Source organism: Roseibium sediminicola (assembly GCF_023156505.1).
In the GTDB taxonomy this organism is placed as follows: Bacteria; Pseudomonadota; Alphaproteobacteria; order Rhizobiales; family Stappiaceae; genus Roseibium; species Roseibium sediminicola.
The window spans coordinates 1-55,979 of sequence record NZ_JALNMJ010000014.1 but is presented as its reverse complement, the minus strand read 5'-3'; the positions used below and the strand labels follow the sequence as shown (position 1 = coordinate 55,979).

The 55,979-nt window shown below is 61.3% G+C and carries 54 protein-coding genes (1 of these 54 running past the window's edge); 23 read left to right on the top strand and 31 right to left on the bottom strand.

The genetic code is table 11. The features are described from left to right. Nucleotides 1-605 carry the 3' portion of an inositol monophosphatase family protein gene (locus M0H32_RS18795; RefSeq protein WP_248156678.1) on the top strand. Its footprint begins 193 nt before the window's first position, so only the last 605 of its 798 coding nucleotides appear in the window; the start codon falls outside the window, past its left edge; its stop codon occupies nt 603-605. A 23-nt stretch (nt 606-628) separates the two neighbouring features. Here M0H32_RS18795 and M0H32_RS18790 read toward each other — a convergent pair whose 3' ends face one another. The 11 genes from M0H32_RS18790 to rpsF form a co-directional block, all read right to left on the bottom strand. After that, complete coding sequence (locus tag M0H32_RS18790) at nt 629-1,000, bottom strand: VOC family protein (RefSeq protein WP_248156675.1); 372 nt, start codon at nt 998-1,000, stop codon at nt 629-631. 66 nt (nt 1,001-1,066) lie between these two features. After that, a complete protein-coding gene (locus M0H32_RS18785; RefSeq protein ID WP_248156673.1) occupies nt 1,067-1,795 on the bottom strand; it encodes an SDR family NAD(P)-dependent oxidoreductase in 729 nt (242 codons plus the stop codon). A gap of 69 nt (nt 1,796-1,864) precedes the next feature. Next, nucleotides 1,865-3,337, bottom strand: coding sequence for an amidophosphoribosyltransferase (gene purF, locus M0H32_RS18780; RefSeq protein ID WP_248156671.1), 1,473 nt, complete (start codon nt 3,335-3,337; stop codon nt 1,865-1,867). Between the two features lie 165 nt (nt 3,338-3,502). Further along, nucleotides 3,503-4,114 carry a CvpA family protein gene (locus tag M0H32_RS18775; protein ID WP_248156669.1) on the bottom strand — a complete coding sequence of 204 codons (612 nt, stop codon included), beginning with the start codon at nt 4,112-4,114 and terminating at the stop codon, nt 3,503-3,505. A gap of 74 nt (nt 4,115-4,188) precedes the next feature. Beyond that, nucleotides 4,189-5,583 carry a DNA repair protein RadA gene (radA, locus tag M0H32_RS18770; RefSeq protein WP_248156667.1) on the bottom strand — a complete coding sequence of 465 codons (1,395 nt, stop codon included), beginning with the start codon at nt 5,581-5,583 and terminating at the stop codon, nt 4,189-4,191. Between the two features lie 26 nt (nt 5,584-5,609). Then, the gene (gene alr / locus M0H32_RS18765) at nt 5,610-6,752 is read right to left on the bottom strand and encodes an alanine racemase (RefSeq protein ID WP_248156666.1); all 1,143 of its coding nucleotides are present in this window, start codon (nt 6,750-6,752) and stop codon (nt 5,610-5,612) included. A gap of 129 nt (nt 6,753-6,881) precedes the next feature. After that, nucleotides 6,882-7,154 carry a PilZ domain-containing protein gene (locus M0H32_RS18760; RefSeq protein ID WP_248156810.1) on the bottom strand — a complete coding sequence of 91 codons (273 nt, stop codon included), beginning with the start codon at nt 7,152-7,154 and terminating at the stop codon, nt 6,882-6,884. Nucleotides 7,155-7,317: 163 nt separating this feature from the next. Continuing rightward, nucleotides 7,318-8,802 (bottom strand): replicative DNA helicase, encoded by a 1,485-nt coding sequence (locus tag M0H32_RS18755; protein WP_248156665.1) that lies wholly within the window; start codon nt 8,800-8,802, stop codon nt 7,318-7,320. A 364-nt stretch (nt 8,803-9,166) separates the two neighbouring features. Beyond that, nucleotides 9,167-9,757, bottom strand: coding sequence for a 50S ribosomal protein L9 (gene rplI, locus M0H32_RS18750; protein WP_248156664.1), 591 nt, complete (start codon nt 9,755-9,757; stop codon nt 9,167-9,169). Nucleotides 9,758-9,867: 110 nt separating this feature from the next. Beyond that, entirely contained in the window at nt 9,868-10,116 is a 249-nt protein-coding gene (gene rpsR / locus M0H32_RS18745) for a 30S ribosomal protein S18 (protein WP_248156663.1), read from the bottom strand. A 6-nt stretch (nt 10,117-10,122) separates the two neighbouring features. Beyond that, the gene (rpsF, locus tag M0H32_RS18740; RefSeq protein WP_248156662.1) at nt 10,123-10,542 is read right to left on the bottom strand and encodes a 30S ribosomal protein S6; all 420 of its coding nucleotides are present in this window, start codon (nt 10,540-10,542) and stop codon (nt 10,123-10,125) included. 235 nt (nt 10,543-10,777) lie between these two features. On the opposite strand from rpsF, the gene M0H32_RS29535 reads away from it, so the two are divergent. The 8 genes from M0H32_RS29535 to gmk all read left to right on the top strand — a co-directional run bounded on the left by M0H32_RS29535 (nt 10,778) and on the right by gmk (nt 17,538). Continuing rightward, complete coding sequence (locus tag M0H32_RS29535) at nt 10,778-10,909, top strand: hypothetical protein (RefSeq protein ID WP_282449445.1); 132 nt, start codon at nt 10,778-10,780, stop codon at nt 10,907-10,909. 152 nt (nt 10,910-11,061) lie between these two features. Then, nucleotides 11,062-12,006: an ACP S-malonyltransferase gene (gene fabD, locus M0H32_RS18735; protein WP_248156661.1), complete on the top strand. Its 945-nt coding sequence runs from the start codon at nt 11,062-11,064 to the stop codon at nt 12,004-12,006. A 65-nt stretch (nt 12,007-12,071) separates the two neighbouring features. Next, nucleotides 12,072-12,809 carry a 3-oxoacyl-[acyl-carrier-protein] reductase gene (fabG, locus tag M0H32_RS18730; protein WP_248156660.1) on the top strand — a complete coding sequence of 246 codons (738 nt, stop codon included), beginning with the start codon at nt 12,072-12,074 and terminating at the stop codon, nt 12,807-12,809. A gap of 241 nt (nt 12,810-13,050) precedes the next feature. Continuing rightward, nucleotides 13,051-13,284, top strand: coding sequence for an acyl carrier protein (locus M0H32_RS18725; protein WP_008194310.1), 234 nt, complete (start codon nt 13,051-13,053; stop codon nt 13,282-13,284). Nucleotides 13,285-13,371: 87 nt separating this feature from the next. Beyond that, nucleotides 13,372-14,637 (top strand): beta-ketoacyl-ACP synthase II, encoded by a 1,266-nt coding sequence (fabF, locus tag M0H32_RS18720; protein WP_248156658.1) that lies wholly within the window; start codon nt 13,372-13,374, stop codon nt 14,635-14,637. 122 nt (nt 14,638-14,759) lie between these two features. After that, nucleotides 14,760-15,890, top strand: coding sequence for an endolytic transglycosylase MltG (gene mltG / locus M0H32_RS18715; RefSeq protein ID WP_248156656.1), 1,131 nt, complete (start codon nt 14,760-14,762; stop codon nt 15,888-15,890). A gap of 42 nt (nt 15,891-15,932) precedes the next feature. Beyond that, entirely contained in the window at nt 15,933-16,826 is an 894-nt protein-coding gene (locus M0H32_RS18710; protein ID WP_248156654.1) for a YicC/YloC family endoribonuclease, read from the top strand. Nucleotides 16,827-16,830: 4 nt separating this feature from the next. Beyond that, nucleotides 16,831-17,538 (top strand): guanylate kinase, encoded by a 708-nt coding sequence (gene gmk / locus M0H32_RS18705; RefSeq protein ID WP_248156652.1) that lies wholly within the window; start codon nt 16,831-16,833, stop codon nt 17,536-17,538. Nucleotides 17,539-17,551: 13 nt separating this feature from the next. Here gmk and M0H32_RS18700 read toward each other — a convergent pair whose 3' ends face one another. After that, nucleotides 17,552-18,475, bottom strand: coding sequence for a LysR family transcriptional regulator (locus M0H32_RS18700; protein WP_248156650.1), 924 nt, complete (start codon nt 18,473-18,475; stop codon nt 17,552-17,554). An 83-nt stretch (nt 18,476-18,558) separates the two neighbouring features. Between M0H32_RS18700 and M0H32_RS18695 the strand changes: the two genes are divergently transcribed. Then, nucleotides 18,559-18,786 carry a hypothetical protein gene (locus M0H32_RS18695; RefSeq protein WP_248156648.1) on the top strand — a complete coding sequence of 76 codons (228 nt, stop codon included), beginning with the start codon at nt 18,559-18,561 and terminating at the stop codon, nt 18,784-18,786. On the opposite strand, the gene rsmA is transcribed toward M0H32_RS18695, so the two are convergent. The 6 genes from rsmA to lptF form a co-directional block, all read right to left on the bottom strand. Further along, on the bottom strand, nt 18,764-19,615 hold the full coding sequence (rsmA, locus tag M0H32_RS18690) for a 16S rRNA (adenine(1518)-N(6)/adenine(1519)-N(6))-dimethyltransferase RsmA (RefSeq protein WP_248156646.1): 852 nt from the start codon (nt 19,613-19,615) through the stop codon (nt 18,764-18,766). The genes M0H32_RS18695 and rsmA overlap by 23 nt on opposite strands. A 4-nt stretch (nt 19,616-19,619) precedes the next feature. Further along, entirely contained in the window at nt 19,620-20,639 is a 1,020-nt protein-coding gene (gene pdxA / locus M0H32_RS18685) for a 4-hydroxythreonine-4-phosphate dehydrogenase PdxA (RefSeq protein WP_248156644.1), read from the bottom strand. A 5-nt stretch (nt 20,640-20,644) separates the two neighbouring features. After that, entirely contained in the window at nt 20,645-21,565 is a 921-nt protein-coding gene (locus M0H32_RS18680; RefSeq protein ID WP_248156642.1) for a SurA N-terminal domain-containing protein, read from the bottom strand. Nucleotides 21,566-21,710: 145 nt separating this feature from the next. Continuing rightward, nucleotides 21,711-24,086 (bottom strand): LPS-assembly protein LptD, encoded by a 2,376-nt coding sequence (locus M0H32_RS18675; protein WP_248156640.1) that lies wholly within the window; start codon nt 24,084-24,086, stop codon nt 21,711-21,713. 4 nt (nt 24,087-24,090) lie between these two features. After that, nucleotides 24,091-25,185, bottom strand: a complete 1,095-nt coding sequence (gene lptG / locus M0H32_RS18670; protein ID WP_248156638.1) for an LPS export ABC transporter permease LptG — start codon at nt 25,183-25,185, stop codon at nt 24,091-24,093. After that, complete coding sequence (lptF, locus tag M0H32_RS18665; protein WP_248156637.1) at nt 25,182-26,369, bottom strand: LPS export ABC transporter permease LptF; 1,188 nt, start codon at nt 26,367-26,369, stop codon at nt 25,182-25,184. Before lptF ends, lptG begins: the two co-directional genes overlap by 4 nt. A gap of 245 nt (nt 26,370-26,614) precedes the next feature. Here lptF and M0H32_RS18660 point away from each other — a divergent pair, with 245 nt between their 5' ends. The 3 genes from M0H32_RS18660 to M0H32_RS18650 all read left to right on the top strand — a co-directional run bounded on the left by M0H32_RS18660 (nt 26,615) and on the right by M0H32_RS18650 (nt 29,476). After that, nucleotides 26,615-28,102, top strand: coding sequence for a leucyl aminopeptidase (locus M0H32_RS18660; protein ID WP_248156636.1), 1,488 nt, complete (start codon nt 26,615-26,617; stop codon nt 28,100-28,102). A 502-nt stretch (nt 28,103-28,604) separates the two neighbouring features. Further along, nucleotides 28,605-29,057: a DNA polymerase III subunit chi gene (locus tag M0H32_RS18655; RefSeq protein ID WP_248156635.1), complete on the top strand. Its 453-nt coding sequence runs from the start codon at nt 28,605-28,607 to the stop codon at nt 29,055-29,057. A 26-nt stretch (nt 29,058-29,083) separates the two neighbouring features. Further along, complete coding sequence (locus M0H32_RS18650; protein ID WP_248156634.1) at nt 29,084-29,476, top strand: rhodanese-like domain-containing protein; 393 nt, start codon at nt 29,084-29,086, stop codon at nt 29,474-29,476. A gap of 19 nt (nt 29,477-29,495) precedes the next feature. On the opposite strand, the gene M0H32_RS18645 is transcribed toward M0H32_RS18650, so the two are convergent. Beyond that, nucleotides 29,496-30,368: a hypothetical protein gene (locus M0H32_RS18645; protein ID WP_248156633.1), complete on the bottom strand. Its 873-nt coding sequence runs from the start codon at nt 30,366-30,368 to the stop codon at nt 29,496-29,498. 814 nt (nt 30,369-31,182) lie between these two features. Between M0H32_RS18645 and M0H32_RS18640 the strand changes: the two genes are divergently transcribed. After that, nucleotides 31,183-31,527: a hypothetical protein gene (locus tag M0H32_RS18640; protein WP_248156632.1), complete on the top strand. Its 345-nt coding sequence runs from the start codon at nt 31,183-31,185 to the stop codon at nt 31,525-31,527. 152 nt (nt 31,528-31,679) lie between these two features. Then, entirely contained in the window at nt 31,680-32,870 is a 1,191-nt protein-coding gene (locus M0H32_RS18635; protein ID WP_248156630.1) for a glycoside hydrolase family 5 protein, read from the top strand. A gap of 76 nt (nt 32,871-32,946) precedes the next feature. On the opposite strand, the gene M0H32_RS18630 is transcribed toward M0H32_RS18635, so the two are convergent. From M0H32_RS18630 to M0H32_RS18620, 3 genes are all read right to left on the bottom strand, one after another. Continuing rightward, nucleotides 32,947-33,645: an HAD family hydrolase gene (locus M0H32_RS18630; RefSeq protein ID WP_248156629.1), complete on the bottom strand. Its 699-nt coding sequence runs from the start codon at nt 33,643-33,645 to the stop codon at nt 32,947-32,949. Further along, entirely contained in the window at nt 33,645-35,531 is a 1,887-nt protein-coding gene (locus M0H32_RS18625; protein WP_248156628.1) for an ABC-F family ATP-binding cassette domain-containing protein, read from the bottom strand. The genes M0H32_RS18630 and M0H32_RS18625 overlap by 1 nt, the downstream gene beginning before the upstream one ends. A 114-nt stretch (nt 35,532-35,645) precedes the next feature. Next, nucleotides 35,646-36,638, bottom strand: a complete 993-nt coding sequence (locus tag M0H32_RS18620; RefSeq protein WP_248156627.1) for an alpha/beta hydrolase family protein — start codon at nt 36,636-36,638, stop codon at nt 35,646-35,648. A gap of 215 nt (nt 36,639-36,853) precedes the next feature. On the opposite strand from M0H32_RS18620, the gene M0H32_RS18615 reads away from it, so the two are divergent. After that, complete coding sequence (locus M0H32_RS18615; RefSeq protein ID WP_248156626.1) at nt 36,854-37,879, top strand: helix-turn-helix transcriptional regulator; 1,026 nt, start codon at nt 36,854-36,856, stop codon at nt 37,877-37,879. Here the strand turns inward: M0H32_RS18615 and M0H32_RS18610 are convergent. Continuing rightward, on the bottom strand, nt 37,864-38,754 hold the full coding sequence (locus M0H32_RS18610; RefSeq protein WP_248156625.1) for a DUF4344 domain-containing metallopeptidase: 891 nt from the start codon (nt 38,752-38,754) through the stop codon (nt 37,864-37,866). The two genes, M0H32_RS18615 and M0H32_RS18610, sit on opposite strands and share 16 nt — an antisense overlap. Before the next feature lie 250 nt (nt 38,755-39,004). Here M0H32_RS18610 and ndk point away from each other — a divergent pair, with 250 nt between their 5' ends. The 4 genes from ndk (at nt 39,005) to M0H32_RS18590 (ending at nt 43,882) form a co-directional block, all read left to right on the top strand. Then, the gene (ndk, locus tag M0H32_RS18605) at nt 39,005-39,427 is read left to right on the top strand and encodes a nucleoside-diphosphate kinase (RefSeq protein WP_248156624.1); all 423 of its coding nucleotides are present in this window, start codon (nt 39,005-39,007) and stop codon (nt 39,425-39,427) included. A gap of 173 nt (nt 39,428-39,600) precedes the next feature. Beyond that, complete coding sequence (locus tag M0H32_RS18600) at nt 39,601-40,728, top strand: YHYH protein (protein WP_248156623.1); 1,128 nt, start codon at nt 39,601-39,603, stop codon at nt 40,726-40,728. 115 nt (nt 40,729-40,843) lie between these two features. Continuing rightward, nucleotides 40,844-42,940 carry a molybdopterin-containing oxidoreductase family protein gene (locus M0H32_RS18595; protein WP_248156621.1) on the top strand — a complete coding sequence of 699 codons (2,097 nt, stop codon included), beginning with the start codon at nt 40,844-40,846 and terminating at the stop codon, nt 42,938-42,940. A gap of 264 nt (nt 42,941-43,204) precedes the next feature. Then, on the top strand, nt 43,205-43,882 hold the full coding sequence (locus M0H32_RS18590) for a hypothetical protein (protein ID WP_248156619.1): 678 nt from the start codon (nt 43,205-43,207) through the stop codon (nt 43,880-43,882). 95 nt (nt 43,883-43,977) lie between these two features. Here the strand turns inward: M0H32_RS18590 and M0H32_RS18585 are convergent, their stop codons facing one another. The 3 genes from M0H32_RS18585 to M0H32_RS18575 form a co-directional block, all read right to left on the bottom strand. Further along, complete coding sequence (locus M0H32_RS18585) at nt 43,978-44,388, bottom strand: DUF983 domain-containing protein (RefSeq protein ID WP_248156617.1); 411 nt, start codon at nt 44,386-44,388, stop codon at nt 43,978-43,980. Between the two features lie 161 nt (nt 44,389-44,549). Then, the gene (locus tag M0H32_RS18580; RefSeq protein WP_248156615.1) at nt 44,550-45,944 is read right to left on the bottom strand and encodes an aminotransferase-like domain-containing protein; all 1,395 of its coding nucleotides are present in this window, start codon (nt 45,942-45,944) and stop codon (nt 44,550-44,552) included. Between the two features lie 78 nt (nt 45,945-46,022). Next, nucleotides 46,023-47,180 (bottom strand): WD40/YVTN/BNR-like repeat-containing protein, encoded by a 1,158-nt coding sequence (locus tag M0H32_RS18575; protein ID WP_248156613.1) that lies wholly within the window; start codon nt 47,178-47,180, stop codon nt 46,023-46,025. Between the two features lie 477 nt (nt 47,181-47,657). Here M0H32_RS18575 and M0H32_RS18570 point away from each other — a divergent pair, with 477 nt between their 5' ends. Beyond that, on the top strand, nt 47,658-48,347 hold the full coding sequence (locus M0H32_RS18570; protein ID WP_248156611.1) for a GNAT family N-acetyltransferase: 690 nt from the start codon (nt 47,658-47,660) through the stop codon (nt 48,345-48,347). A gap of 159 nt (nt 48,348-48,506) precedes the next feature. Next, nucleotides 48,507-49,382 (top strand): histidine decarboxylase, pyruvoyl type, encoded by an 876-nt coding sequence (hdcA, locus tag M0H32_RS18565; protein ID WP_248156609.1) that lies wholly within the window; start codon nt 48,507-48,509, stop codon nt 49,380-49,382. A 37-nt stretch (nt 49,383-49,419) separates the two neighbouring features. On the opposite strand, the gene M0H32_RS18560 is transcribed toward hdcA, so the two are convergent. The 5 genes from M0H32_RS18560 to M0H32_RS18540 all read right to left on the bottom strand — a co-directional run bounded on the left by M0H32_RS18560 (nt 49,420) and on the right by M0H32_RS18540 (nt 54,809). Beyond that, nucleotides 49,420-50,082 (bottom strand): aspartate/glutamate racemase family protein, encoded by a 663-nt coding sequence (locus tag M0H32_RS18560; RefSeq protein WP_248156607.1) that lies wholly within the window; start codon nt 50,080-50,082, stop codon nt 49,420-49,422. Between the two features lie 197 nt (nt 50,083-50,279). After that, nucleotides 50,280-51,119: an ABC transporter permease gene (locus tag M0H32_RS18555; RefSeq protein ID WP_248156605.1), complete on the bottom strand. Its 840-nt coding sequence runs from the start codon at nt 51,117-51,119 to the stop codon at nt 50,280-50,282. A 325-nt stretch (nt 51,120-51,444) separates the two neighbouring features. Next, a complete protein-coding gene (locus M0H32_RS18550) occupies nt 51,445-52,389 on the bottom strand; it encodes an ABC transporter permease (protein WP_248156604.1) in 945 nt (314 codons plus the stop codon). A gap of 69 nt (nt 52,390-52,458) precedes the next feature. After that, the gene (locus M0H32_RS18545) at nt 52,459-53,751 is read right to left on the bottom strand and encodes an ABC transporter substrate-binding protein (protein WP_248156603.1); all 1,293 of its coding nucleotides are present in this window, start codon (nt 53,749-53,751) and stop codon (nt 52,459-52,461) included. Between the two features lie 65 nt (nt 53,752-53,816). Next, the gene (locus M0H32_RS18540) at nt 53,817-54,809 is read right to left on the bottom strand and encodes an ABC transporter ATP-binding protein (RefSeq protein WP_248156602.1); all 993 of its coding nucleotides are present in this window, start codon (nt 54,807-54,809) and stop codon (nt 53,817-53,819) included. A 244-nt stretch (nt 54,810-55,053) separates the two neighbouring features. On the opposite strand from M0H32_RS18540, the gene M0H32_RS18535 reads away from it, so the two are divergent. Next, nucleotides 55,054-55,788 (top strand): GntR family transcriptional regulator, encoded by a 735-nt coding sequence (locus tag M0H32_RS18535; RefSeq protein ID WP_248156601.1) that lies wholly within the window; start codon nt 55,054-55,056, stop codon nt 55,786-55,788. The last annotated feature ends 191 nt before the right edge of the window (nt 55,789-55,979 follow it).

The following is a 55,979-nucleotide window of genomic DNA, read 5'->3' as shown; positions in this document are numbered from 1 at the left end:
TCCTGGGTGAGGAACACGGCATGGAAGAGGGCTCTTCCGGCTACACCTGGGTGACCGATCCCATTGATGGCACCGCGAATTTCGTTGCCGGCATTCCGCAATGGTGCGTCATCATCGCCTGTGTGCACCAGGGCCAGGTCATTGTCGGCGTCATTCATGATCCGGTGGCCGGCGAAACCTTCAAGGCGTCGGCAGGTCACGGTGCCTTCCTGAACGGTAAACCGATCCGCATTTCAGACAGCCAGAGCCTCTCCAACGGCTCCGTCGGTGTCGGCTTCAACGGCCGCACGGCGATCACCGATGCGATCAATGTCGTCGGGGCCGTTGTCTCCAAGGGCGGTGTCTTTTTCCGCAATGCTTCCGGCGGTCTGATGCTGGCCTACGCGGCGTCTGGCCGGCTGATCGGCTATGTGGAATCGCACATGAATGCCTGGGACTGTCTTGCCGGCATGTTGCTGACGGCGGAAGCCGGTGGCATCGTCATGGAGCAGGACGTCAACCACGCCCTTTATCACGGCGCCCGCGTCGTCGTCGGCGCGCCAGGGGTCTATGAAGATCTGCGCGACATCGCGGAAAGTTCTTTTGCGCCGCTGGAAGCGGCGTAACACCACTCTCCAAGCAGGTTTGCTTACCGGTGCTGGTCGACAAGAACCGGATTTCCGTCCGGGTCGATCAGCATGAAGCTCGCCGGGCCGGTGGTTGTTTCATCGGCTTCGGACTCGAACCGGTAGCCTTTGGCCTTCAGGTCCTTCTGGATCTCCCGGATATCCTGAAACCCGTCCAGGTTCTCCGCGCTCTGGTTCCAGCCCGGATTGAAGGTGAGCATGTTTTTCTCGAACATGCCCTGGAACAGTCCGATGACGGTGTCGCCGTTCTTCAGGATTACCCAGCCGTCCTCGCCGGACCCGCCCAGGTCGGAAAAGCCGAGCCCTTCATAAAAGGCCTTCGATTTCTGGATGTCCTTGACAGTGAGGCTGATGGAAAACGCGCCGAGTTGCATGGAAGGATCCTCCGTAGATTGACGGAGGATACCATCGCGCAATTCTGGTGCGGGCGCCAGAGCGGCTTAGAGAGACACCCAATCCCTGCTGACCCGGTCGAACAGCTTGCCGTTTTCCTGAACGTCCGGTTTCACCAGCGGCAGCAGTTCCGTGGCAACCGCGGCTGGCTGCGGCAGGTTTTCAGGCAGTTCGCCCGGCATTGCCTTGGCGCGCAGGCCTGTGCGGGTCGGGCCGGGATCGGCCAGATTGATCTTCATTGCCGTTTGCCGGCTTTCCTGTGCCCAGGTCCGGGTCATCGCCTCAACGGCGGCCTTGCTGATTGACTGCAGGCCCCAGAAGGCTGTGCAGGTCTGTGCGTGGACCGACGTCAGCAAAAGCGCGCGTCCGGCCTCAGACTGGCGCAAGAGGGGATCAAGCGAGCGGATCAGGCGCCAGTTGGCCGTTACGTTCACCGCCATGACCTTGTCGAAATCCTTCGGCGAAATATGGCCGAGCGGCGACAGCACGCCGAGCATGCCGGCGTTGCCGACAAAGATGTCGAGCTTTTTCCAGCGCTCGTAGATCGCCGCGCCAAGGCGGTCGAGGGCGTCGAAATCGGTGAGGTCCAGAGGCACCAGTGTGGCTTCGCCGCCGGCGGCCTTGATATCGTCGTCGAGATCCTCAAGGGCGCCCACGGTGCGCGCCACGGCGATCACATGCGCGCCGCGTTCGCCAAGTTGTTTGGCGATCTGATAGCCAATGCCGCGGGAGGCGCCGGTCACCAGGGCGATCCGGCCTTCGAAGTCTTTTTCCATTGTCCAACTCTTCGACCGGCCGGCGGCGAGGCACGCTGCTGGCCGGTCTGTACTGAAATGTGTGGGGCTTTAACCGACTTCCACCAGCCGCGGCGCGCTGACGAAGTCCTGGTCTTCGGACAGGTCGGTCAGCGGCGTCGGATAGTCGCCGGTGAAGCAATGGTCGGTGAATTGCGGGTTGTCGTTGTCGCGGCCGTCAAAGCCCATGGCGCGGTAGATGCCGTCCACGGACAGGAAGGCGAGGCTGTCCGCACCGATATAGGCCCGCATTTCCTCCAGGCCGTATTTGGCCGCCAGCAGCTTTTCGCGTACCGGCGTGTCGATGCCGTAATAGTCGGAATACTTGATCGGCGGGCTGGCCAGGCGGAAATGAACTTCCTTGGCACCGGCATCGCGGATCATCTGCACGATTTTCACCGACGTGGTGCCGCGCACCAGGCTGTCATCGACCAGGACGACGCGCTTGCCTTCGATCTGGGCCCTGTTGGCGGAATGTTTCATCTTCACGCCGAGCGCGCGGATCTGCTGCGTCGGCTCGATGAAGGTGCGGCCGACATAGTGGTTGCGGATGATGCCGAGTTCAAACGGCACGCCGCTCTCCTGGCTATAACCGATTGCCGCCGGCACGCCGCTGTCCGGCACCGGCACGATCACATCCGCGTCCAAATGGGTTTCACGGGCGAGCTGCTTGCCCATTTCCCGGCGCACGTCATAGACGCTGCGGCCACCGACGACTGAATCTGGCCGGGAGAAATAGATATATTCGAAGATGCAGGGGCGCGCCGGCTGCTTGCCGAACGGGAAAAAGGACTGGATCCCAGTCGAGGTGCAGACGATCACTTCGCCGTTTTCGACTTCCCGTATGAACTTGGCGCCGATGATGTCGAGGGCGCATGTCTCGGAGGCCAGGATCGGTGCGCCGTTGAGGTCACCCAGAACCAGAGGACGGATGCCGAGCGGGTCGCGGGCGCCGATCAGTTTCTTGGAGGTCAGCGCCACCAGGGAATAGGCACCTTCCATCTGGGTGATCGCCTCGATGAACCGGTCGACGATCTTGCCCTTGCGCGAGCGGGCGACCAGCTGCAACACCACTTCGGAATCGGAGGTGGACTGACAGATCGCGCCGTCCCGGATCAGCTGATGGCGGAGCGTCAGGGCATTGGTGAAGTTGCCGTTGTGGCAGACCGCGATGCCGCCGCCATCCAGTTCGGCAAAGAGCGGCTGCACATTGCGCAGGATGGTCTCGCCGGTGGTGGAGTAACGCACATGGCCGACGGCGGCCTTGCCGCTCAGCCGTTCGATCGTGTCTGCGTCGGAAAAGTGGTCACCAACGAGGCCGAGATGGCGTTCCGCGCGGAACTGCTCGTTGTCGACGGTCACGATGCCGGCGGCCTCCTGGCCGCGATGCTGCAGGGCGTGGAGACCAAGCGCCGTCAGCGCGCTGGCGTCCTCGTGGCCCAGAATGCCGAAGACACCGCATTCTTCACGCAGGGTGTCGTCATTGATGTCGAACGGCTCGTGCACCTCGGTTCCGCCAGTCATGGCGAACACTCCTTCATTCTGGCCGGTTTACAGCCGGCCTGGGGCGTCAGATCAACGTCTCCCGGTGATCGCGTGAAGCGCGTTGACCGATTTTGAATTGTTCACGGATCCTGCCTTCGCCGGAAAGCAGGATGCGGGATATTACGTCTGCGCCGCCAGGCGGCGTCAGTTGCTGTCCGTTGTCAGCTGTTCCAGGCCCTGGCGCTCGGTGTCGCTGTAGGCCGGTTCGTCGGCCGGAGCACTTGCGCTGTCGCCCGATTGGTTGTTCTGGCGGATCTTTTCCAGGATCGCCTTTTCCGGGTCTTCGGGAAGCACTGCCACCAGCCGTTCGCCGATGGACAGAAGGATCGGCCGGGCCTTGGCGTCCTTGACCCATTGCGGTTGCTGGTCGGGCTGGACGAACCAGTTGAAGAACATCATCGCCACCACGACCAGCAGAAGCCCACGCACGGCACCGAAGACAAATCCGAGGGTCCGGTCGAGAGCGCCGATGCGGCTGTCGAGCACGAAGTCCGAGATCCGCATGGTGATGTAGCTTACCACCAGCAGGGTTACCAAAAAGACCGCTGCCGCGGAAACGCCCATGGCGACGAGATCGTGGGAGATATATTGCTTGGCATAGGGCAGGACCCGCTCATAGAGCAGGAACGCCGCGGCTGCCGCCGCCACCCAGGACACGATGGAAAGAACTTCTCGGACAAACCCGCGGATCATCGCAAGGACCGCCGAAATGAACATGATGACCAAGAGCAGTCCGTCCAGCAGCGTTATCGGCATGTTCCTGAAAATTCCTCTGTCTGGCGCTCAGTCCCGCGCATATGCCTTCAGATCGAACCCGCGACCATCATGCGTCAAGTGCCCCCCGAGGCACTAGCCTCGGCCGAGAGTTTGGCAACAAAGTCCCCAAGTTCCGGCAGTCCCGTCGCCTTGAAAGACGAGGCTGCGCCGTCCTTGAGGTTGCCCTCGGGGCAATACGCCTGGTCGAAGCCGAGTTTCTCCGCTTCTTTCAGCCTGGATTGGGCCTGGGCGACCGGCCGGATGGCCCCGGAAAGGCTGACTTCGCCGAAATAGACGCTATTGGCCGGAAGGGCAAGCCCGCTGAGTGAAGAGATCAAGGCTGCCGACACCGCAAGATCGGCGCCGGGCTCGTTGATTTTGAGGCCGCCGGCGACGTTCAGATAGACATCGTGCTGGGAAAAGCGCACACCGCAGCGTGCTTCCAGCACGGCCAGGATCATCGACAGGCGCGCGCTGTCCCAGCCGATCACCGCGCGGCGCGGCGTTCCGAGTGTGGATTGCGCCACAAGAGCCTGGATCTCGATCAGAAGCGGCCGGGAGCCTTCCAGGCCGGCAAAAACGGCGGCGCCCGGCGCGGAGGTGTTGCGGTCGCCCAGGAAAAGCGCGGACGGGTTGGGCACTTCGACGAGGCCCTTGCCGGTCATTTCAAAGACCCCGATTTCGTCGGTGGCGCCGAAACGGTTCTTGACCGAACGCAGGATGCGGTACTGATGCGCACCGTCGCCCTCGAAATAGAGCACGGCATCGACCATGTGCTCGACCACGCGCGGCCCGGCGATCTGACCGTCCTTGGTGACATGACCGACAAGGACCATGGTGGTGCCGTTTTTCTTGGCGTAGCGGACCATGGCCTGGGCCGAGGCGCGTACCTGGGTGACCGTGCCGGGCGGCGAGTCGACCTGGTCCGTCCACAGGGTCTGCACGGAATCAAGGATCAGGAGGGCAGGGGCGGTGTCCGCCTCCAGGGTTGCCAGAATGTCCTCGACACTGGTTTCCGCCGCGAGCTGCACCGGTGCTTCTGCAAGCCCCAGGCGTTCTGCGCGGAGCCGAACCTGGCCAATGGCTTCTTCGCCTGAAATATAGATGGTCTTGTGTCCGAGGCTGGCAAGTTGCGCGGCCGCCTGGATCAAGAGGGTTGATTTGCCGATGCCCGGATCGCCGCCGACCAGCAGGGCCGAACCGCGGACAAAACCTCCGCCCGTGACCCGGTCGAGTTCGGCCACCTTCGTCTGGATGCGCGGTGCTTCCTTGGTATCGCCGGAGAGGCCTACCAGCGGCACAACACGGCCCTTCGAGCGCGCGGCCCGGCTAGGGCCGCCGCCGATGCCGCCGCCGGTTTGTTCCTCGACAATGGTGTTCCATTCGCCGCAGCTCTCGCAGCGGCCGACCCATTTGGCGGTCACCGCGCCACAGGACTGGCAGACAAAGGAAGTGGACCTGCGGGCCATGCTTGTACCTTTCGCTCGCCGGCCGCTCAGGTAAGCGGACCGTAGACGCGCTCAAAGCGCCGCCCGAGACTTGTCAGATATTCGTAGTCGATGGTCTCGGCATAAGCGGCGAGGTCGGCCGCCGCAACCTGCGGCCCCAGCATTTCCACATATGCGCCGCGCCGCAGGAGATGCTCCGGCACGTCGGTGACATCGAGCGTGATCATGTCCATGGAAATCCGGCCAAGGATCGGTGCCTTGTATCCGCCGATCATGCCGAAGCCGCCGGGACGTTCGTCGGTGGAGCTGGCCCGGCGCAGCATGCCGTCGGCATAGCCGGCCGCGACCACCGCGTTCTTCAGCGGGCGCCTTGCTGTCTGCGTCGCGCCATAGCCGATGGTGTCGCCTTCGGGCACGTCGCGGACGATCATGATCCGGGCCTCGACCTTGGCGACCGGTGTCATGGGGTTGGGTTTGGACTCGATCGCCTGGCCGCCGTAAAGCGCGATGCCCGGACGGACCATGTCGAAATGATAGTCCTCGCCCATCAGCACGCCGGCCGAATTGGCGAGGGAGCGCGGAATGCCGGCGAACGGACCGGTGATCTCCGTAAAAAAATCCAGCTGGCGCCGGTTCATCGGATGATCCGGTGTCGATCCGCAGGCCAGGTGGCTCATGATCAGCGATGGGCGGAAGGGGCCGAGCAGGCCCTTGTCGGTCATGGCGGTTCTGAATTCCTCAGGAGACAGACCAAGCCGGTGAATGCCGGTATCGACATGGACAGCAGCATCCAGGGACTTTCCTGCAGCCTTGCAGAGGCCCGCCCATTCTTCAAGTTCAGCGAGGGATCCCAGAACCGGTCGAATGTCATGGTTCAGGAAGTGCTCTGATGTATCCGGAAAAAGTCCGTCAAGCACATAGATCACGGCTTCCGGAACGATTTGGCGTAGCGCCACGGCTTCTGTCGGCACGGCCACGAAAAAGGTTCGGCAGCCGGTTTCAAAGAGAGCGGGCGCGGCCTTGTCCTGTCCTGTGCCGTAGCCGTCCGCCTTGATCGCCGCAGCGCATTCCGTTGCCGGACCGGTTCGGCTCTCCAGCAGCCGCCAATTCGTGGCAATGGCTTCCGGGTCAATGGTCAGGCGGCCGCCGTAAAGGTTGGACGGGTGGTGCAAGGCTTGCGTCGTCAACACGGTCCTTTTGGAACTCCGGTCAGAATCAATGGCTCAACAGCGACCGGAGACTAGCAAATCCCGGCCCCGTTGGGTCAATGAAGATCCGAGACGGATGCGGTATTTGCGCGCGTTTAGCGGACCGTGCGGTCAGTCCATATAGAGAAATTCGATGCCGGTTTCGCCGTCGCGGACCCAACGGATCTCGCCGTAGAAACGCAGCTTGCGGCTTTCGATCTCGATGGTGACGCGCTGCGCGGGCTTCAGATCCTTGGTATTGGTGGCCAACCGGCAGCCGCCGACGCTGATGTCCTCGACCACACACGGGCGATGGGTAGCGTCCTGCTTGAGAAGGCCGGGCCACTTGCATCTCCTGCGCGGAAAGACGCGGGCTTCTTCCAACAATTTCTGCGCTGCTGACACCAAGGAAATTCGCCTGAAAAATACGATGCACTCAATAGCTGCAACGCACAGTAGTGAAGAAGATTTAACAGGGATTTAAACGGCTTTTCCCGATTTTGGCATGCGATTTCTGGCAGATTTTTCCTTGTGAAATCTTTTTCACATACAAGCATGGAGTGCTGGGTTACTCGTAGCGCTCCGGCAGATGATCCTCTTCGGCGAGATCCGAGAAGCGGGTGTACTGGCCTTCGAAGTGCAGGTTCGCCGTGCCGGTCGGACCGTGGCGCTGCTTGGCGATGATCACTTCCGCCTTGCCCTTGAGGCGTTCCATGTCCCGTTGCCAGTTCTCGTATTCGACCGTGTCCGGCTCCGGCTCGGTCTTGGAGAGATAATACTCTTCGCGGAACACGAACAGGATCACGTCGGCGTCCTGCTCGATGGACCCGGATTCGCGCAAGTCCGACATCATTGGGCGCTTGTCGTCGCGGGATTCCACCTGGCGCGACAGCTGTGACAGGGCGATGATCGGGACCTGGAGTTCCTTGGCGAGCGCCTTGAGCCCGGTGGTGATCTCGGTGATTTCCTGGACGCGGTTGCCGGAATTCTTTGCGGATCCGGAGAGCAGCTGAATATAGTCGACCACCAGGAGATCAAGGCCGCGCTGACGTTTCAGCCGCCTGGCCTTGGCCACCAGGGAGGCAATGGAGATACCACCGGTCTGGTCGACATGCAGCGGCACCGTTTGCATGGTCTGCGCGCAGGCGGCGAGCTTTTCGAATTCGGCTTCGGTGATGTCGCCGCGCCGGATTTTCGAGGATGAGATTTCCGCCTGTTCGGAAATGATACGGGTGGCGAGCTGTTCGGCCGACATTTCCAGCGAGAAGAAGCCGACAACGCCGCCATTGATGGTCTTCAGCGAGCCGTCGGGCTGTTCCTCGGCCTTGTAGGACTGGGCGATGTTGTAGGCGATGTTGGTCGCCAGCGAGGTCTTGCCCATGGCCGGGCGTCCCGCGAGCACGATCAAGTCCGAATGCTGCAGGCCGCCCATTAGCCGGTCGAGTTCGCGCAAGCCCGTGGAAATCCCGGACAATGCGCCTTCGCGATTATAGGCGGCATGGGCCATTTCGATGGTTTCGGTAAGCGCATCGCCGAAGGACACGAACCCGCCCTCGCTGCGGCCGGTTTCCGCCAGTTCGAACAGACGGCGCTCGGCATCGTCGATCTGCTGCTCCGGCGGCACGTCGATCGGCGCGTCAAAGGCGATGTTGACCATGTCCTCGCCGATGCGGATCAGGTTCCGGCGGATGGCAAGGTCGTAGATGCTGCGGCCATAGTCTTCCGCATTGATGATCGAGGCGGCATCGCCCGCAAGGCGCACCAGGAACTGGGTCGCGGTGAGGTCGGCGATCTTGGCGTCGGCCGGGTAGAAGGTCTTCAGGGTGACCGGGGAGGCGGTTTTGCCGGCCCGGATCAGGTGGCTCGCCTTCTCGTAGATGTCCTGGTGGGAAGGCACGAAAAAATGGTGCGGTTCAAGAAAGTCGGATACCCGGTAGAAGGTCTCGTTGTTGACGAGAATTGCGCCCAGAAGCTGACGTTCGGCTTCCGCGTTATGCGGTGCCAGACGCTGGACGTCTTCTTCCGTTTCGACCTTCTGCAATGTGCCTTTCATATCGTCCCCCGATGACCCAAGTCCATTGGGAATACTCTGTGAGGCAGGGCGGCTCAAGGTTCAAAAACAGGCGTTTTCGATTCCCACCGGCAATCACAGATCAACGGGGAAAGAATCGAAACGCACTTGACTCTCAATCCGATAGAAGACTCAAAGCCCTTGCTCTTAAGTATTGAAAACAAACATTTTTTTGCGAAGGTTAATAGCTGGTTAATAATCTATCAAGGGATTCAACACCTTGCGAGCGATTGTGGAATTGGCGGATTAAGCCATGCGCACAGCCATAAAAAATGGATGGCCGGCAAACAAAAACGGCGCTGCGAACAGCGCCGTTTTCGTTAGCTGTAAAAGCGTAAGGAAGCGCTTAGGCTTCTTCTTCCACCGGAGCGTCCTCGGAGGCTTCATCGCCTTCCTCGGTGCCCTCAGCTTCGTCTTCTTCTTCTTCGAATTCGAAGACGTCCATTTCCGGCGTGGTGAGGTCTTCACCGGCTGCCTGGCGGACCGCTTCGTCTTCGGAGCGTGCCACGTTGACGGAAACGGCGACTTCCACTTCCGGATGCAGCTGGATCAGAACGCTGTGCAGGCCGATCGTCTTGATCGGGGTGCGCAGTTCGACCTGGCTGCGGGAAACGGTGAAGCCGGCTGCGGTCAGACCATCCGCGATGTCGCGGGTAGACACGGAACCGTAGAGCTGGCCGGTTTCACCTGCGGAGCGGATCATCACCAGGGATTCGCCGTCCAGCTTGGAAGCAACGGCTTCGGCTTCAGTCTTGCGTTCCAGGTTACGGGCTTCGAGCTGAGCGCGCTCTTGCTCGAACCGTGCCAGGTTGGCTTTGTTTGCGCGCAGTGCCTTGCCCTGCGGCAACAGGAAGTTCCGGGCATAGCCGTCACGTACTTTGACGGTGTCGCCCATCTGGCCGAGCTTGGCGATACGCTCAAGAAGGATAACTTGCATGTCTTTCTCCTACTGTCCCACCTCATCGGTGGTTAGAGACCGTTTGCCCGCGGTCCCAATTCGGGTCTCCCGGGCGGACCCGGGAGAAAAGACCCTCGAAAGAAGAGGGCTTAGCTGATCACGAACGGCAGCAGGCCGAGCAGGCGGGCGCGCTTGATGGCGCGGGCCAGTTCACGCTGCTTCTTCGCGGAGACCGCGGTGATGCGGCTCGGAACGATCTTGCCGCGCTCAGAGATGTAGCGCTGCAGCAGACGGATGTCCTTGTAGTCGATCTTCGGTGCGTTGGCGCCGGAGAACGGGCAGGTCTTCCGGCGGCGGAAGAACGGACGGCGGCTCGGCATTTGTGCAATATCAACCATTGTGTCTTACTCCCCTTCAGCCCGACGCGGAGGACGGCTGCCACCCGGACGGTCGCCGCGGTCACCACGATCGCCACGGCCACCGCCACGGCGGTCGTCGCGGTCACGCTTCTGCATCATCGCAGACGGCTCTTCCTCGAGCTCGTCGACGCGGAAGGTCATGTAACGCAGAACATCTTCGCTGAGGCCCATCTGACGCTCCATTTCAGCGACTGCTGCATGTGGAGCTTCGATGTTCATCAGGGTGTAGTGAGCCTTGCGGTTCTTCTTGATGCGGTAAGCGAGGGACCGCAGACCCCAGTTTTCCACCTTGCCGACAGTGCCGCCAGCGCCTTCGATGAGGCCCTTGTACTGTTCGACGAGTTGTTCGACCTGCTGGGCCGAAACGTCCTGGCGGGCCAGGAATACGTGCTCGTAAAGAGGCATGGAAACAAGCCTTTCTCATGTTGACAACGCGGGACTGGCGCAAAGCCTCCTCGTAACCCTCAGAAAGGCACGAGAAATCTAACGAGAGCGGAGACACGGGAAGTCGGATCTCTTACGATCCTGGCTTGCGCCCTTCCGTTCAGCCCCCGGCCAAATCCCGGATGAAGCGCGCTCTATACTCGGTTTTGACGAAAATGCAAGCGCGGCCGGCCGAATTCGATCCGAAAGTCAGTGAATGCCGACCTCCTTATATTACGAGGAGCGGGCCGGCGAGGCGGATACGCCCTGCGAGCCATGCGTTGCCAAGTCCATAAAGCATCTGGAAATCACGGAAAAGCGCCACAATTTCGGAAATGATGGGCCGTAGGGCCTTGACAGTATGGACCTGGGCGTATCATAGCCTCGCGCCAACATTCGATTTCAGTCCCGACCGGGCTGACCTATCCGCTTTCAAAAAAGCCGTCGGCCTGTTGCCACACGATTGAAGGCCCGCGCACGAGTCTACGGAGGCGTATCCACATGACCATCGCATTCACATTCCCGGGGCAGGGCAGCCAGAACGTCGGTATGGGCAAGGCGCTTGCCGATGCCTTTCCCGAAGCTAGGGCCGTCTTTGACGAAGTGGATGAAGCGCTCGGCCAGAAACTGTCCGACATCATGTGGTCCGGTCCGGACGACGCGCTGACCCTGACCGCCAATGCGCAGCCGGCCCTGATGGCCGTCAGCCTGGCGACCATGCGTGTCCTGGAAGCGCGCGGGCTTGATCTCGGTGCCAGCGCCGCCTTTGTCGCCGGCCATTCGCTCGGCGAATATTCCGCGTTGGCCGCCGCCGGCAGCCTGGATGTCGCCACGGCCGCGCGCTTGCTGCGCGTGCGCGGCGATGCAATGCAGTCGGCCGTTCCGGTCGGACAGGGCGCCATGGCGGCGCTCCTTGGCCTGGAATTCGATGTGGCTGCGGAAGTTGCCGAAGCGGCTGCGCAAGGCGAAGTCTGCCAGGCGGCAAACGACAACGCGCCGGGTCAGGTCGTCGTCTCCGGTCATCTCGCGGCCGTTGAGCGGGCGGTCGAGATCGCCAAGGCCAAGGGCGCGCGCCGGGCGGTGATGCTGCCGGTGAGCGCACCGTTCCATTGTTCCCTGATGGCCCCGGCCGCCGACAAGATGGCCGAGGCCCTGGCCAATGCCGAGATCAAGGCGCCGAAGGTTCCGCTGGTCGCCAACGTGCTGGCGCAGCCGATCACGGATCCGGACGAGATCCGGAGCCGCCTGGTCGAGCAGGTCACCGGCACCGTGCGCTGGCGCGAAAGCATCAGCTGGCTGGCGGAAAACGGCGTTGACACCTTTGTCGAGGTCGGTACCGGCAAGGTCCTAACCGGCATGGTCAAGCGCATCGCCAAGGATGCGGCCGGTATCGCGGTAAACACGCCGGAAGATATCGACGCTCTTATGGAAAAAATCTCCCAATAAGGCTTATATCTGCCTGGACCCCGACGGGCCCGAGCGGGCCGGAGCAATTTACGGAAGGACCCCATATGTTCAGCTTGGAAGGCAAGAACGCCCTCGTCACCGGTGCCACCGGCGGAATCGGTGAAGCCATCGCGCGGGCGCTCCATGCGCAGGGCGCGACGGTGTCCTTGTCCGGCACGCGGGCGGAAAAACTGGAAGCTCTTGCCGCCGATCTCGGCGAGCGCGCCTTCGTCACCCCCGCCAACCTGTCCGACCGCGCCGCCGTGGATGCGCTGCTGCCGGCCGCCGAGGAAAAAATGGGCTCCGTCGACATTCTGGTCAACAATGCCGGCATCACTCGCGACAACATCTTCATGCGCATGAAGGACGAAGAGTGGGATCAGGTTCTGGAAGTCAATCTGAGCTCCGGTTTCCGCCTGTGCCGTGCCGCAATCAAGGGCATGATGAAGCGCCGCTCGGGGCGTATCGTCGGCATCACCTCCGTCGTCGGGGTGACCGGCAATCCGGGCCAGGCCAACTACGCCGCCGCCAAGGCCGGCATGATCGGCATGTACAAGTCGCTGGCCCGGGAAGTGGCCAGCCGCAGCATCACGGTCAACACGATTGCGCCGGGTTTCATCGAAACGGCGATGACCGATGCGCTCAATGACAAGCAAAAAGAATCGATTTTGACGAGCGTTCCGGCAGGCCGTTTGGGGACTTCCGCCGAGATCGCTTCCGCCGCCGTCTACCTCGCCAGCGACGAAGCGGCCTACGTGACCGGCCAGACGCTTCACGTCAATGGCGGCATGGCTATGATTTAAAAGGAAGTTTCGCCGAGCAGGCAAAAAGAATCCGGGCCGCTGCCAAGCGGTCTGGACCGGCTGGTAAAGGTCAACAAAGTGTGTTACCAACCCGCCGATTGTTACGAATTGCGCCGTCCAACCGGAAAACCGGTACCGGAGGCGTCAGGACGTCTGAAACCGCGCATCGCGTCGCCGTCTGCTAATGGGCGGTCCGGGGCAGTTCGCGAGTGATGAAAATAGAAAACCAAGGAAGTGAAAAATGAGCGATATCGCGGATCGGGTAAAGAAAATCGTCGTCGAGCACCTCGGCGTTGACGCCGAAAAGGTTGTCGAAGGCGCGAGCTTCATCGACGATCTGGGTGCAGACAGCCTGGACACCGTTGAGCTGGTCATGGCCTTCGAAGAAGAATTCGGCGTGGAAATCCCGGACACCGCAGCAGAAACCATTCTGACTGTCGGCGACGCGGTTAAGTTCCTCGAAGCCAACAAGTAAGGGCTTCGCCCTTCTTGAATGAATGTTTGAAGATCGGGCCGGCGGGGTGAAGTCCCCGCCAAGCCCTTCCAACGTAAGTGCGGGTGTATGAGGCGAGTTGTCGTAACTGGGTTGGGCATGGTGACGCCACTGGGTTGTGGTGTCGATGTCACTTGGAAAAAGATCCTTGAAGGAAAAAGCGGGGCCAACAAGGTCACGAATTTCAAGGTGGACGATTTGGCCTGCCAAATCGCTTGTCAGATCCCGCGCGATGCGTCCGTTGAAGGCGCGTTCAATCCGGATGACTGGATGGACGTGAAGGAACAGCGCAAGGTCGATGATTTCATCGTCTTCGCAATGGCTGCGGCCGATCAGGCCATGGCCGATTCCGGCTTCAAGGCGGAAACCTATGAGCAGCAGGCGCGTTCTGGTGTGCTCATTGGCTCCGGCATTGGCGGCCTGCAGGGCATCGAACAAGGTGCGCACCTGCTCGCCGAAAAAGGCCCCCGCCGTATCTCGCCGTTTTTCATTCCCGGCCGGTTGATCAACCTGGCCGGCGGATATGTTTCCATTCGCCACAGCCTCAAGGGCCCGAACCACGCCGTGGTGACCGCCTGTTCAACCGGGGCACACGCCATTGGCGATGCGTCGCGGCTGATTGCCTTCGGCGATGCCGATGTCATGGTTGCCGGTGGGACGGAGTCGCCGGTCTGCCGGCTGGCGCTTGCGGGCTTTGCCGCCTGCCGCGCGCTCTCGACCAACTTCAATGACGAACCGGAAAAGGGATCCCGCCCGTATGACGTCGCCCGTGACGGCTTCGTGATGGGTGAGGGCGCCGGCGTCGTGGTGCTGGAAGAATACGAACATGCCGTTCGCCGCGGCGCGAAGATCTATGCCGAAGTCATCGGTTACGGTCTTTCCGGCGATGCCTATCACATCACCGCACCGTCTTCCGATGGCGATGGCGCCTACCGCTGCATGGAAGCCGCGCTGAAGCGCGCTGAAGTGACGGCGGCGGACGTTGATTATGTCAATGCCCACGGCACGTCCACGCCGCTCGGAGACGAAATCGAACTCGGTGCGGTCACCCGTCTGGCAGGCGAGCACGCCTCCGGTCTGACCATGTCCTCGACCAAGTCGTCGATCGGCCACCTGCTGGGGGCCGCCGGTGCAGTCGAGTCGATCTTCTCCGTGCTGGCGATCCGCGACGGCATGGCGCCGCCGACGATCAATCTCGACAATCCGTCCGTGGAAACGGAAATCGACCTGGTGCCGCACAAGCCGAAGAAGCTGGACATCAATGTCGCCCTGTCGAATTCCTTCGGGTTTGGCGGCACGAATGCGTCGCTCGTCTTCCGCAAAGTTGCCGCATAACCCCTTCAAATTTGTCGTGCCGGACCGATTCTGTCGGTTCGGCCCGAACTTTTTTGTGACAACTGGTCCGTTTGAGCCTAAGTCGGGAACTTGGGGGCTCAATCCAGGAGGTGCGATCCGACATGCGCATTAAGCCGAAAAGCCCGCGTGAAGCCTTGCAGCCGGAGCCGGCACCCGCGCCGCCACAACGCTCCCGTCACGTGCGCAATCCTCTTGTGATCCTGATCAACATGGTGATCACGCTGGCCGTGTTCGGCCTCGCCGCTCTTGGCGGAGCTCTCTATTTCGGCAAGCAGAAATTCGAGGAACCCGGGCCGCTTCAAAAGGATGCCACGGTTGTCATCTCGTCCGGAGCGGGCCTTTCCGGCATCACCGACCGGCTGTCGGGCCAGGGTGTGATCGATGACAGCATGTTCGACGAGTGGGTCTTCAACCTCGGCATCCGCTTCTACAAGAACGCGACCAAGCTGAAGGCCGGTGAATATGCGTTCGCGCCGGGCGTCTCCATGCACGAGATCATGACCGATCTGGTGGAAGGCAACGCGGTCACCCATTCCGTCACCATTCCCGAAGGCTGGACGACGGCCCAGATCATTGAGCGCGTCCGTGAGCATCCCGTGCTCGTGGGCGAGATCACCGAAGTGCCCGCGGAAGGCGCCCTGCTGCCGGAGACCTATACGTTCGCACGCGGCATGACCCGTCAGGGCGTGCTCAACCAGATGAAGGCTGCCCAGGAAAAACTGCTGGCCGAAATCTGGGAACGCAGGTCGGACAACCTGCCGGTGGCCTCGCCGGAAGAGCTGGTGATCCTCGCGTCGATCGTGGAGAAGGAAACCGCACTGGCCGACGAGCGCCCGCGTGTGGCCGGCGTCTTTGTCAACCGGCTCAACAAGAGCATGCGGCTGCAGTCGGATCCGACGATCCTTTACGGACTTTATGGCGGCGAGGCCTGGCTCCAGGACCGGTCCGCGATCAAGCAGTCCGAGCTGAAAAAAGAAAACAAATACAACACCTATCAGATCGACGGCCTGCCGCCGGGACCGATCGGCAATCCGGGCCGCGCGGCCATGGAGGCTGTCGCCAATCCGTCGCGCACGCTGGATCTCTATTTTGTCGCGGATGGCACCGGCGGTCATGTGTTCGCCGAAACCTACGAGCAGCACCAGGCGAATGTGCGCAAGTGGCGTCAGATCGAGCGGGACAGGCGCAACGCGGAAAACAGTGAGGGGGCGCAGCCGGCGACTTCCAACTGAGTGAAGGGCGGGCAGGCGCTGGACGGCACATCGGAGGGGCAGATGGCACTAGCCAGCATGACTGGATTCGCGCGGGCGCAGGCAGAAAGCGGGCCGGTGCGCTGGACCTGGGAACTCAGATCCGTCAACGGCAAGTCGCTGGATTTGCGCATCCGCATTCCCACCGGGCTGGAAACGCTTGAACCCAGGATCCGTGAGCGTTGTTCCAAGGTGCTCCGGCGCGGCAATGTCTCCATTGGTCTTGCCATGCAGCGCGACCAGTCCGAGCAGCAGCTGCAGGTCAATGAATCGGCGCTGACTGCCGTTCTGTCGACCATCGACCTTCTCAAGGCGCGCGTCCCCGACCTTGCTCCGCCGTCTCTGGACGGCATTTTGTCCCAGAAAGGTGTCTTCGAGCTCAAGGAGCCTGAGGACGACGAGGAAGCGCAGGCGGCGCTGCACAAGGCTCTGCTGACCTCGCTCGACGGCGCGCTGATCGACCTGGTCGACATGCGCCACACGGAAGGCCAGGCCATCGGCACAGTTTTGCGCGGCCAGATCGACCGGATCGCGGAACTGACCCAGGCCGCCGAAACACTGCCGGCCCGCAAGCCGGAAGCCATCAAGGCCCGCCTCAAGAAACAGGTCAGCGAGTTGCTCGATGCGTCCGACGGCCAGCTCGATCCGCAGCGCCTTCACCAGGAAGCGGTGTTTCTGGCCACCAAGGCGGATATCCGGGAAGAACTGGACCGGCTGCACGCCCATGTGGCGGCCGTGCGCGATCTGATGGACAGCGGCGGCGCCATCGGCCGGCGGCTGGATTTTCTGGCACAGGAATTTAACCGGGAAGCCAATACCCTGTGTTCCAAGTCGAATGACGTGGATCTGACGGCAATCGGACTCGACTTGAAGGCCGTTATCGATCAAATGCGTGAGCAGATACAGAACCTGGAGTAAGCCCATGACCGACGCACCAGCCGGAACCCCGTCCGGGACCACTGTCAGTGCGGAAGAAGCCGAACAGCAGCGGCGCGGCTTGATGCTGGTTCTGTCGTCGCCCTCCGGCGCCGGCAAATCGACCATTGCCCGGCTTCTCCTGGACAAGGAAGACAATCTCGCGCTGTCGATCTCGGTGACGACCCGGCCGCGCCGGAGCAGCGAAGTCGACGGTGTGCACTATCACTTCCTCGATCCCGGCCGATTCGAACAGATGCGCGAACACGACGAATTGCTGGAATGGGCGGAAGTCCACGGCAACTACTATGCGACGCCGCGTGGGCCGGTCGAAAACGCCATCGAAAACGGCCGCGACATCCTGTTCGACATCGATATCCAGGGCACATTCCAGCTTTACGAGAAGATGCGTTCGGACGTGGTCTCGATCTTCATCCTGCCACCCTCCATCGCCGAAATGAAATCCCGCCTGAAGCGGCGCGCCGAGGACACGGACGAAATCATTGCCAAGCGCATGAAAACCGCGGTCGGCGAAATGCGGCACTGGGAGAAATACGATTATGTCGTCGTCAATGACGACCTGGAACGGGCCTACGAAAACGTCCGCGCCATCCTGCGCGCCGAGCGCCTGAAACAATTCCGCTCGCCCAAGATCGGTCCGCTGATCCAGGGCATGGTGGATGACCTGGAAGCGGAGCTGGGCGACGAAGGGTGATCTGTCCGGCGTTTCAGACAGGACTCACTTTTGGACGGGCCTGTGCCTGCGCTGTCTCATATCTCTGCCGGTAAAGCCCCACGATCCGGTCCTTGACCGCCACCAGTCCTGGATGCAGGCGCAGGCGCTCGTGGAAGCTCATCCAGGCTTCGTTGACGGCCAGAGGTGCGTCCGTGAGGCGTTTCAGCCCTTCTGCTTCCGCGACCCAGTCGGGCAGGATCCCCATCGCGTCGCCGGCCTTCAGGATGTTGAACAGAGCGAGCGAACTGTTGACCGCGTAGCGGCAGGGTTTTCCCTTCAGGAGCTCGTTCAGGAGCTGGGACGATTTCAATCGCGCCCGGCTGCCGCAATAGCCGGCCCAGACCTGGTTTTGCCAGCAGGCGGGATTTTTGGCGTCCGGATGGGTCTCCAGATAGGCTGGCGCCGCATAGACATGGAATGAGACGTTCCCCAGCTTCTGGGCGATCAGGTGCGGGTGTTTCGGCGGGCGGTTGCCGATGGCGATGTCGGCTGAGTTCCGGCTGAGATCCCAGAAAGCATCATCGGCGAAGAACTCGATACGGATGTTGTCGAGGCCCCTTGTGATCTCGGTGGCCCGTAGGGTCAGGAAATGCTGGCCCCATTCGCCAAGGGTGATCCGGCAGACCTGTTCGGGGCTATCCGCCTTTTCCAGGTCGACCGCGCGCCCGAAATCCGCCGCACCGCGCGCCATGCTTCTGGCCACCTTGACCAGGCGGCGCCCGGCGCCGGTCAGCTCATAGCCGGTCTGGCGCCGGTCGAACAGTTGCACGTCGAGCTGATCCTCCAGCCGGGCGACGTGCCGGCCGACCGTCGGTTGGGACAAGGCCAGCGTCTCGGCAGCGCGGCTGAGGCTTTGATGCTCGGCGACCGCGAGAAACACGCGCACCGAATCCCAGTCAAATTCATCGATATTCATAAATGAATAATATCATGCATTATTATTCAATTACATTGGAAATGAGGTCTGTCATGGTCCGGCCATCACCAATGAGGCAGACCATGATCGTTACCTGGCTGAAATCCCAATTCTGGAACAGACGGACAACGCTTTATACCGGCTCCGGCTCCGGCTCCGACGGCAATCCGCAGGCGTTGCCCACCTGGATGGCGCGCGACCTCGGACTGGAAGATCCGGAAAACCGGAAAGCCGTCCTCCACGGAGGTTGCCGCAAGCCGGATCGGGCTGTCCCGGTGGCAATGCTGCCTAAACGGCCCCGGCGGTCTTGAACGTGTTGGCGAGATCCACAAAGCCAGCAATGTCGATTTCCTCGGCCCGGGCGGTCGGTTTCAATCCGGCCGCCTCGACAAGAGCTTCCGCGTCCGCCGACAGCGCTTTCAGGCTGGCGCGCAGCATCTTGCGCCGCTGACCGAATGCGGCGGCCGTAACCCGCTCCAGCGCTTTCAGATCGCAGGCGAGGGGCGTTTGATTGGGCACCAGATGCACCACGGCCGAGGTCACCTTGGGCGGAGGGGTGAACGCCTTCGGGCTGATGTCGAACAGGATGCCGCCCTTGCAGCGCCAGCCGGCGAGAACGCCCAACCGTCCATAGGCCTTGGAGCCCGGTTCAGCCGCGATCCGTTCGCCGACTTCCTTCTGGAACATCAGCGTCAGCGATTGCCAGAACGGCGGCCAGTCCGGCGTGGTGATCCAGTTGATCAGGAGCTGGGTGCCGACATTGTAAGGCAGGTTGGCGGCGATGCGGACCTTGCCGCCACCGGTGACGGCAACCGGGTCGATCTCCAGCGCGTCGCCCTCGATGATCTCCAGACGGCCCGGGTAATGCTCCGCGATCTCGGCCAGCGCCGGCAGGCAGCGGCTGTCTTTTTCGATGGCGACCACCTTCTTGGCCCCCGCGGCCAGAAGCGCGCGGGTCAGGCCACCGGGGCCGGGACCGATTTCCAGAACCGTGCAATCGTCAAGCGCCCCACAGGAGCGGGCGATGCGCGATGTCAGGTTGAGATCCAGCAGGAAATTCTGCCCGAGGGACTTCTTGGCGTTGAGCCCATGGGCCGCGATCACTTCACGCAGCGGCGGCAGGTCGTCGATCTGGGCCATCGTGTCAGAACCGCTCAGGATGGGCGAGAACGTCGGCCATGCGCAGCGAGGCGGCAAAGCTGTCAATGCGGATGTCGCCGGTTCCGGCGAGAGCGTAAGCGGTGCCGTGATCGGGTGAAGTGCGCACGAAGGGAAGGCCGAGCGTGACATTGACGCTGTCGTCGAAACCGATGGTCTTGGCCGGCACCAGCACCTGGTCGTGATACATGCCGAGCACGCAGTCGTAACCACCGCGTGCCTGCGGGTGGAACAGCGTGTCCGCCGGATGCGGACCGGTGACATCAAGGCCCTTGTCGCGCAGCGCTGCGATCGCCGGCTCGATCACGTCCCGATCCTCGGTACCGATGGACCCGTTTTCGCCGGCATGCGGATTGAGCCCGCAAATGGCGAGACGCGGCGTGGCATAGCCGAATCTGGTCTTCAGGTCCCGGGCGGTGATCTCTGCCGTCTCGACAATCAGATCGACTGTTACCGCGTCGGGCACATCTCTCAGCGGGATATGGATGGTCACTGGAACCACCATCAGTTCCGGGCCGGCAATCATCATGACGGGCCGGGCGGGCGCGCCGGGCCAGTGTTTCTCCGCCAGGGCACCGAGATACTCGGTGTGGCCTGGAAAGGAAAAGCCGGTCTTGTAAAGGGCCGCCTTGTTGATCGGAAGGGTGACGAGACCGCTGGCGAGACCTGCCTGGACATCCTCAACGCTTGCCTCGATCGCGGCAATGACGGAGGGCGCGGTTTCCGCCTGCTCCTCGCCAGGCCGGTCGGCAAGGGCCGGGCCTGTCTGCACGACCGGCAGCGATTTGGCGAACTGGCCGGAGGCCAGGTCGGGGGAGGTGGTCTCGATTCGAAGGGACAGACCCAGCCGGCCGGCACGCTCCTTGAGCAGCGTCGCGTCGCCCCGAACATAGAAGGGCGGCAGCTTCAGCGCCTTGCGGTTTGCCCAGGCCAGAAGCGCGAGATCCGGTCCGATGCCGGCCGGTTCGCCCATGCTGACGGCAAGCGGCTTTTGTGAGGAGCCCATGCCGGTCAGCGGTAGATGATGGTCGCGCGGCGGCGGATTTCCAGGAGGTAGCGGCGGGACTGGCTTTCGCCTTCCTTGGCGCGCAGCTCGTTTTCCAGTTCGGTACGCACGGCGATATCGGAAGCGATTTCCCGCTTGCCGCAGACCGCGATCATTTCATAGCCGACCGGTGTGGTGCTGGCTTTGGTCAGCTTCCCGGGCTGCAGTGCCGCAATTTCCTTGCGCATGTTTTCGGGCAGCTCGGTTTCCAGACGTCGGCCGATCGGCTGGACCACGACTTCGCTGTATTTGCCCAGAACGGCGCCGGGATTTTCGCAGTCGTTGAAGGCTGCCCGGATCTGGTCGCTTTCACGCTTGCGCTTGGACTTGAAGCCGCCCGAGGAGCTCTTCGGGACCACGACAATGACCCGTTTCAGATCATATTCAATGGACTTCTGGCGGTCTTCTTCGTCCGTCTTCTTCAGCGCGGCGATGATATCGGACTCGTCCACCTCGATCTTGCCGCGGAAGCGGGCCTGAACGATTTGGTTCCAGGCAAGCTGGGCCTTCAGGCGGTATTTCAGCGTTTCCGGTTTGACACCGCCCTGGCCCAGGGCTTTCGACAGCTGTCCGGGAGACATCTTCACATTCCGGGCGATATTGCCATAGGCACTATCGACCTGGGACTGGCTGATATCGATCCCCATACGCTCGGCCTCGGCAAGCTTGACATGATCGTCGACCAGTTCCTCTTGCGCCTGCCGCTTGGCAACCGAAGCGGACTTGCGCTGTGTGAGCGTGATCAGACGGGCGCGCTGAGAGATGTCATAGTCGGTGATCGGCATGTCATTGACAATCACCCTGATGGCCGCCTGGGCCTGCTGGGACAGGGGCGCCGTCAGGAAAAGCGCGAGGCCAAGAAGAACCGGGACGAGACGAAGTCGCATTGCATATCCATCCGTGCTGGCGAGGAGCCAAACAGAAGTTCGTGTTGAAGGCATGGTTTTTCGCACATCATGCCTCGAATTTCAAAGATTGCATGCATGATGCCTTAATTCGTGGCGGCATCATGACCTGATTTGCTGATGCAACCTAGTTCAGGGCGCCACTCGAGACCTGGGTATTGCCGATGGTCCTGAGGCCGATACGGAAATACAGCGTCCGGTCAACCTCGTCGCCATCGTTCCGGCTGCGGTCTTCCGCATAGGTGATGGACAGGGAGAAACCTTCGTCGTCGTAGCCGACGCCGAATCCGTCCTGCACGAAGTCGCTGTTTTCCAGGTCATAGCGGACCGAACCGAACACGCGCCAGTTCTCCTCGATCCTCAGGCTTGCCGAGCCGAGCAGTTCCTCGCGCGGAGAATCGATACCGACATCCGGCTGCGCGTTCAGGAAGGCATAGGCGAGGGAGGACACCACCGGGCCGTAGATGGCGCTGGCCTGGGCCTGGACGCGGTTGAAGGTAAAGTCTTCCTTGTCCAGACGGGCCTGGGTGCCGAGCTTCACGCCGTATTGCGTGTCCAGATAGAGGCTGCCGACATAGTCGGACAAGTCGGTTTCGAGGCCGGAATCCTGGGTGGCGCCGAGAATGTCCGGTGTCGCGTAGGAGTTGTCGCCGGCCAAGTGATAGGAGCGGCCAAACAGACCGCTGACGTAATAACCGCTGTCGAGCTGCAGTTTGTAGTTCAGGCCGACATTGAGGCGGGTGCCGCCTTCGGCCCGGTCGAAGCCGGAAAACTTGTCGGCGTCGAACAGCGTGGTCGTGTCGAAAACGATGCTTTGGGCATCGTCATTGGGCAATTCGCCGATCCGCTGTTCATTCGGTCTGGCGACAATTTGGGCGACCGGCTCGAGGATCTGGTTGCCCCCGTCGAACGAGGCGATGAACGGATAGCGGTATTCAAGGCCGACTGCCGGCATTGCCCGGCCGACAAAGCTCTCGCCAGTCAGCGCCGTCACGTCTGAATCGGGTGAGGCCAGGAAGAACAGGTCGCCGCGCATATAGGCAAACGGCGTGAACGACTGGCCAAGAGGATCGATGAAGGTCTTGCGCCAGTTGCCCTTGAGCGAAACGCGCGAGAACGTACCGTCGACGCCGCGGAATTTCGGCGTCGTGCCCCCGTCGATAGAGAACGCATCGGTTTCATCGCGCGTCAGCGAGGTGAAATTCGCGGTCAGGGCAAGTTCGCCTGCAAGGACCGGGTCGGCGAAGACATAGTCGTAATCGACGACCGGCAGCACGAGCGGCTGCTTGTCCTGAAGCGAACTGCCCACGGGCGAGAAGCCGTTGGCGTTGAAGGCGCTGTCCGTATAGTCTTCCTGCGAGATCTGAAAGGCATAGGCACGCACCGAGAGGGCGTTGCGGTCCGTATGCCCCTCGAAATAGATTTCCGAAGTCTCGCCATTGTCGCTGAAACTGGTGAACGAGTAGTCCTTGAAGAACTGCCGGTCGCTCTTGTAGGTCAAGTCCCAGCCAAGCGTCCAGTCCCGCGCAACGCTGAACGTGCCTTTGGAATTGATCGCGCCACGCCAGCGGTCGTCGGCTCTGGGCGTATTGAACTGGCTCGGCTGCGCCTGAAACAGGCCGGCGGCGGCCACGCTCACCTGACCGGCAGCGAAGCGATGGCGGTATTCCACATCCCCGAACAGGCCCTGCTTGGTCAGCGGGGTCAGGATGGCGGTAACGTCATAATAGGGACTCAGTGCCCAGTAATAGGGAACCGTTACACCATAGCCGAGCTTGTCGTTGACAATGCCGCTCGGCATCAGGAACCCGGACTTCCGGGTGACTGTGGGGTCCGGCATGGACAGATAGGGCAGGAACGCGATCGGCTGACCGTAGACCTCGAAAGCCGCGTTTTCGAACCGGATGATCTTTTCCTGCTGATTGTGGATGATCTTCTCGGCCCGCACCCGCCACAAGGGAGGTTTGTTCGGCGGATTGGTCGGTTTGGTGTAGACCGTATAGACGCCGTTCTCGATCGAGGTGATGTTGTCGCCCTCGCGGCGCGCCTGTTCGGCGATGAAGCGGGTCCGCTTGGTCGTGTCGATCTGAAGCGCGCGGGCAAAGCCTTCGGAGAAGTCTTCCGACAGCACCATCTCCTCGGTGCGCACGACATTGCCGTTCTTTTCGATGAAAATCACGTTGCCGGTCGCTTTGAGCTGCTGGCTCTTGCGGTCGAAAATGATCTGATGTGCCTGAACGGTGTTGCCGTCGTAATAGACCTGCACATTGCCGGTCGCGACGATCAGGTCCCGGTCGAAGTCATAGGTGATTTCGCTGGATTCCAGCAGCAGCTCGGCATTCGGGTCAAGCTGATCGGCCAGGCCGGCAGCCACATCCTGGGCGCTGGCCGGTGCCGAATTGGCAAGGCAAAGGGTTGCCGCGACGGCGCACAAGCTCACCGCGGCCAGCAATCTGCCTTTTTTGGCCCAAGTCTCTGTGGTCAGGAAAGTTGGAAAAGACATCGCCTTAGCCATCTTCCTGATGCAAGAGAATTGTCAAACCCATAAGTACTCCAAATATTCCAGGCGCCCAGGCCGCCACCAAGGGAGGGACAATACCCGCACCTCCGAAGTCCTTGGCAAGCTCGGTTAGAACGTAAAGCACGAACCCGGACAGGATTCCACCCAGAATCATACTTCCCAACCCGCCAAACCGCGAAACTTTAAGGGAAACCGCCGCCGCGATCAAAATCATCGCGACCAAAAGAAGCGGTCTGGCGAGCAAGGTCTGATACTGCAAATTGTACCGATAGGCAGGTAACCCTGCGTTTCTCGCCAATTCGATGAAGCGCGGCAAATTCCAGAACGAGATTGATTCGGGCGAGCCGATGCTCTCGCGCACTTCTGTCGCCGTCAGAAAAGTGCTGACCTCGTAGCGCCCATAGGTCTGCGGGTCCTGCTCGGTCGTGTAGACGATCGCGTTGTCAAGATACCAGATCTCGTCGCCGAGACGTGCTTCGCCGGCTTCGATGCGTTCGCGGAACGTACCGTCCTTGCCGAAGGTGAAGATGGTGACGCCGCGCAGTTTCGTGCCACCGTCGAGCAGTTGCTTGGCGAGCAGCACGGACTCCCCGTCAAGACCGTCCTGGCGCACCCAGACATCGTTCGAGGCCTGCATCAGGAAACTTTGCTCGGTGCCGAACAGGCCGCTCGCCGCTTCATCGGATTTTTGCTGAAACCAGACGGCCGCCGGATTGTAGAGCGTGATCGACAGCACGCCGAGCACGATCCCGACGACAATCGCGGGCAAGGAGAACTGCCAGACGGAAATGCCCGAGGCGCGCGCGACCACAAGCTCCAACGCACGGCTCAGCGTGACAAAGGCGGCAATGGCGCCGAAGAGAACGGTAAACGGGATCACCTGCTCCAGGAGGAGGGGCACCCGCAAAAGCGAAATCAGCGAGACACGGAGAACGGAAAAGCCTTCGCGATCGCCGCCTCGACGGACCAGTTCCAGGACATCGAACAGGAAAATCAGCACCGCGGCAAACAGGAACAGTCCGAGAATCGCCTTCAGAAAACGGCCCGAAAAATAGACGGCGAGGGTGCGGCCGAGGATCATGCGGCGCCTCCCGGCTTGCGGCCGTTCAGCCTGTCGCTCAAGGCGTCGATACGGTCCTGAACCGCAAGATGCAGATCGGTGAGCCATTTCGGTTCCGCGCCGCGCTGCTCCCGGAAGATCGACAGGAGCGCCAGCGCGGCGCCGGTGACCGGAACAACATAGAGCAGGCTCATCAGGGCATCGGCACCGCCGGAAACCGCTGTTACACCAAAGCCGGTCGTCCGCAACAGGACACAGGCGCAAATCGCCCCCAGAACCGCAAGGCCACGGCCTTGGCGCGTGGTCCGGGCCTTGCCCAGAAAGGCAAACACGATCAGGCCGAAGGAAAGACAATAGAGCGGCTGGCTGAAGCGCTCATGCAGCTCCTGGTCCAGCTTGTCCGGATTTTTCAGGGCATAGGCATCGCTCCGGCCCGGTGCCAGCAGATTGGCGGTCGTTCGTTCGCTGGCCTTGAAGACCGGTTCGCCGGCTTCCGGAATAAGGTTCGACAGATCGAAGGCGTATGACTGGAAACGCACGATCGAAATGTCGCCTTCCTGTTTCGGCCGCCGCTGGATGGTGCCGTTCTGCATCACCAGGAGCGTGCGGTCGGCGGCCTCGACGATTTGACCGGTTTCGGCCTGATAGGTGAAGGCGGTTTCCTCGTCGCGCGTGTCATGCAGCAGCAGCCCGTCGAGCGTACCCTTGCCGGTACGGTTGCGGATATGGAAGGTCAGGCCGTTTTCCACTGTGATGAACCGGCCGGGTTTGACGATGTTGGCGACGAGGTCGGCACGGACGCGCGTGATCTCCGTGCGCAGTTGGGCAAGACCCATCGGCGCAAAATAGAGCGACATGCTTGCGGTCAGCAGCATGACCACGACGGAGAACAGCATGACGGGTTTCAGGACCAGAAACCTGGAGCCGCCGCTGGCATCGATCACGATCAGTTCGCTGTCACCGGACAAGGCGTTCAGCACCAGGATCAGAGCGATCATCAACGCGAAGGGCGCGACGATCACCACCAGGAATGGCAGGGCAAGCATGGTGATGCCGATGAACTGCACGATGGTCTGGCCCTTCGAGGTCACCAGATCGAGCTGGCGAAGGGCCTGGGTTGCCCAGACCACGCCTGTCATCGCGGCAATCGTAAGGGTGAATGCATAGACCGTTCGCCGGATGATGTAACGTTCGAGCGTTTTCATGAGCGCGCCGGGACAGGTCCTTGCAAAAATGACGATAAACGGCCTGGCACCGAATAACACGGAATGTGGTGAATGGCCCATGAATAAGAATGGTAAATATACATTAATTTTTGCCGCTCTTGCCGAAAAGCTGTTGAAACCCCATGATTTGGCGGAGAATCCGCAATCCATGGGATATGGCGCGATAACGCTCTACCGTTCTTCCGGGCCGTGCCCCAGACACCTCAAAACAACGAGACCGACGAATGACGAAACTTGCAAAAATTTCCTTTTCCAAAGCCGCGGCCCCCAAGGCCGGCATCTCGGTGATCCTGGCCGGGGAGGGGCTTGCCCTCGGCCCGATTGCGGAAGAGGCTGTGACCGGTCTCGAGGGTGGTTTGAAACGAGGCGCCGATATCGCCGGATTTTCCGGCAAGAAAAAGACATGTCTCGATCTGGTCGCGCCTGCGGGGCTCGGCCTGGACCGTCTTATCGTGTTCGGCATCGGCAAGCTGGAAGAGCTGACCAACGACGATTGGCGGGCCTTTGGCGGCGCGGTTCTGGCGGAGCTGCAAAAAGCCAGTGTGGAGACCGCAACGGTGGTCCTGGATGTTGCCGGCGTAACGGCTGAAGCCGCAGCCGAATTCGTTATGGGCGCCAAGCTGCGCGCCTATGCGTTCGATGCCTACAAGACCAAGAAGGACGGCGACAAGCCCAAGGACCTGAAGCTCAGTCTGGCCGTGGACGACGCGAAGGCGGCAAAGAAAGCCTGGAGCGTCGCCGAAGCGATTGCCGACGGGGTCATCCTAGCGCGGGATCTTGTCAATGAGCCGGCCAACGTGCTCGGTCCCGTCGAATTCGCCAAAAAGGCCAAGGATCTGGAAGCGCTCGGCGTCGAGGTCGAGATCCTCGGCGAAAAGGAAATGAAGAAGCTGAAGATGGCGGCGCTTCTCGGGGTCGCGCAAGGTTCCGTGCGTCCGCCGCAGCTTGCGATCATGCGCTGGAACGGCGGCAAGAAGGGTGTCGCGCCGGTCGCCCTGGTGGGCAAGGGTGTTGTGTTCGACACCGGCGGCATTTCCATCAAGCCGGCCGCGGGCATGGAGGAAATGAAGGGCGATATGGGCGGCGCAGCCGCTGTCGTCGGCGCCATGCACGCCATTGCCGGCCGCAAGGCCAAGGCCAATGTGGTCGGCGTCATCGGGCTGGTCGAAAACATGCCGGACGGCAACGCGCAGCGCCCGGGCGACATCGTCACGGCGATGTCGGGCACCACCATCGAGATCCTCAACACCGACGCGGAAGGCCGTCTCGTTCTGGCCGATGCGCTCTGGTACACCCAGCAGAAATACAAGCCCGCCATCATGATCGATCTGGCGACCCTGACCGGCGCGGTGCTGGTGGCCCTCGGCAATCTGAATGCGGGTCTTTTCTCGAACAATGACGATCTTGCCGGCAAGCTGCTGGCCTCGGCCAAGGCCAGCGGCGAACCGCTGTGGCGTCTGCCGCTCTCCAAGGACTATGACAAGATCATCGATACGCCCAATGCCGACGTGAAGAACACCGGTGGCCGCTGGGCGGGCTCGATCACCGCGGCGCAGTTCCTGCAGCGGTTCGCAAACGATGTGCCCTGGGCTCATCTGGACATTGCCGGCACCGCCTTCGGCGCTCCCAAGGACGACATCTGCCAGAGCTGGGCGTCCGGCTACGGTGTCCGGCTGCTTAATCAGCTGGTGGCCGATCACTACGAGGGATAAGGCCTCTCGTCACCACGCCGCCCTTTGAAGAGAGGGCGGCGTGCGCTCGCCGTTCTGCGATCAGGCAACAAAAAACCCGCCGTTTAGGCGGGTTTTCCGTGAATTCCATTTGCCGTGATCAGCAGGTCTTGTAGGTCTGGCAAGCAGTTGCCGGTTCGACCAGGAGCCCCATTCCCAGCGTGGCGCCCGCAACGACCGCCACCAATGCAAAAAACACAACCACACGCGCAAGCATACACAAATCCCCTTCAGGGCTGGGTCGGGAATACCGGTCACCAGCCGCCTCAAAATGATCCTTGGATCGTCCCCGGGAACGAACCCTAGTCAATCGACATTTTCGAAGGGTTAATGATACGAGTCTTATGGCGTGTCCATGACCGGTTTGCCGTTCGGGCAATTTGGCCACGCCGGTGTTGCACGGTTGCACCACATTCCGGCTGGCCTTTGGATAACCGGTGCAAATTGGGCGGGAAATTGAAATGAAACGTGGTGGCGGATCAAAATGAGCGTTGAAGTTGTCTTCTATCATTTGATGCACAAACCGCTGGAGGCGGCGTTGCCGCAGCTCCTGCAGAAATGCCTGGAACGGGACTGGAAGGTCGTGGTGCAAACCGGCTCGCAGGAACGCTGCAATGCCCTGGACGCGCATTTGTGGACCTTCGCCGACGACAGTTTTCTGCCCCACGGTACCAAGGCGGACGGCTATGCGGAGCACCAGCCGATCTATCTGACGCCGGAACAGGACAATCCCAACGAAGCCGATGTCAGATTTCTGGTGGACCGGGCCGCGCCGCCACCGCTCGGATCCTACAAACGCGCGATCTACATGTTTGACGGCAATGACGACAGTGCGGTTCAGGAAGCGCGCCAGCGCTGGAAGGACGCCAAGGCGGAAGGCTTCGAGATCGCCTATTGGCAACAGACGGAGGCAGGCGGCTGGGAGCGCAAGGCGTGACGGCAATCCGTTGACGGGAGGTAGACATGAAAAAACTGAAACTGAATTCAGCCGACATGGTCGCTCAGGCCAAGGCGCGGATCGAGGAAGTCGAGACCGCGGACGGCATCGGACTCGTCGACGACCCGAACGTGGTCTTTGTCGATCTGCGCGACATCCGTGAGCGTCAGAAGCTCGGTTTCATCCCGGGCAGCGTGCATTGTCCGCGCGGCATGATCGAATTCTGGGTCGATCCGGAAAGCCCCTATTTCAAGGAGGTCTTTGCCGAGGACAAGAAATTCATCTTCCACTGTGCCGCGGGCTGGCGTTCGGCCCTGACCGTCGCCATGCTCCAGGACATGGGCTTTGAAGCCGCCCATCTGAAAGACGGCTTTGCCGACTGGGTGAAAGAGGGCGGTCCGGTGGAAACCAAGGACTGACCGCCCTGGAGGTGATCTATCAGTTGGACGCGTCCGTCAGGCGAGGGTCTTCGTCGGTGGGGTCGCTGCCTTCGCCGGTGTCGGCGGTGTCTTCGTCATCGAGCGGTACGTCCCCACCGTCGTCGAGCGTCTCCGACGCTTCGCGGATCTCGTCGATCTTTCCATAATAGTCACCAACCCCGAGAATCTCCTTAGACCGTTCGAGAATTTCGTCGTCGATGTACTCGTCGCCATATTCGCGGATGCGATTTTCGTTGGCCATTTCGCGCAGTGCTTCTTCAAGTGCCTCGTCTGAGACGCTGTCCGCGAGTGGGCCAAGTTCCGCCTCTGCTTCGTTGAAGGCAACTTCGCTGGTTTTGTAGTCCGAGAAACTGTCATCTTCCAGCGCCGTGGCCAAAGCCGACCGTTCGGCCTCAAGCGCTTCAACGTCTTCCGGCGTCAGTGCGCTTTCGTCGATGGCGTTCAGCGCGTCGAGACGGGCTTCAAGATCGGCCGCCGTCGCTTCCCCGTAGGAGAAACCGTCGTCGTAGGCGGCGATGTCGCCGAGAAGCGCAGCGAAAATTTCACGGGTTGCGACGACGTCATCCCGCAGCGGCTGCAGGGCGAAAAGTCCATCTTCATAGGCCAGGGTATTCGCGATATAGGCCTGAATTCCGGCCAGGTGCGGCGACTTGGATCTTACAAGGGCGCGGTAATTGCGGCCGAGCGAATTGAGCCGGCCCATTTTCGCATTGAGGTTCTTTGGCTTGCCGATGGGGTTTGCCGACGGTGTAACGCCGACATCTTGAAGCGATGCCCGTTCTGCTTTGGGCAGACGATAACCGTTGCCATTGTTCTTCGAGCCGCGACTTGCACTCTGCCGAGTGGAAGCCTTGCCATTGCCGCCGAACACGGAATTCAGAAACCCGCCAAGGCCCTTGCCGTTGCCACGGTTGAAGAAGCCGGTGTCCTTTTTTCCGCCGCCTCGGTTGGAATTTCCGCTGTTGCCGTTTCCGCCAGACTTGCCGTTGCCTCCGCCCGCGTTCCCGCCGCTGTTTCCGTTCCCGTTTCCGTTCCCATTGCTATTGCCGTTTTTTGCAAAAGCCGTGTCGGAAGGGAAGAACGTACCCGGCAGATCCGGTGCCAGAGCGGGAAGGAGGCTAAGCGCCGCTGCGCCAAGCAGCAGAGTGGTGGTTCTCGCTAAGGGCATCGAAAATCCTTTGCCGGCCTGTTTGTAGTACTACTCGGACAGCACAAGGCCAGACGATGCTGGCCACCTCGTTTCATAGAGATTGGCGCCAAAACCCGAACGTGCTCTAAGGACAACACCTCAGAATTTAGTCAGTTCCAGAAAAGTCGAGAAATAATCCGGCGGCGCTTGAACCACGGCTGCAGATTAGGGAGCTTGTAACAAATCACTTTTTGACATGGCGTCAGTGGCCGAAGCAGGCCCTGACACCCTGTGGCTTGGCAGCGGCCATCCTCTGGCGCCGGGGATCCGTTTGGGCGCGCGGGTGGTGTAGTTGGCTTGGCATATCAACGGACACATTTTCTTCTGGAACTTTCCCCAATCAAGTACCGAACGTGCCCCAAATAGGCCTCAAAATTTTCTGCAAATGATTGATGTCAAAGCTACTTCCGGCGTGTCTTGAAATTGGCGGCCTTGTGGCTTTCTCTCACCAAAGGAGCGTGCGGGGTGCCTGAGATGGCATCGCACGAAGTCAATCATGAAAAGCAAACTCCTGGCAGCCAGTCTGCCGGCATTCTTTGTTGCTGCATCGGTCACGACAGCGTCGGCATTTGAAATTCAGGCCGACAGCATTCGGTCAGAGGACGGATCGCGTTTTCAATATAGCGACAACGTCGAAATCCGTTTCGCGCCTGATGAGGCATTCGAAATCTCCGCGGATGAAATTACGGAGCAGGACGGTATTGCTCGGTACTCCGGAAATGTGCGGATCACCTTTGCCGCCATGCGGTTTGAGACCGACACTGCCAGCCTGCGTCCTGACGCCGATGGGAGCCATCTGATCATGTCCGAAAACGCCGACATGACCATCGGGAAGCCGTAAGAAGGCCGTCCGCTGTTTCGGGATGTCATCAGCGGCAAGTGAGGGCGGCGGCCTTGGAACTGGCAGCAGACGATGCCTCTTTTTCCATCCTGGCCCTGATCTTTCCGGTCCCGGCCAGGACTTGTTATTTCAATCGCAGGAGCAATAAACACATGGCGAAATTGAGCCGCGCCGCGTTTCTTGGCGCCGTCCTGGGCCTGACACTTGCCGGCCCCGGCCAGGCCGCCGATCTGATCGGTTTCTGGGACAGTCAGCAAAAGGGCGCGAACAGCTTCAACGAGTTGACGCCCGGTGCCGACTATTTCCAGGCACTTGCCGCCACGGGCGCAACCTGGGTACGCCTGACCTTCAGCAAATGGCAGGGCGAAGGGCGGGACTTCCTGCTGGGAAATGCCGACAAGTATCAGGGATTGCCAGAAGAGGATGTTGAAAAACTGCGGAGAGCCCTGAACGCGGCCGATGCCGCCGGTTTGAAGGTCGTTATTGCACCGCTCAGTCTGCCCGGGGCGCGTTGGTCGCAACAGAACGATGGCACATTCGATGACCGGCTGTGGTCAGATCCATCCTTTGCCGATCAGGCGGTTCGCTTCTGGTCGGATATGGCCAAGGAATTCAAGGATCATCCGGCCATTGCCGCCTATAACATCGTCAACGAACCTGCGCCTGAAAAGACGACGGGCCTAGCCGAAAATGGGGCGATGGGTGACCTGATCGCGTGGCAGAAGGAGCATCAGGGCGGTCTCCGGGATCTGCCGGCATTCTACAATCGTGTGATTGCTGCCATCAGGGAACAGGACGCCTTGACACCCGTCATGGTCGATGGCGGCTTTTACGCCAATCCGCGTTCGCTGGCGGCCTGGCCGGATCGGCTGCCGGACGATCGGGTGCTCTATGCGTTCCACATGTATGAACCCTACGAGGCGACCAGCTCGGGCAACACGAAACGCGACGAGCCGTTTCGCTATCCGGGTGTCACCACGCTCTATGCCGGGGAAGAGCTCAGCTGGAGCCGCGAGGACGTTGCCGCTCATATTGGCAAGGCCTTCGACTGGGCCGAGGAACAGGGGCTCGCGGCGAGCCGCGTTGTTGCCAGTGAATTCGGTTGCATGCGACGCTGGCTGGATTGCGGCAGTTACCTCAAGGACGTCATTGACGCTGTCGATGCCCGCGGCGGCCATTGGGCGTTCTATGCATTCCGCGAGGAATGGGAAGGCATGGACTACGAGCTGCCGCTGTCTTTGAAACCGGGCCGCTTCTATTGGATGATGGAGGAGGGCAAGAGCACGGACATTCCGCGCAACGGCAGGCTGATGGATATTCTGAAAGAGGAGCTGAACGGATAGCTGATGACCCCTTGGGTGTATCCAGCCGCAAAGAGAAAGGGTGGGCGCGAAAGCCCGCCTTTCCGGAGACTGTTTTTCAGCTCAGCCGGGCCAGAAGCTGCGGCACCTTGCCGATATTGTCCAGCCGGTAAAAGCGCTCATGGCCGCGCGGTTCGTCGGCTTCTTCCAGGGCCCAGGTGACATCGTAGGACACATGGGCGCCAAAGGCGCCGGCATCGAGCGCTGGGACGATATCGGATTTCAGGGAATTGCCGATCATCAGGGCCTCCGTGGCGCCCGTGCCGTGACGCGAAAACAGCGTCCGGTAGGTGTCGTCGGTCTTTTCCGAAACGATTTCGATGACATCGAAATAGACGTCAAGTCCTGAGGCGGTCACCTTGCGCTCCTGGTCGAACAGGTCGCCCTTGGTGATCAAGACCAGTTTATAGTTCTTTTTGACCGCCTTCAGCGTCTCTTCCACATGTGGCAAAGGTTCGACTGGGTGGCGCATCATGTCGCGACCGGCTTCCAGGATCTCGGCGATCACATCGGCGGGCACCTGGCGATCGGTCACCTCGATGGCGGTCTCGATCATCGACAGGGTGAAGCCCTTCACGCCGTAGCCATAATGCAGGACGTTGCGCCGCTCGGCCGCCAGAAGCCGTTCGGACAAGTGGGCTTTCTCCGTATAGTCGGCCAGCAGCTCGGCGAAGCGGTCTTCGGTCAGGCGGAAGACACGCTCATTGTGCCAGAGCGTGTCGTCGGCATCGAATCCGAGCGTGGTGATCTTGGTCATCAGGATGCCTCTTCGAATTCGGCTGAAAGCTCCAGCCATTCCTCTTCGGTCTTGACCAGCTTCTTTTCGCAAAAGGCCCGTTCCTTGGCGAATTTGGTCGCCCGGTCCGGTTCCTTTGCAAAGAATTCCGGGTCGGCCAGGGCTTCATCCAGCTTGCCGATCTTGTCCTGCAGCCGGGTCATTTCCTTTTCCGCCGCGTCGATCTTCTGTTTCAACGGTTTCAGCTGGCTGCGCTTCTGGGCGGCCTCCCGCCGTTTCTCCTGCGCCGAGGCCTTCTCGGCTTCCTCGGCGTCCGCCCTGTCACGGGCCTTCTGCGCGGCTTCCGGCCCCTGCAGGATCAGGCGGCGGTAATCCTCCATGTCGCCGTCGTAAGGCGCGACCTTGCCGTCGGCGACCAGCCACAGCCGGTCCGCGCAGGCCTCGACCAGGTGGCGGTCGTGGCTGATCAGCACCACAGCACCCTGGAACTCGTTCAGCGCCATAACCAGCGCCTCGCGGCTGTCGATATCGAGATGGTTGGTCGGCTCATCAAGGATGAGAAGATGCGGGCCGTCAAAGGTCGCAAGCCCCAGAAGCAGGCGTGCCTTTTCGCCTCCCGAGAGATCCTTTGCAGGCGTATCCATCCGGTCGGTCGGCAGACCCATGCGGGCAACGCGCGCGCGCACCTTGGCTTCCGGCGCATCCGGCATCAGCGCGCGGACATGGGCAACGGCGTTTTCGGCCGGCTTCAGTTCGTCCAGCTGGTGCTGGGCGAAAAACGCGATCTTCAGCTTGGCGGCCTTGGAGATCTCGCCGTCCATGGCATCGAGGCGCCCGGAAATCAGTTTGGCGAAGGTCGACTTGCCGTTGCCGTTGGCCCCGAGCAGGGCGATCCGGTCGTCGGTGTCGATGTTGAGCGTCAGGCGCGACAGGATCTTGGTGTCGCCATAGCCCGTGGAAACGCCCTCAAGCTTCAGGATCGGCGGCGCCAGCTGAACCTCCGGATCCGGAAAATGAATCGGCCGGCTGCTTTCGTCGGTCAGCGCCGCGATCGGCTGCATCTTTTCCAGCATCTTCAATCGCGACTGGGCCTGACGGGCCTTGCTCGCCTTGTAACGGAAGCGATCGACAAAGGCCTGCATGTGCTTGCGCTGGGCGTCCTGTTTCTCCTTGGCTTTCTCGGCGAGGATCATGGCCTCGCGCCGCTGCCGGTCGAAACTGTCATAGCCACCGGAATAATAGGTCAGCTTGCCGCGATCCAGATGGACGATGCTGTCGACCGCCTTGTTCAGCAAGTCCCGGTCGTGGGAAATCAGCAGCACCTGATGCGGATAGCGTGCGACATAGTTTTCCAGCCAGAGCGTGCCTTCCAGATCCAGATAGTTGGTCGGCTCGTCGAGGAGAAGCAAATCCGGCTCGGCAAACAGCACGGCGGCAAGGGCGACACGCATGCGCCAGCCGCCGGAGAAGGACGAGCAGGGCCGCTGCTGTGCCGCTGCATCAAACCCGAGTCCCGACAGGATCGCGCCGGCCCGGGCTTCCGCGGTATGCGCACCGATATCGGCAAGACGCGTGTGGATCTCCGCAATGCGCACCGGATCTGTTTCGGTTTCGGCCTCGGCCATAAGACGGCTGCGCTCGGTGTCGGCGGCCAGCACCACTTCCATCAGCGTCTCTTCCGTGCCCGGCGCTTCCTGGGCGACCTGGCCGATGCGGGCGCGTTTCGGGATCCGCACACCACCGGTTTCGGTGGAGAGATCCCCGGTGATGATCTTGAAGAGGGTCGATTTGCCGGCGCCATTGCGGCCCACCAGCCCGGTCTTGGCCTTGCCGGGCAGGGTCACATTGGCTTTGTCGATCAGGAGGCGGTCCCCGATCCGGTACGTGAGGTCATTGATCTGCAACATGGGCGGGATGTTTGGCGAAGCCGCTTCAAGGATGCAAGCGGAAACAGGCCAAAAAGCACGTTCGGGCGGCGGGCTGTGGCATCGCTGCACAGTTTGAGCCCGCCGCGCCCTGCCTCAAGTCTTCAGGAAGGCCAGGATCTCCGAGAGAATGCGTCGGTGCTGCTCCATCCGTTCCGCGTTGCCCTTGATGCAGACGATCTCGTCGCCAGGCTCATGCTCTTCCAGGATAGCAAAACCTTCCGGCTTGCAGACACCCATGAAATCGAAATGACCGGCATCGTCCAGTTCCACATGGCGGACCTTGTCGCCCGGTAGTGCGGCGGCCAGCGCGCGCGACTCGGCCTCCTGGTCGAGCATGTCGGCGCGCCCGGACCCTAGCACAAGAACCGGGATGTCGATGGCGCCGAGACTGTCGCGGGACAGGACCGGCGTTCCGCCGAGATCCAGGCTGATGACCTTGGCCAGGCGTGGGTCCCTACGGGACGTCGCCATCTCGATCCGGTCGCCATCCGTTTTCGCGATGGACCACCCGGTTAGCACCTGGCAGGCAACTGGCAGATCCTCGCTCGCACACACACGCTCATACCGGCCAGGTTCGAATTCGGCGCCGGCTAGAAGCATCACGGTGAAGCCGCCGAGGGAATGCCCGGCCGCGTAGATCCTTTCGCGATCGATCCTGTCCTTGTAAACGCTCTCCTCGGTCAGAAAACTGATCAGGCGGGAAAGATCTATTGGCCGGTCCCAGAGCTGACGGGTCTGATCGGGATCGCGAAGGAACGTGCTGCTGCCCGGGTGATTGACCATGGCGACGACAAAACCGCGCCGGGCAAGCGCCGAGCCAAGCCAGGCCTGATTAAGCGTGTTGCCATACATCCCGTGCGAGACGACAACGAGCGGAAAGACTCCGTCCGCGGGCACTCCGTCCTGATCGGCCGGCGCCATCTTCCAGACCTTGCTCTTGTCCGCTATGGCATACTGGTCAGGCGTCGCGGTCGGATACCAGATGTCGCCTCCCAGCGGCCGGTCCCTGCGGGCATCCTCGATCGTTATATTCGCAACGCCGGGGCCGAAGGGCGGGGCGTCGCCGGCCTGAGCGCCGGTTGTCAAGAGGACGCTTCCTCCAAGAGACAGTGCCAGACGTCGCAGGCGCTTTTGTCGAAAGAGAGAAGATAGGAAAGGGATCATGAGGGCTCCAATGCGGTTGCAGGTGTCCCTGAGATGCGCGGCAGCCGGGCTGTTGACAATTGCCGGAGAGGCGCTGTCCTGTCCTCAAACGTGATAAAGGACAGAAGTATCAAGTCACTTGACCGAATGAGCCCGCGATGATCAGCATTCCGGTGTCCTTCCTGCTCGCAGCCCTCTTTTCCGCCTTGGCGCTGGCGGCATTTGCCTGGCGGTCCCTGCCGCTGCAGGCGCGCGGAATGTTTGCCGCTTTGTTTTGCCTGATGGCGCTGGAGGCGAGCCTGGTCGGAATGCGCTTTGCCTATGGGCATTTCGAATTTCTCGCACTTCAGCGGGTGCTGCCCGTCTGGGTGGCGCCGGGTGTCTATCTGGCCTTTTGTGCATTGACGGGACCCGCGGCGACATTCAGGCGCCGGATCCTGTTTCACGGCTTGATTGCCCTTGCCGTGACCGTGGCCATGGCCATGCCGGTTCGTATTGTGGGCTATATCGATGCCCTGATCGCCGGCAGTTACATGATCTACACGCTGGCTCTGATCCGGCTGTGGCTGGAAGGCGCCGACCGGTTTTCCGAGGCGCCGACCGCGCTGGGCGGCTTGTTGCACCGGTTGCTTCTGCTTGCCATCTTCGCGATGGCGGCGACGCTCTTTGTCGATGTCTGGATCGCTTTGCTGTTTGCCCAGGCCCGTCAGGATGCCGCCGCGCGCGCGGTCTCCGTGGCCAGCCTGTTGTTTCTCGTTGCCGCCATCATTCTCGTCCTGCTGTCGTTGCGTTCACGACGGACAAAACGGTCCGGAGCCAAGTCCGCCGCCGTGGCCGATGGAGAGAAGGGGGCGCTGGTCGAGACCGCCAGACACCTGCTGATCGGCCAGGGTCTCTTCAGGGATCCGGGTCTGACGTTGACGCGGCTTGCGCGACGCGCCGGCGTACCGGACAGGGACTTGTCCCGCGCGATCAACTCGGAGACCGGCATGAGTGTCAGCCAGTTCGTCAACCAGGTTCGGCTGGAGGAGGCGGCCCGGCTGCTTAAGACAACGGACGCGCCGGTGACGCGCATTCAGGAAGAGGTCGGCTTTCTAACGCGGTCGAATTTCTACCGGGAATTCCAGAAGGCCTACGGGGCGGCGCCGGGCGCATTCCGCAAGAGGGCTCACTCGCCGTCCTGATTTTCCGCCGGTAAGCTCAGAAAAATATCCGCAAAGCCGCCGAGCAGCTCGTGGCAGAGCACCACCTCCCGCTTGTCCGGATCCCAGAAGGCGTTTTCCATGCCGCAGGTCGTGGCCCGGAACGTCACCTCTTCGGGCAGCTCGTAAAAGGTATCGAGCTCTTCCGCGACGAGTTCCATCAGGGCGCTTTCCTTCAGGAACAGTGCCACGGCCTCCAGGCCTTCCGGCGCCGGGTCATGCACGACCTTGATCTTGCCGCCGGGCGTGCCGTTTTCCCTCAGGAAGGGTTCGGTGACGAATTCCCAGGACGCAGCGGCCTGGTCGTAATCGAAGCCGCAGGTCTCGATACGCTCTTCCGGCAGGTCCAGTTCCTTGGCCAGATCGACAAAGGCATCTTCATCGGCGCCGACCATCAGGCACAGCATGGTGTAGCCGCGCTGTTTGTCGAGATCGTGCTCGTCGTAGAAGATCAGGTCCTCATAGGCCTCATCCGCGATCAGGAACCAGCCATACATCGCCTGGGTGAGGTAGGTATCCATGTCGTCGCTGTCGGCGTCCAGCATGGAAAGGGTCGCGAGATTGTCGACAGCGTCCTCTTCCTGAGCGAGCACGGGCAGGCCCAGTTCTGAAATGAGCATGTGGCCGCCCTCGTGATAGAGCGTGAACAGCGCGTTGCCGGCAACAAAAACAAACAGTTCTTCAAGCTCGTCACGCGAAAGCTTCGCAAGGTCCTCGTCAACCGTCGTCATTGTCTCTTGTTGATCGCCGCTATCGGTGCTTGCTGCATGAGCGGCGACAGAGCCCGAAAGGCCGACCAAAAGGGTCACGGCGGCGGCACTGACCAATGAGGGCAACTTCGCGAAGACTTGCTGCATTATCTGTTCTCTTGAGAGTGGCTGAGCATGGTGAAACCACGGCCAACGAGCACCTTTTTCCTGAACTCTAGGCATCGTTCCGGGAAATGGCCAGCGGGGAAAGCGGCGGAAGCAAGGTTCTTGACATCAAATTGTCATGCCGGCGCCCCCTTGCGGGTCAGGCAAGGCCCCGTTATTAAGGCCGCGAAATTTGTGAAATTCCGAGACCGGCACTCCGCCGCTCCACACATGAAACGAGAAAGACGAAACCATGGCGATTGAACGCACGTTTTCCATGATCAAGCCGGACGCCACCAAGCGCAACCTGACCGGCGCCATCACCGCAAAGCTGGAAGAAGCCGGCCTGCGCGTGGTTGCTTCCCGACGCGTATGGATGTCCCTGCGTGAAGCCGAGGCTTTCTACGCGGTCCACAAAGAGCGCCCGTTCTTTGGCGAACTGACCGAATTCATGTCTTCCGGTCCGACCGTTGTTCAGGTCCTGGAAGGCGAAGACGCCATTGCCAAGAACCGTGAAGTCATGGGCGCCACCAACCCGGCCGAAGCCGCTGAAGGCACCATCCGCAAGGAATTCGCTTTGTCCATCGGCGAAAATTCCGTGCACGGTTCCGACGCTCCGGAAACGGCCGCTCAGGAAATCGCTTTCTGGTTCTCCGGAACCGAAATCGTCGGCTAATCCGCCGTATGATCCGACCTTGGAAAAGCCGGTCCCTCGGGGCCGGCTTTTCTTATTGTTTCCGGGAAACCTTCCTGACACAGTCCGATACAACTTCATGAAATTGCGTGACAGCGTTCCAGCGCAAATCCCTTCATACTGACACTGTTGGGCGAGAGGATTTGGAGGAATGAATGCGTTTATGTCTCGCGCTGGCCGGCGCGCTGATCGCGTTTCCGGCGGCGGCTCACGACAGCACGCTGCCACTTGGCGGTGAAGAGCCGCTTGAGCACACACATATCGGCGAGGAGATCTGGGATCTGTTGCTGCCATCCGCGGAAGCTTCCGCGGATATTTCGGTTGAAGGCAGCTACCGCCGGATCCATGCCGATGGCTACCCGATCAAGCCTCCGGGAAAATTTCCCAACCGCAACAATCCGCACAGCATTTCCAGGAAGAACTACAATCTGAAGGTCCCGGTCAAGCCGCGTAAAAACGGCAGGGCGACCGATGCCCAGGGGTCGGTCTTCGGCATTGCGATCAATGGCGTGGTCATGGATCCGGGTACGGCCGAATTCTGGCAGAACAACCGGCGCTCCGGCTGGAACTACGAGGCACTGGGAGGGGCCTGCAAACTCGGGCTCGACCGGTACAACGCCCATGTCCAGCCGAACGGGACCTACCACTATCACGGCATCCCGACCGGTGTGCTGGCCGCTGAAGGCGGCAATGCGGTGCCCGCTCTGATCGGCTTTGCAGCGGACGGATTTCCGATCTACGGCCCCTATGGCTATTCCGATCCGACCGGCAAATCCGCGATGCGCAAGCTCAAAAGCAGCTACCGGGTAAAACAGGGCACGCGCCCCGGTGGGCCAGGCGGCCGCTACAACGGCAAATTCACTCAGGACTGGGCCTTTGTCGCCGGCGCGGGGGACCTCGATCAGTGCAACGGCCGCTTTGCCGCGACGCCCGAATACCCGGACGGCACCTATCACTATGTGCTCACCGACACGTTCCCCTTCATCCCACGCTGCTGGATGGGCAGCCCGGACAAAAGCTTCATGCGCCTGAAGGGACCCGGCATGCGCGGCGACCTGGATGAGACAGGCTCCGAGGCAACCGTCGATTTTGCCACGCTGACGGACAATAGCGATGTCGCGGTAACGCTTGTTCAGGCCCAGGGTGGACACCCGCCGCGCTTTCTGCCGGGAGGCCGACCGCCGCCACCGGGCGCGGGACGCGGCCAGCGTCGCGGTCCCCCGCCGGGAGGCCAGCCTCCGGGAGGTGGACGGACTGGTGGCGGCCCTTGCAGCGGCAGCTGAATGACTATCAACCCGATTGTCGCGGTGACAGGGAGGCGCTTGACGGCGCCTCTTTTTGTTTTTCATAAGGCTGGGCCGTACACTGTTCTCTCGTCTACAGGATGATAGGCCCCGCATGAACCAGCAGCCGCCCAAGAGCACCTTTTCCGCCTGTCCGCACGATTGCCCGTCGACCTGTGCGCTGGAGGTGCATTTCTATCCGCATGGCGATGTCCGCCGGCTGAATGGCGCGCGCGACAATGCCTATACGGCCGGTGTAATTTGCGCGAAGGTCGCGCGCTATCCCGAACGGCTCTATCACCCCGAGCGTCTGATGAACCCGTTGCGCCGGATCGGCGCCAAGGGCGAGGGGCATTTTGAGGAAATCTCCTGGGACACGGCACTGGACCTGATTGCCGAAAAATTCCTGGCCGCGGAAGCCGAGTTCGGAGCGGAAAGCGTCTGGCCCTATCACTATGCCGGCACAATGGGCCTGGTGCAGCGCGACAGCATCCACCGGCTGCGCCACGCCAAGGGCTATTCGCGCCAGTTCGACAGTTTCTGCACCAACATGGCCTGGACGGGTTATGTCGCCGGCACCGGCCGGCTCGCTGGGCCGGACCCGCGCGAGATGGCCCTGTCGGACCAGATCGTCATCTGGGGCACCAATCCTGTCGCGACCCAGGTCAATGTCATGACCCACGCGATCTCGGCCCGCAAGAAGCGCGGCGCGCGCATCATTGTCGTCGATGTCTATGAGACCGAAACGATGAAACAGGCCGATATCGGCCTGGTGCTGAAGCCTGGCACGGATGCAGCGCTTGCCTGCGCGATCATGCATGTGCTCTTCCGCGACGGGCTGGCCGATCGGGACTATCTGGAGACATACACCGATTGCCCGGCCGAACTGGAAGCGCATCTGAAGGACAAAACGCCTGAGTGGGCAGCGGCCATTACCGGCCTTGAGGCGGCAAAGATCGAAGAGGTCGCGCGGCTGATCGGCGAGGTCAAAAAGACCTATTTCCGGCTTGGCTATGGTTTTACCCGCTCGCGCAACGGCGCTGTCGGCATGCATGCGGCCAGCTCGATCGCGGCTGTCACCGGCTGCTGGAAGGAAGAGGGCGGTGGCGCCTTCCACAACAACGGCGCTATCTACGAGCTCAACAAGGAAATGATCGAGGCGGGCTCGCTGAAAGACCCGTCCGTGCGCGCGCTCGACCAGAGCCTCGTCGGCCGCATCCTGACCGGCGACGAGGCCGCGCTGCTCGGTGGCCCCCCGGTCAAGGCCATGCTGATCCAGAACACCAACCCGGTCTCCGTCGCGCCTGAGCAGGAGCTGGTCAAGCAGGGCTTTGCCCGCGAGGATCTGTTCACGGTCGTGCATGAGCAGTTCCTGACCGAGACGGCGCTAATGGCCGATATCGTGCTGCCCGCGACCCAGTTCCTGGAGCATGACGACATCTACAAGGGCGGTGGCCACCAATACCTGATGCTTGGCCCGAAGGCCGTTGAACCGCCGGAAGGACCACGGGAAAACATTTTTGTTCTCAATGAGATCGCGCGGCGCGTTGACTCAAAACCTCATCCCGGCTTCGACATGAGCGCGCGCGACCATATCGACTGGATGCTGCGAAATTCCGGCTACGGCACCCTGGCCGAGCTGGAAGCGAACAAGTGGATCGACCTGCAGCCGGATTTTGAAACGGCGCATTACCTGAACGGCTTTGGCCACGAAGACGGCAAGTTCCATTTTCGCCCGGACTGGGGCCGCTCGGCCGCGCCCAACAAGCCGGACGGCGATCCGTTCGGTCCCTGGCAGACGATGCCGGAACTGCCGGACCAGTGGGACAGCATCGAGACAGCCGACGAAGAGCATCCGTTCCGCCTGGTGACGGCGCCGGCGCGCTCGTTCCTGAATTCCTCCTTCAACGAGACCGACAGTTCGAAGAAGAAGGAAGGCCGCCCTGAGGTCTGGCTGCGGCCGGAGGAAGCTGCCCGCTTCGGCATTGAAGACGGCGCCAGGGTGAAGATGGGCAACCGGCGCGGCACCGTCACTCTGCACGCCCGGCTGGTCGACACCGTCGCGACGGGAACCGTCATCTCCGAAGGCATCTGGCCGAACGATGCCTTCGAAGACGGCAAGGGCATCAACACGCTGACGGGCGCCGATCCGGTCGCGCCATACGGCGGCGCGGCGTATCACGACAGCGCGGTGTGGGTGAGGGTGGTTTGAGGCCATTTCCGGTTGGTGACGTCTCAGAGACCGCTACAAACTCATCGTCATCCTGAGGAGCCGCGTTAGCGGCGTCTCGAAGGATAGGCCGCTTGCCCGGGAGTTCGCGGCCGATCCTTATCTGAGACAGCTGCAAATTCAGCGTCATCGTGAGGAGCCGCGTCAGTGGCGTCTCGAAGGATGGGCCACTTGCCCGGGAGTTCGTGGCGGATCCTTCGAGGCGGGCCTAGCGGCCCTCCTCAGGATGACGTTGAGGGGATGGAGGTGTTTTTGTTTTCCCGAATAGTTTCAGCAATTTGTGCTATTGGCGTGGCGGTGCTTTTGTCTGGACTACCTGTTCAGCGACCCTTTGCCCAGGAAGCGTCGAGTGCAGATCTTCCGGAACTGAGCCGTCCCAATTTTCGCTCAAAATTCCGAGACAATCCGGAACTGGCGCGCGCAGACTTTAATATGTTGCCAGATGCTCTGCGAGAATACCTGCAAGCCAACAAAGACTGGGAAAAATACGGCATCTCGGCGTTTTCACGCGAAATTCGTCGTTCCGAATACCTGATTGTTCTCAAGCGAATGAAGAGTGGCAGTTTCGCGTCAAAAGCGGTGGTAATCACGTGTTGTAAGCGGGGCGAGAAATCTCGCGAGGCTGGGTGGAAACCTCTCTTTTTGGCGCTCCCTGTTGAAGCGCGAAAAGGATGGTTAGTTACCATCGGGGATAATCATCCGAACCTGGAATGGAACGAAGACCTTGAGGCAGTGCAGTCCACCTATTGCAGCGACGTGGCAAGCTATGCCTGCGTTCGGCACACCTCAAAGATACGGCGCCATCGGCAAGATCTCATTGCGATTGAAATTGATGAAACCCGAAAGGGGAAGTCGTGGAAAACGATTTGGGAGCGGGGGAAGTGGCTCGTTGATCCCAACGGGTATGACTTAACCATTCGCTAAAAGCTCAAAACCAAAAAGGCGGCGAACCGCCCGTCCGGTGTCGCCGCCTTTCCAGGTCAAGCCAGTCAAGAATTCCGGTTTGGGGCTCCCGGAGATCAGGGCTGGCTTTCTGAGCTCTTGGGGGCGTTCGGCGTGACCAGCCGGCCTTCCTCGGCCTTGTAGAAATACTGGCTGGCCACCAGCCAGCCTTTCAGCGGCCGCAGGATCGGAATGCAGGTCAGGAGGATCAATGGCAGGGTCGTCACCAGATGCACCCAATAGGGGGCCGTGAAGGCAATCTCCAGCCAGATGGCGAAGGCAACCGCGGGCACGCAGCCGAAGCAGATCACAAAAAAGGCCGGCCCGTCAGCCGGGTCGGCGAAGCTGTAGTCGAGGCCGCAATGGGAGCAGCCCTGTTTCAGCTTCAGAAATCCGTCGAAAATGCTGCCTTCGCCGCAGCGGGGGCAGCGGCCCTTGATACCGGTCTGGATCGGCGGCAGCTCGGGCCAGCTCTTGGATGTGCACATGACGCGTTCTTTCTGCAGGGTGACCGGCCGGGAGCGCCGGGCTGGCCGTGTTTCCAGTCAAAATGGAATTGACTGTAATTGTCTGCATTCAAAGATAACGCGCTTTGTTGAATGCGCAAGGAGATTGCCTGCGGCAGATTGCCATGGCCGGTCGGGGAACCTCAGAAATAGGTGGCCGCGGATTGAGGCGGGGTGACAAGCGTGCCGGCGAGGACGCTGAGCGCGGTGTCGATCTGTGTGCGTGTGTGGGGGCCGCCGAGGCACAGCCGGACGGCGTTCGGAACCGGACCGCTGACGGCAAAGGCGTCGCCTTCGACCAGGCCGACCGGTTGTGGGCGGATCTGGCTGGTAAAGGCGGACGGCGTCCAGCCATTGCCGAGCTCCAGCCAGAGATGAAACCCGTTCGGATCGGCGGCAAATTTGTGATCTGCAAGGTGGCGATTGGCAAGCGCCTGCCGGGCAGAGCTTTCCTGCCGGACATGCGTGAGCAGTGCCTCGGCCGTACCGTCTCCGATCCAGCGCGTGGCAAGCGCCACGGTCAGAGGCGAGACCATGATACTGGCGGTGCGCAGCGCCCGCGTAAACCGCCAGGCGGCGTTCTGATCCGGCGGAACCACATGGGCGAGCCGCAGACCCGCCCCGAGGCTTTTCGACAGGGACCCGACATACCAGGTCAACTCGGGCGCGATGGCGGCCATCGGCTGCACTTTGTCCCGGCAAAGCTGGCCATAGGCGTCGTCTTCCAGGATGGGAACGCCATGGCAGCGCGCGATTGCGATCAGGTCCAGGCGCCTCTGAAAGGGCAGGGTGCGCGTGGTCGGATTGTTGATCGTCGGATTGAGATAGAGCGCCTTGAGGCCGCCCTCCCGGCAGGTTGTCTCGAACGCGTCGGGGGCCGGGCCATCCCTGTCCATCGGCAGTCCGGTCAGCTCCAGTCTCAATTGTCCGCAAAGGGACCGGATCCCGGGATAGGTGACGGCCTCGCAGGCAATCCGGTCTCCCGGGTCGGTGATCGCGGTTAGAACTGCGCCGAGCGCGGCCTGGGCGCCGGGAGCGAAATGAATGCTGTCGGGCTGCGCGGACAGGCCGACCTTGCCGAGCCAGACCTGCGCCATCCGCCGGTCCGGGTCCGTTGCGGAAAAGCTCTGGTAGCGCAGCAACGGCACCAGGTCCGCCGCCAGGGCCCTGTAGCTGTCCTGCATGCGCGCGCGCAGCGCGGCCGTGTCCGGTTCCGGCGGCAGGTTCATGGAAAAATCGGCGTCTGCCGTCCGTCTGCCATGCGCTTCGCCGGCGCTTGTGTCTGCTGTGCTTTCCGGCGACGTGACGAAGCTGCCGCTGCCGACCCGCGCGGCGAGCAAGCCCCGGCGGCGGGCTTCGGCATAGCCCCTTGCAACAGTGGTGAAGTCGAGGTCAAGGCGCTCGGCAAGCTGGCGTTGCGCCGGCAGCTTGTCGCCGGGCGCGAGCCGTCCGGACTTCAGATCCGCCTCGATGGCATCCGCGATGGCAATGTAGCGCGGCGCGGCGCTGCCGGAGAGATCTGGATACCAGCTGGTCATGAGTGGGTCTTTATCAAATTGAATGGATAATTGACTGTATATCCAATTTGATACTGGCCCGTCAATGCACACAGGGCTCTAGCCCCGGTCCATCACCTCCACCGACAAAACGGTCGGAAGGTGGCGGGCTATCTCGCTCCAGGTCTCGCCTTCGTCGAGACTGGCGAAGACCGAGCCGGAATTGGTGCCGAAATAAAGCCCGGCCGGATCGCGGGCATCGCCCGCCATGGCCTGGCGCAGCACGGTGAAAAAACAGGCCTCCTGGGGCAGGCCGGTACGCTTGTCCTGCCAGGTCTTGCCGCCATCCTCCGATTTCCACACAGCTGCGGCTGCGTCCGGCGGGAACCGCCCGGCCGTGTCGCTGTTCAGCGGCAGGGTCCAGATTGTTTGCGGATCTCTCGGGTGCACCCGGATCGGAAAGCCGAAGGTGGAGGGCAGGCCGTCGTTGATGCTGTCCCAGCTGCGTCCGCCATCCGGGGACCGCCAGACGCCGTGGTGGTTCTGCTGGTAGAGGAGGTCGCTGTCGCCAGGCGCGCGCATCATGTTGTGGACGCAATGACCGGTGTCGCCGTCGCGCGGGGCGGCCGGATGGGCATGGCCCTCGCAGGCGGCCGCGTTGGAGAGCCGGTTGCGCCGCTCCCAGCTGACGCCGCCATCTTCGCTCGCAAAAACGCCGGCCGCCGAAATGGCGATCCAGAGTTTCTTCGGGTCGTCCGGATGGGAGACGATGGTGTGCAGCACCAGCCCGGCGGCGCCCGGGTTCCAGCGGTCGGCGGAAGGATGATTGGCAAGGCCCTCCAGATGCTCAAAGCTTGCGCCGCCATCCTTGCTCGCCAGCAATCTGGCCGGCTTGGTGCCGGCATAAAGCGTGCCATGGGCAAACCCCAGCGACCAGATCTGCGAGAACGCATCCTCGAAGGGGACCTCCTGGGGTGTCCAGTTGAGAAATTTTGCGGTTTCCGGATCGTTGGCGGCCCACTCGTCAATCGTGCCCTTGGTCAGTTTGGTGAGGGCCCAGGTCTTGCCGCCGTCTTCCGACCGCCAGACACCGGCACCGGACCAGTCGCCGCCGCCGCCGGCCCAGATCGTGCCGCTGTCCGCGTCGCCGATGACATGGTTGATGGTCCAGCCGCCGCAATGCGGGCCGCTGACAGACCAGCCTTCGCGGCTTTGGCCACCAGACAGCAGGAACGCTCCCTTTGTGGTCCCGACCAGAACTGTCACACCGTCCGACATGCCACGCCTCCTCCGAAAACTGATAGGCTGTAGTGACAAATTAACGACTGGCATCGTTGGGATCAGGTTCGTTCCTGAACGGGCGGCAAGCGCAAGGAAGTGCAGCGCACTTTCGAGCATTTCCAACGCCTTCAGGGGCGAACCTGACCCAACCCCGGAAGGGGCCGTCCGAAAATCGGGTCATTTCCGCGTCGCATGTCGTCGAAAATGACCCGCATGTCCGTCCTCCATGCTCCTTGAAATGACCCAATTTTTGGGCGGCGCTGCCAATCGTTAACTGGTCACTACAGCCTAGATCATAGCATGCCTGCCTTGGGTTGTGAGTGACCGAGATTCGCTTCATCTGCGATGTTCCTGTCCGCGTCAGCGAGCTTGTGGCGAAGACAATCTGGTCCCCCGGGACGGGAAAAACTGGATCTTCACGTCATGTTGCTGCCTGAGTAGACAGGTTTGAAGACAACAGATCCGGAGACCCCGATGAGCGAAGACCTCAGCACCTGGACCGCCCGCGCACGGCCGACGCGGCACGTTCTCGACGGCCAATATGTCCGGCTTGAGCCTCTGGACCCGGACCGGCATGGCGCGGAGCTCTTTGCCGCCTCGAGTGTTGCCGATGCGGATCGGCGGTTCAAATGGCTGCCGGAATATCCGCCGGTCTCCGAAGCCGAGTTCCAGACCTGGATGCGGGAAAAAGCGGCAAGCGAAGATCCGCTGTTTTTTGCCGTCATCGACAAGGCAACCGGCAAGGTCGCCGGCCGTCAGACACTGATGCGCATCAATGCCGCCAATGGCGCGATAGAGATCGGCAACATCTATTGGGGACCGCTGATCTCTCGGACCCGCGCGGCCACCGAAGCGCTTTATCTCTTCATGAGATATGTCTTCGACGACCTCGGCTACCGCCGTTTCGAATGGAAATGCAACAATGACAATGCACCGTCGAAACAGGCCGCCTTGCGCTTCGGGTTTCAGGAGGAGGGCGTGTTCCGCCAGCATCTGGTGGTCAAGGGCAGGAATCGCGACACGGCCTGGTTCTCTGTTCTCGACAAGGAATGGCCTGCGCTCAAAGCCGGCTACGACGCCTGGCTGTCGCCGGACAATTTTACGGCAGATGGCAGTCAGAAACGGCGCTTGAGCGAGTGCGTTGCCCAGCCGTCCGGCACTTGAACGCAGCTGCGAAATCGTCAGTTGGCGAAATAAAGCTCCTGGTAGAATGATGTCGAAGATAAAACATTAAATTGCGAAGGCTGTGAGGCAGGTGTTTAATAACGTGGCGGGGAGCGATTCACGCTGAAACTGCAAAAAACATCTGTTTCCGAGGGGCCCATGCGCAAGACAGTTTCGACCATCGACCGGACCGCGATCAGCGGCTATCCCACCTATTGCGACGGTTACGCTCGTCCGGGCAATTTCGGCAACGGCTATGTGTCGGTGGTCAAGGTCGCCACGGGAACCGTTGAAAAGACGGACGATTTTCTGCTGGACGGGATTGTCGCCTATGACCGGGCCGAGGCCAACGATGCCTATATCGGCCAGATCAACATGGAAACCGCCTCGTCCTTTTGCGGTATTGCCGGCAATGTCTGGGGCTATGACCTGGCCTATAACAGTGCGCTCAACACGCTTGAACCGATGTTCACCGCCAAGCAGTATGACGGCTCCGATCTGCCGGTCTACAACGCCGGCCCCCTTATTGATGCCGGCATCGCATTGTTCGGCACCGAACCGCACCGCCGCTTCCCGCCGGCACCCGGTGCCCATGTCATCTGCGCGAACAAGAGCACGACCAACTTGCGGCCCCGCATCGGGGAGCCGGACCCGGACAAGGGCGAGGCCTACGGGGTCTGGTGTTACATCGCCTTGTCGATCACGCGCGACCGCTACAATTCCGCCGATCTCTTCATCGAGGATGCCGGCGTCTGGACGAAGAACGACAACGAAGCCGACCTGAAGGCCTTCCTGGAAGAACACCAGAAGGCGGTTGCCTGGAGCATCGTTGCCTGCGGCAAGGACCAGTCGGTGCTCTATGACCGCACCTTCATGGCCTATGCCTATGTGATCATGAAACCGGGCTTTGTCGGTACGGCGCTCACCGTCGCACCCTATGTCACGCTCGCCCAACGCGCCGTGCCAGCGTCCGGTTTCAACACGCTTTATGACCTGACCTTGAGCGATTGGGAGCAGACGGTCGGGTTCAAGTGAATAAGGCGCCTGTAACCGTGCTCGCCCACGAACGCGGTTACCTTGCCACCATTTCCGCCAATCGCACCGCCGATGCCACGCCGTCGATCACCGGCACCTGAAACTTGTCGGTCAGGTCGCTGGCAAGATCCGCCATGCCGGCGCAGCCAAGCGCAATGGCGCCGATGCCGTCATCCTTGAGCGCGGTCTCGATTTCCCCTTCGATCCGGTGGCGGGCATTGCTTGCCGGGTCTTCCAGCTCCAGCACCGGCACGTCCGAGGCGCGCACCTTTGCACAGCGGGAGGCCAGGCCGAGGAGGCGGAGGTTTTCCTCAAGCACCGGCACGGAGACGGGCAGGGTGGTGACCACCGAGAATTTCAGTGCGGCGACGGAGGCAACGTGATAGGCGGCCTCACCGATGCCGATGACGGGCACCGGCGAGCGCGCCTTCAGTTCAAACAGGCCGGTGTCGTCGAAACAGGCGATGACGACGGCGCTGATGCTGTAGTCGATCTCCAGCCTGTGATCGAACAGCGCGTACAGGCCGGGCAGGGCAGCGGCACCGTCCTCCGGCCCTTGAATGGCTGCCGGTCCTTGCCGTGGATTGATGGCCGTAATTCGGGTGGCAGGACCGGCTGCGGCGCGAGCAGCCGCCGCAATCTTGCTCGTCATTGACGCGGTCGAATTCGGGTTGATGACGAGGATGTGGGGTTCCTTCATCGGAGCGTTGCTCCAGAAGAATGTCCAAAGGCTGTGCCTCGCCATTTGTCTTCCCGGCCGAGCGCAGCGCGAGCCGGGACAGGGGAGCCGCAAGCCGATATTGGTTTGCCTGTCACGTTAAACTCCCATGGCTCCCCGATCCCGGATCTCCGCTTCGCTGCGTCCGGGATGACGATAAAAGACGCCGGTACAAGACATCAGACCATCCCCTTGCCGGCATCGGATCCGAGCCGCGAACGGCGTCGGTTGAGCGTTGCAACCACGGCAATGAACAGGCCGATGATGGCGAATGAAAACGCGGTGGTCAGCGTGCCGAGCGCGAAGATCACCGGCGTCGTCACGTTGGTGGTCATGCCGTAGATTTCCAGCGGCAGCGTGTTGTAGCTGCCCGCCGTTAAGAGCGTTCTGGCGAATTCGTCATAGGAGAGGGTGAAGCCGAAGAGAGCCACCCCGATCAGCATCGGCGCGATCATCGGCAGCACGACATGACGGATGGTCTGCCAGGCGCTGGCGCCCTGGTCGCGCGCGGCTTCCTCAAAAGATTTGTCGAAACGGTTGAAGACCGCGAACATGATCAGGAGACCGAAGGGCAGCGTCCATGTCAGCTGGGAGCCGAAACCGGAGGTCGACCAGTGCACGGCAAGGCCGGATTGCGAGAAGATCAGGCCGACGCCGAGCGACACCAGGATCGACGGGATCACCAGCGAGGTGATGATCAGGTAGAAGATCACGCTGGAGCCCGGAAAGCGCTTGCGGAAGGCAAGCCCGCCCATGACCGAGACGATCACGGTGGTGACCATCACCATCAGCCCGAGGGTGAGCGACCGGGCAAAACTGCCCCAGATGTCGCCGACCGCCTGTTGCCGGAAGAGATCCTGAAACCAGTGCAGCGACACGCCGCGCATCGGAAAGGTCAGCCCGCCCTGCGGTCCCTGGAAACTCAGGATCGCGATGGTGATCGTCGGACCGTAGAGAAACACCAGGAACAGCGTGAAGAACGCGGCCAGCACATAGAAGGACCGGGACCGTTTATCCATGGCTCGGGGCCTTTTTTGTGTGAGGGGCTATGTCAGCGATAGTTCGAAAAACGCCGTTGGAAAACGAGCATTTCAGCTTGCGTGCCTCTCCCCGTCGGAAAAGGAGGGACGGGATATGATCATGAACGGCTGAGATTATGATTGACCAGCTCGCCCAGCCATCGTCGTCCCGGACGCAGCGGAGCGGAGATCCGGGATCGGGGAGCCGTTTTGGCTTGCCGGTCGTCATGGAGGAAATGCCAGGGCTCTCCGGTCCCGGCTCGCGCTGCGCTTGGCCGGGATGACGACGGAGAGTTGGCTGGCAATGGCTCGGATAGATCATGCCTCAGAGCTCCTTCCGGATGTCGACGAAGCGTAAGAGGATGGAAATCACCAGGAGGACGGTGATCAAAAGGATCACCGCTGTTGCCGCGGCGGACGGGTATTGCAGCAGGGCAATGTCGTTGGAGATCAGGCGGCCGACATTGGCTGACTGGCTGCCTGACATGAAACGCACGGTGATGAAGTCGCCCATGACAAGCGTGACCACGAAGATCGAGCCGATCATGATGCCGGGCTTGGTCAGCGGAATGATCACGTTGGTCAGCGTCTGCAGGCCGGAGGCGCCATTGTCGTAGGCCGCCTCGATCAGCGATTTGTCGATGCGCATCATGGTGTTGAAGATCGGCACCACCATGAACAGCGTGTAGAGATGGACAAACGCGAGGATCACCGAGAAATCGGAGAAGAGCAGCCAGTCCAGGGGGGCGTCGATCACGCCCATGGAAATCAGCGTCGAATTGGCTATGCCGTTGCGGCCGAGAAACGGGATCCAGGAAATCATCCGGATGATGTTGGAGGTCCAGAACGGGATCGTGCACAGCAGGAACAGCACGATCTGCCAGGTCAGCGTCTTGACGTGGAACGCCAGGAAATAGGCGACCGTGAAGCCGATCACGAGCGTGAAGGCCCAGGTGATCAGGGCATATTTGATCGTGTTGAGAAACACCTGGTAGGTGACCGGCGAGGTCAACAGGAATTCGTAATTGTCGAACTGGAACGCCGGGTAGATGGAAAACTCCGTTGCGCCCCAGAAGCTGACCACCACGATCATGACGATCGGCAGGACAAGAAAAAAGAACAGCACCAGCGCCAGCGGCAGCGACAACAGCCAGCCGGAGACCGCATCGGGCAGCCGGTGCAGGCTGAAGGACGGTTTTGCCCTTGTCGGCCGGACCGGCTCTGCGGCCGCTCTGTCCTTGTGAATGAAAAGGTGCGTCTGGTCCGTCATTAAGCGTCCGTCCGGTTTGGAGGAAACGCCCGGGGCCTTGGTCCCGGGCGAAGGTCAGAAGGGGCAGCCTCAGGCGGCGATGAACTCGTTCCACTTGCGGACCATGTACTGGTTCTCGTCCATGACGGCGTTCCAGCAGGCAACGGCGCCCATGCGTTCCAGGAAGGAGCCGCCGTCGCGGGTCTCGCCGGCCTTGGCAAGCACGTCGCCGAACGGGCTGGTGATGTCGCCCGTGGCTTCCTTGCCCTCGAACCAGTAGCCCCACTCGTTCTCGTCCATGTAGTTCTTGGAGGTTTCCGGCACGGCGGAGTAATAGCCCTGGCGCATCAGGAAGCCGCCGACCCAGCCGTCGAGATACCAGTTGATGTATTCGTAGGCCGCGTCCAGTTCGAGACCGGAAAGGCTCTTGGAAAGGCCGATGCCGCCGCCCCAGGAGCGGTAGCCCTCTTTCAGCGGCTGGTAGACGCACGGAATGCCGCGCGACTTGACGGCGGTGATCGCCGGCGACCACATCGACTGGATCACCACTTCGCCGGACGCCATCAGGTTGACGCTTTCGTCGAAGGTCTTCCAGAAGGCGCGGAACTGGCCGTTCTTCTTGGCCTCGGTGAAGATCGCCATGGTCTTGTCGATCTCTTCGCGGGTCATGTTGCCCTTGTCGCCATACTGGATCTCGCCCATGGCCTCGCAGACCATGGCCGCATCCATGATGCCGATTGAGGAAATGTCGAGGATCGAAGCCTTGCCCTTGAATTCCGGGTTGAGCAGTTCAGTCCAGCTGGAGATCGGCCGTCCGATCAGGTCGGGACGAATGCCGAGCGTGTCGGCGTTGTAGATTGTCGGGATCAGCGTCATCCAGCCGGTTTCCTCACCGGCAAAGGCCTTGCCGTCCGGACCGTCGACGAAGCCGACCGTGTGCGGCGCGGTGCCCTGGGCGATTTCGGATTCCGGTGTCAGCTTGCCGCTTTTGAAGATGCCGACGATCTTGTCGTAATTCTTGATCTTCGATGTCTCCATGGCCTGCAGGTTGCCGGTCGGCCAGACCTTCTTGCAGATCCAGTATTCGATGTCGGCAATGTCGAAGCTGTCCGGCTGGGTTGCGGCGCGCTGGGTGACGGCGTCGCTGTCGAGCGCCGTCATTTCCAGGGTGAAACCGAGATCTTCCTTCACTTTTTGCGCCACCTCGTTGAGGTTGGAGACGCCGGTGCCGAACTGGCGCAGCGTGACATCCTTGATGTTCTGCGCCCAGATGGTCGGAAAACCGGTGATCGCGCCGGAGCCGAGCGCGGCACCGGTGACGGCGGCGCCGCCTTTGAGAATGCTGCGGCGGCTGACGCCCTTGCTGACGAGTTTGTCTGTCATGGTCCTACTCCTGTTCCCCTCTGGAGTTTTGTCTGGCCGTGAAGGACGGCCGTGAAGGACGGCCGTCAGGCCGCCAGTTGGTGCGCGTCTTCCGGCTTCCAGGTCAGGAAGACGGTTGCGCCGATTTCGATCGGATCGTGAAAGAAGGCCTCGTCGGTGAGTGCGGCCGTAAGATCGCCCGCGCCCCCGGCGTCCAGTGCCAGGTTGACGGTGGAGCCGAGATACTCGACGTCGCGCACGCTCGCGGTGAGCAGGGCGCCGTCCTCACCGGCTGTCTTTTTCACCAGCAGCCGGTCGGCCCGGAGCGCTACGGCCGCACCCTGCTGCTGCAACACATTGTGACCGCCGATGAAGCGGGCGACGAATTCGGTGGTCGGCGCGTTGAAGACAGCGCGCGGGCTGCCGGCCTGTTCGATGCGGCCGCCATTCATGACGATGATATCGTCGGCCAGCGCCAGCGCCTCGTCCTGGCTGTGGGTGACGTGAATGAAGGAAATGCCAAGTTCGCGCTGCAGTTTCTTCAGTTCCAGCCGCATCTTGATGCGCAGGAACGGGTCGAGCGCCGACAGAGGTTCGTCCAGCAGCAGCACGGAGGGTTCGGTGATCAGGGCACGGGCAAGCGCGACGCGCTGCTGCTGGCCACCGGAGAGCTGGGCCGGCAGGCGCTGCGCATAGGCGTCCATGTCGACCAGCTCCAGAAGCTGATGCGCCTTTTTGAGGCGCACCGGCTTGTCGACGCCCTTCATCTTCTGGGAGAAGGCGACGTTGTCGATGACGGAAAGATGTGGAAAGAGCGCATAGTTCTGGAACATCATCGCCGTGCCACGCCGCGCGGGCGGCAGGTCGGTGACATTGCTGCCACCGAGCAAAATGTCACCGATGGAGACGCTCTCATGCCCGGCAATCATCCTCAGCGTCGAGGACTTGCCGCAGCCGGACGGGCCGAGCAGGCAGGAATAGGATCCGGCGGCGAAGCGGTGATTGATCGCGTCGACGGCGACCGTGTCGCCATACATCTTGGTGGTTGCCACAAGTTCCAGATCGAGGGCCTTCGCCATTTCCGGACGTCTCCTTCAGAAAACCGTTTTCGGGATCTGAAACAGCAAGCACCGTGCCAAGGCGAAAAATCGGCGGATTACCGCGGGATCCTTCCAGGCTGCGATTGACGCACCTAACAAAAGTGCACAATAATTTGGCAAATCAAATACGAAGTGAACAAAAATTGTATACGATTTAAGATTGCCCGATTTGGTGCCGGGCGGTAGGATCAGGCATCACCGACCCGTTGGCCAATCCAAGAAAATGACACGCCCCGTGACCAAAGCCGCCCTGGACCGCAGCAGCAGCCTGCATGAGGTGTTCGCCCTGCCGGAGGGGCGGGCGCTTGAGATCTGCCTCAAGCTGCAGGCTGCCATTCTCGAGCATCGGCTGGCGCCGGGGGTGAAACTGTCGGAGGACGAGGTCGGCGAGATCTACGGCGTCAGCCGGACTGTGGTGCGCGCGGCGCTGCAGGCGCTGGCCCATTCAGGCCTGGTGGCAATCGAAAAGAACCGCGGCGCCTTCGTCGCCAAGCCGACCATCCGCGAGGCCCACGAGGTCTTCCAGGCGCGCGCCCTGATCGAACCGGCGGTTGCGCGGCTGGCTGCGGACCTCATCACCGACACCCAGCTTGACGATCTTCGCGACCACCTGGAAGCCGAGCACGACGCGCTTCATGCAGGCGACATGAGCAGGGCACTGTTTCTGTCTGGAGGCTTTCACACCGAAATCGCGGATATCGCCGATCACCGCATCTATGCCGGCATGGTGCGCTCCCTGATTTCAAGGTCGTCCCTGATCATTGCGCTTTACTGGAAACGCTCCGACACGGCCTGCGAGAGCCATTCGCACCACGCCCTGATGGACGCTTTTGAGAAGCGCGACGGCGCGGCGGCCGAAAGCATCCAGAAGAGCCACATCATCGACCTGCATTCAGGCCTGGATCTGAAGGAAAAACGGGCCGGGGGAATTTCGCTGAGCGAGGCGTTGACGGTGTGAGCGAGCGAATGGCAGTGCGGCTGGTAACCCGGTATTTATCATCAGCATTCTGTGCTCACCGGTAGCCGCCTAACCCGCATTTCTCAAAGCATTAGGTGCATCGGCCCCAAGAATCTGAGAACATTCTTTTGCAACAGAGAGTTATCAGGTTCTGATGCGGGGTCCGATGCCAACACACTGTATCTGCGAAC

Excerpts from the sequence above, each read along its gene's own strand:
- M0H32_RS18790 (WP_248156675.1), bottom strand. The coding sequence starts at position 1,000 with ATGCAACTCGGCGCGTTTTCCATCAGCCTCACTGTCAAGGACATCCAG.
- M0H32_RS18785 (WP_248156673.1), bottom strand. The coding sequence starts at position 1,795 with ATGGAAAAAGACTTCGAAGGCCGGATCGCCCTGGTGACCGGCGCCTCC.
- purF (WP_248156671.1), bottom strand. The coding sequence starts at position 3,337 with ATGACTGGCGGAACCGAGGTGCACGAGCCGTTCGACATCAATGACGAC.
- M0H32_RS18775 (WP_248156669.1), bottom strand. The coding sequence starts at position 4,114 with ATGCCGATAACGCTGCTGGACGGACTGCTCTTGGTCATCATGTTCATT.
- radA (WP_248156667.1), bottom strand. The coding sequence starts at position 5,583 with ATGGCCCGCAGGTCCACTTCCTTTGTCTGCCAGTCCTGTGGCGCGGTG.
- M0H32_RS18755 (WP_248156665.1), bottom strand. The coding sequence starts at position 8,802 with ATGAAAGGCACATTGCAGAAGGTCGAAACGGAAGAAGACGTCCAGCGT.
- rplI (WP_248156664.1), bottom strand. The coding sequence starts at position 9,757 with ATGCAAGTTATCCTTCTTGAGCGTATCGCCAAGCTCGGCCAGATGGGC.
- rpsR (WP_248156663.1), bottom strand. The coding sequence starts at position 10,116 with ATGGTTGATATTGCACAAATGCCGAGCCGCCGTCCGTTCTTCCGCCGC.
- rpsF (WP_248156662.1), bottom strand. The coding sequence starts at position 10,542 with ATGCCTCTTTACGAGCACGTATTCCTGGCCCGCCAGGACGTTTCGGCC.
- M0H32_RS29535 (WP_282449445.1), top strand. The coding sequence starts at position 10,778 with ATGCCGACCTCCTTATATTACGAGGAGCGGGCCGGCGAGGCGGATACG.
- fabD (WP_248156661.1), top strand. The coding sequence starts at position 11,062 with ATGACCATCGCATTCACATTCCCGGGGCAGGGCAGCCAGAACGTCGGT.
- fabG (WP_248156660.1), top strand. The coding sequence starts at position 12,072 with ATGTTCAGCTTGGAAGGCAAGAACGCCCTCGTCACCGGTGCCACCGGC.
- M0H32_RS18725 (WP_008194310.1), top strand. The coding sequence starts at position 13,051 with ATGAGCGATATCGCGGATCGGGTAAAGAAAATCGTCGTCGAGCACCTC.
- fabF (WP_248156658.1), top strand. The coding sequence starts at position 13,372 with ATGAGGCGAGTTGTCGTAACTGGGTTGGGCATGGTGACGCCACTGGGT.
- mltG (WP_248156656.1), top strand. The coding sequence starts at position 14,760 with ATGCGCATTAAGCCGAAAAGCCCGCGTGAAGCCTTGCAGCCGGAGCCG.
- M0H32_RS18710 (WP_248156654.1), top strand. The coding sequence starts at position 15,933 with ATGGCACTAGCCAGCATGACTGGATTCGCGCGGGCGCAGGCAGAAAGC.
- gmk (WP_248156652.1), top strand. The coding sequence starts at position 16,831 with ATGACCGACGCACCAGCCGGAACCCCGTCCGGGACCACTGTCAGTGCG.
- M0H32_RS18700 (WP_248156650.1), bottom strand. The coding sequence starts at position 18,475 with ATGAATATCGATGAATTTGACTGGGATTCGGTGCGCGTGTTTCTCGCG.
- M0H32_RS18695 (WP_248156648.1), top strand. The coding sequence starts at position 18,559 with ATGATCGTTACCTGGCTGAAATCCCAATTCTGGAACAGACGGACAACG.
- rsmA (WP_248156646.1), bottom strand. The coding sequence starts at position 19,615 with ATGGCCCAGATCGACGACCTGCCGCCGCTGCGTGAAGTGATCGCGGCC.
- pdxA (WP_248156644.1), bottom strand. The coding sequence starts at position 20,639 with ATGGGCTCCTCACAAAAGCCGCTTGCCGTCAGCATGGGCGAACCGGCC.
- M0H32_RS18680 (WP_248156642.1), bottom strand. The coding sequence starts at position 21,565 with ATGCGACTTCGTCTCGTCCCGGTTCTTCTTGGCCTCGCGCTTTTCCTG.
- M0H32_RS18675 (WP_248156640.1), bottom strand. The coding sequence starts at position 24,086 with ATGTCTTTTCCAACTTTCCTGACCACAGAGACTTGGGCCAAAAAAGGC.
- lptG (WP_248156638.1), bottom strand. The coding sequence starts at position 25,185 with ATGATCCTCGGCCGCACCCTCGCCGTCTATTTTTCGGGCCGTTTTCTG.
- lptF (WP_248156637.1), bottom strand. The coding sequence starts at position 26,369 with ATGAAAACGCTCGAACGTTACATCATCCGGCGAACGGTCTATGCATTC.
- M0H32_RS18660 (WP_248156636.1), top strand. The coding sequence starts at position 26,615 with ATGACGAAACTTGCAAAAATTTCCTTTTCCAAAGCCGCGGCCCCCAAG.
- M0H32_RS18655 (WP_248156635.1), top strand. The coding sequence starts at position 28,605 with ATGAGCGTTGAAGTTGTCTTCTATCATTTGATGCACAAACCGCTGGAG.
- M0H32_RS18650 (WP_248156634.1), top strand. The coding sequence starts at position 29,084 with ATGAAAAAACTGAAACTGAATTCAGCCGACATGGTCGCTCAGGCCAAG.
- M0H32_RS18640 (WP_248156632.1), top strand. The coding sequence starts at position 31,183 with ATGAAAAGCAAACTCCTGGCAGCCAGTCTGCCGGCATTCTTTGTTGCT.
- M0H32_RS18635 (WP_248156630.1), top strand. The coding sequence starts at position 31,680 with ATGGCGAAATTGAGCCGCGCCGCGTTTCTTGGCGCCGTCCTGGGCCTG.
- M0H32_RS18630 (WP_248156629.1), bottom strand. The coding sequence starts at position 33,645 with ATGACCAAGATCACCACGCTCGGATTCGATGCCGACGACACGCTCTGG.
- M0H32_RS18625 (WP_248156628.1), bottom strand. The coding sequence starts at position 35,531 with ATGTTGCAGATCAATGACCTCACGTACCGGATCGGGGACCGCCTCCTG.
- M0H32_RS18615 (WP_248156626.1), top strand. The coding sequence starts at position 36,854 with ATGATCAGCATTCCGGTGTCCTTCCTGCTCGCAGCCCTCTTTTCCGCC.
- M0H32_RS18610 (WP_248156625.1), bottom strand. The coding sequence starts at position 38,754 with ATGCAGCAAGTCTTCGCGAAGTTGCCCTCATTGGTCAGTGCCGCCGCC.
- ndk (WP_248156624.1), top strand. The coding sequence starts at position 39,005 with ATGGCGATTGAACGCACGTTTTCCATGATCAAGCCGGACGCCACCAAG.
- M0H32_RS18600 (WP_248156623.1), top strand. The coding sequence starts at position 39,601 with ATGCGTTTATGTCTCGCGCTGGCCGGCGCGCTGATCGCGTTTCCGGCG.
- M0H32_RS18595 (WP_248156621.1), top strand. The coding sequence starts at position 40,844 with ATGAACCAGCAGCCGCCCAAGAGCACCTTTTCCGCCTGTCCGCACGAT.
- M0H32_RS18585 (WP_248156617.1), bottom strand. The coding sequence starts at position 44,388 with ATGTGCACATCCAAGAGCTGGCCCGAGCTGCCGCCGATCCAGACCGGT.
- M0H32_RS18580 (WP_248156615.1), bottom strand. The coding sequence starts at position 45,944 with ATGACCAGCTGGTATCCAGATCTCTCCGGCAGCGCCGCGCCGCGCTAC.
- M0H32_RS18575 (WP_248156613.1), bottom strand. The coding sequence starts at position 47,180 with ATGTCGGACGGTGTGACAGTTCTGGTCGGGACCACAAAGGGAGCGTTC.
- M0H32_RS18570 (WP_248156611.1), top strand. The coding sequence starts at position 47,658 with ATGAGCGAAGACCTCAGCACCTGGACCGCCCGCGCACGGCCGACGCGG.
- hdcA (WP_248156609.1), top strand. The coding sequence starts at position 48,507 with ATGCGCAAGACAGTTTCGACCATCGACCGGACCGCGATCAGCGGCTAT.
- M0H32_RS18560 (WP_248156607.1), bottom strand. The coding sequence starts at position 50,082 with ATGAAGGAACCCCACATCCTCGTCATCAACCCGAATTCGACCGCGTCA.
- M0H32_RS18555 (WP_248156605.1), bottom strand. The coding sequence starts at position 51,119 with ATGGATAAACGGTCCCGGTCCTTCTATGTGCTGGCCGCGTTCTTCACG.
- M0H32_RS18550 (WP_248156604.1), bottom strand. The coding sequence starts at position 52,389 with ATGACGGACCAGACGCACCTTTTCATTCACAAGGACAGAGCGGCCGCA.
- M0H32_RS18545 (WP_248156603.1), bottom strand. The coding sequence starts at position 53,751 with ATGACAGACAAACTCGTCAGCAAGGGCGTCAGCCGCCGCAGCATTCTC.
- M0H32_RS18540 (WP_248156602.1), bottom strand. The coding sequence starts at position 54,809 with ATGGCGAAGGCCCTCGATCTGGAACTTGTGGCAACCACCAAGATGTAT.
- M0H32_RS18535 (WP_248156601.1), top strand. The coding sequence starts at position 55,054 with ATGACACGCCCCGTGACCAAAGCCGCCCTGGACCGCAGCAGCAGCCTG.